Source organism: Telluria sp. ZT3P26, assembly GCF_059686035.1.
This window is the reverse complement of record NZ_JCASII010000001.1, coordinates 111,837-169,507: the sequence shown is the minus strand read 5'-3', so window position 1 is coordinate 169,507 and position 57,671 is coordinate 111,837. Positions and strand designations below refer to the sequence as shown.

The window sequence follows — 57,671 nt, the reverse complement described above, 5'->3', positions numbered from 1 at the left end:
GCCACTCGGCCGAAGCGGTGCGCAATGCGATCGCGATGGCCTATGTGCTGCCGGAGCGTTATCAGGAACTGGTCGGCCGTGGCCTCGAGCTGGGCGAGAGCCGCATCTATGCCGGCATGCACTCGCCACTGGACGTGATCAGCGGCCGCGTGCAGGCGCAAGCCGTCGCCGCCGCCAACCTGATCGCCGCCGGCGCCACCACGCGCGCCGCAGCCCGCGAGCAGGCCCAGGGTACGCTGATGAAGCTGACCGGCACGACCGCCAGCACCTTCCCGAGCTACGCCATCTCGGGCACGCCGGCGAACGACCGCTTCGCCGACTACGCGACCAGCAAAGCCAACTACCTGCGCCGCATGACCTACGGCCTGCCGCTGATCGGTTCGACCACCGCGCCGGCCGTCGTGCCGAAAGGCGCCGAAGTGCTGCTGGAAACGCGCCTGCCGTACCTGACCGACGCACAGCGCCGCGTGGTGCTGAAAACGACCGCGATCGGTTCGGGCTATCCGACGCTGGACGATGCTGAAGGCTGGGGCCGCCTGAACCTGTTTGCTGCGGCCGAAGGCTATGCGGTTTTCAGCGGCAACGTCGTGCTGAACATGGACGCGAGCAAGGGTGGCTTCAACGCAGCAGACCGCTGGCGCAACGACATCACCGGCAGCGGCAAGCTGGTCAAGCAAGGTTCGGGCACATTGAAACTGGGCGGCAAGAACGCCTGGACCGGCGGCACGCAGGTCGACGCCGGCGCGCTCGAAGCGCTGTCGACGACGGCCTTCGGCACCGGTGACGTGTATGTCGCTGGCGGCGGCACCGTCATCAGCAATGCACCAGCCACGCTGGTCGTGGGCGGCAAGTACACGCAGCTGACCGGCGCGGCGCTGGAACTGCGCCTGGGCGCGGCCCAGGGCGGCCGCCTCAGTGTGACGGGCGCTGCCACCATCGGCGGCGGCACGCTGCGCATCAAGTTCCAGGACGGCGTCAAGCCGGCCGTGGGCGACACGCTCACCGTCATCAGCGCGGCAAGCCTGAAGGGCAAGTTCGAGACCATCACGGTCGACGGCTTCACCGTGACGCCGACCTACACCGACACCGGCCTGCAACTGCGCCTGGGTTCGTAAGCGCAGGTTGTACAAACTGATGGGGCCGGGTTCGATGACGAACCCGGCCCCATTGTTTTGCCATGTTGCTGCTGCTTACTCGTCGAACTCTTCGGCCAGATTCTTCCAGCCGCGGCTCTTGGCAAACGCGGAAAATTCTTCCGGCGCCTCAAGCACGATCAGACGGCTCTCCTGCAGGCCCGGGTCGCTGTGGCCAAAGTCAGGCCCCACATACCCAAGCGTACGCAGGCGCTCGACGAGTTGACGGACCAGAACGGTGTCCTTGTAGGCATCCGGGTCGAGCTTGGCAGCGAACTCCACGTACACATCGATGATCCCGTAACCCTCGTCGAAAATGCGGATCTCTTTGACGTCGAGGGTACGGCCGTTGCTGTCCTTGGCCTGGAAAGCGCCAGACAGTTCAATATCGGTATCAGTAGTCATGGCACAAGCATAGCACCGAGCCACAGGTCGCGTAGCGCGCCAACATCGCAAAACAAAAGCGGGGGTCAGGTCTGACATTCGGACACGGCCTCTGCACTAGCATCAGTTTATTGATTTCCTGAGAGCGATAATTCCGGGTGGATCGTTTGATACTGTGCCCGAACCTCGACGTGGCCGCTCGGTCGAGCGACCAAGGTTGAGGTCGTGTCCAAATGTCAGACCTGACCCCGGCTTTTGCTGAGGTCGTGTCCGAATGTCAGACCTGACCCCGGCTTTTGATGGCGGTTACACTTCCCATTGCAGCTTGAAGGTCAGCGAGCGGCTGCGCTCGTCTACCAGTGGGAGCTTGTCGTCGACGATCCCCAGCGACACCGTGCGGCCGTGCCGCCACTGGTAGCGGTACAGCAGCGAGCGGTGTACCTGGCGGTCGTTCCATGCCTCGAGCTGCGTGACGCCATCGTCGCGCCGTGCGGCCCACGTGTTCTGGGCCAGCAGCCGCACGGAATCGCGCGGGCTGAAATGGACGATGGCCAGTGCGCGCCAGGCCGTGTCGGAGAATGCCGGCTGGCCCAGCGTGCCCTGCACCCAGGCACGGTTCACATGCTGATCAAGCTCCAGGGACCACCCGCGCGGCAAGGGGAAGCGCAGGCCCACGTCCAGGATCACGTTCCCGCCCGGCCCCACGCGGTCGGCATCGGCGTCCAGCTGGCGGCCCAGCGCTGCTTCCAGCGCGATCTTCGAGACCCACGGCGCCGGCGTCGTCTCGATACCGACATTGATGACGCGCGTATCGTGCAGGCGTCCCAAAGGCCGCGCGCGCTGGCGGTCGAAGCCCAGCTCGGCCCACACGCCCGTGCGCCGGGTCGCGGCCAGCCAGACACCCGGACGCAGCTTGCGCTCGACCGTTTCGCCCCCGGCCTGGCCTGTCACGCGATCGGCCAGTGTGCGCATCTCGTGCAGCACCAGATAGGTCTCGAATTCGTACAGCGCGATTCCGCCGAACGTCTGCGGTCCCAGGATGCGGTTGATCGAGCCGGTGGCGCGGGCGATCCCCGCTTGCGGCACGAAGCCGTTGTCGTTGACGAAGCCGGGCGCGATCGCTTCGACCTCGGCCTCGTACCACCAGCGTTCGGTCTTGTGCAGGGATTTCCCCCACAGGTAGCCGCCCGAGCGCGCCGCCACCCGCGCCGGTACATCGTCGTCGACAAAACCTGCGGTCGTGCGCGACATCATCGCCACGCCGGACAATTGCTGCTGCTCGCCGTCCGCCCCTTCGCCGCGCCACTGGGCATCGACGCCGACGACGTCGTTGCCGCCAAAACGGTGATAGTCGCGCTGCGACGCAAACGCGCCCAGCAGCATGCCCTCCCAGTGCCAGCGCGCGCGCACCAGGCTCGCGACCGTGCGCTTCGTCTGCCCGTATTCCAGCGTTTCGTACGGCTTGCCGCGCAGGATCAGGCCGCCCGGCTCGTCGCGCAGGCTCATCGCCGTGGCGTCGGCATGCGGTCCGCGCCAGGTCGCGCGCAGGCCGTATTCGGGATCGTTGACGGTGCGCGAATAAAAGGCCGGCAGTGGCAAGCCCAGCACGTCCGCACTCTCCAGGAAGAACCCGCGCTTCTCGGGCAGCGACAGCGCGATATTGCCGGCGCCCTGCGACACCGGCTCGTCGATCTCGACCTGCGAGTAATCGGGATTGATGGTGGCGTTGAACACCCAGTCGGCGCGTGGCCGGGCATTGATCTCCAGACCCAGTTCGGCCTGGCTGCCGCGCGTGCGCGTGCCCGGCATGGCGGCGCGTTCGCTGCGCACCGTCAGTTCAGGGCGCAGCTCGAGGAAGCGGCGGTCGCGCACCGCTGCCACGGTGGTCTCCATGCCGTCGATCTCCTGCAAAAAGCTGAGGTGGCTGAGCGCATCGATCCGCCATGGCGCCGTCACCAGCAGCATGCCGTCGGCATGCGGGATGCTTCGCTCGACCATCAGGCGCCAGTTGCGGCCATCGGCGTACGGAAAACGCAGGCTCGACAGCGGCCAGCGCACTTCCATGCTGTAGCCGTCGGGCAGGATGGTCACGGCTGTCTCGACCGGAAAATCCGGCCCCAGATCGGATTCATCATCCTCGGCGCGGTGGATGCCGTCGCTGACCACGCCGGTCGTGTTGATGCGCACGAACTGGGCATTGCGGCCATGGCCGGCCGGGTCGATCCAGATGCCGATGAAATCCTGGTCGACACCGACCTTGTCGCGCCGCGCCAGCAGGCCCCGGCGCAGGTGCGGCGCGTCATCCCAGGCGCGGATACCGAACACCAGCGCGCCGTCGTCGACCAGCACTTGCACGCTGGTCTTCAAGGCGCCAGGCGCAGGCGCGCCGTCGCGTGGCTGGTGCTTGTGGAAGTCCTGGTAGACGGGCGCGCGGCGCCATGCGGGGTCATCCAGGGCGCCGTCGATGACAGGCGTGTCGCCCGCCGTGATGCGCAGCGCGCGCAGGCCGCTGCCATGCGCATCGAACGCATGCAGGGCAGCACAGAGCAACAAGCCGAGGCAGGCAAACGAGGCGGGAGACATGCGCGTCACCATGAAAATGAGCCGCACAGTCTAGCATGCGACTTGCCAAAGAGAACACTTCTATCCGCGGCCGACGTCGCGTCCCCGATACCTCTGATGCTGTTCAATTGTGACAACTTGCCCATGCCGCGTCACCTTGCGTGGCATACCGAATGCATCTGATGACGATTCGTCTTGTCACTCGCACTCGGGACTTGCCAGCGGCCGGATTTGCGCTACCATCGGATGCATGTTGCATGGCCTGCACGGGCCGGCGCGATTCACGGCAGAGGCATGATGAGCTTGACGCAACCAGTATCCGATCCGTCCGCACCCAGTCGCAGCGATGCCCTGTCGCTTGACCTGCTGCTGAGTAACTTGCCGGGCGCGGCCTACCGCTGTCGCAACGACAGCGAGTGGAGCATGGTGTTCGTCAGCGACGGCATCGAAAAAGTGACCGGCTACTCGGCCGCGGCGTTTACCACCCAGCCGGGGCTGTCGTTTGCCAGCATCATCCTGCCGGAAGACCGCGACCAGATGCATGCGTCGGTCGCGATCGCCCTCGCCCAGAACCAGCCATTCCAGGTCACGTACCGGATCCGCACTGCCGATGGCCGCATCCGGTGGATCTGGGAACAAGGCGCCCTGAACCGGCAGGCGGGCATGCTCGAAGGGTTCCTGGCCGATTTCACGCGGATCAAGCATGCCGATCTCGTGATGCTCGAGCAGGCGTCGTTCCTGCAGCAGGCGCGTGACGCGATCATTGCGATGGACATGACCTCGCGCATCAGCTACTGGAACCATGGCGCCGAGCGCCTGTACGGCTGGAGCGCGCAGGAGGCGATGGGCAAGCGCTTTGGCGAGCTGCTGTGCGACGAACAGGCACACTACGAAACCGCCTTCGCGCACACGCTGGCCGATGGCGAATGGTCGGGCGAACTGGCCCATGTGCGGCGCGATGGCTCGACGGTCGACACCGACACCCGCTGGACCTTGCTGATGCCCGATGCCGTGCCGGGCGCATGCCAGAAGATCCTGGTGATCGGCACCGACATCAGCGAGCGCAAATCCAGCGAAGCGAAGATCTTCCGGCTGGCGTTCTTCGACCATCTCACCGACCTGCCCAACCGCGCCAACCTGCTCGACCAGTTGCGCCGCGCACTCGTTGGCAGCGCCCGCAGCGGCAAGTGCGGCGCGCTGATGTTCTGCGACCTCGATAACTTCAAGTACCTCAACGACAGCCAGGGCCACGCCGCCGGCGATCTGCTGCTGCAGGCCGTGGCGCGCCGCCTCGAAGGCTGTGTGCGCGAAACCGACATGGTCGCGCGCCTGGGCGGCGACGAGTTCGTGGTCCTGATCCGGCCCGTCGACGAATCACGCGCAGTGGCCGCGGCGCAAGCCGAGACCGTCGCCAGGAAGGTGGTTGCAGCGCTGGCAGCGCCGTTCCAGCTGGGCGACCTGCATTACGCGTTGTCGGTCAGCGTCGGCGTGGTCACGCTATGCGGCCTGCAAGACACGGTCGAATCGACCTTGCGCCAGGCCGACGCCGCGATGTACCAGGCCAAGGCGGCCGGCCGCAACACGTTCCGCTTCCACGACCCGGCAGCGCAGGCCGCATGGCTTGCGCGCGCCGAACTCGAAAACGGCTTGCGCCGCGCGCTGCAGCGCCAGGAATTCATGCTGCACTACCAGCCGCAGCTCGACCGCTTCGGGCGCGTGACCGGCGCCGAGGCGCTGCTGCGCTGGCGCCAGCCCGATGGCAAGGTCCTGCTGCCGGCCGAGTTCATCCGCATCGCCGAAGAAAGCGGGCTCATCATCGAGATCGGCGCCTGGGTCATGCGCACCGCCTGCCGCGAGCTGGCGCGCTGGCAGCGCCAGCCGGCAACAGCCGCCCTGACGCTGTCAGTCAACGTCAGCGCGCGCCAATTCACCGAACCGGATTTCGTCGCGCTGCTGGAAACCATTTTTGCCGAAACCGGCGTGCAGCCGTCGGGGCTCAGACTCGAGCTGACCGAAAGCCTGGTGGTCACCGATTTCACACTGGCAGCGCAGACGATGGGCGCGCTCAAACGGCAGGGTCTGTCATTTTCGCTGGACGACTTCGGCACCGGCTACTCGTCGCTGGCCTACCTGCGCAAGCTGCCGCTGGACCAGCTCAAGATCGACCGCTCGTTCATGCGCGACGTGCTCACCGACCAGAACGACGCCTCGATCGTGCGCTCGATCATCGCGCTGGGCGACAGCCTGGGCCTGGAAGTGATGGCCGAAGGCGTGGAAACGGCGGGCCAGCGCCAGTTCCTGGCCGATGCGGGCTGCCATCTCTACCAGGGCTTCCTGTACCAGCAGGCCATGAGTGGCGAGACATTCACGCAGTACGCGACAGGCATGCATTAAAAAAGAGCCCGCACGCGGCGGGCTTGTATCACGTAAATCACACTACGTAGGGTGGACGGCTATGCCGTCCACGCGGTGATGGTTAGCCGCGAGATGATCTGGCAAGAACGCAGCACCACCAACGATTACCGCGTGGATGGGGAACCCGTCCACCCTACGGCATTGCTGCGCATGGTGCTTAAAACTTGTAACCCACCGCCAGCACGATCGCCACCGGATCCAGTTTCATGAACTGGGTCTGGCCGGTCGAGAAGTGCACGTCGGTGCGCAGGCGCGTCTTGATGACCGTCGCGTCGGCGAACCAGCGCTCGTCGAAGTTCATCGCGATACCCACTTGCGCGCTGTAGGTCAGCTTGTTGTCGATCTTGAACGTGGTAGGCACGTCGCTGCCCGGATTGGTGATCGAGGTCAGCTTGCCATTACCGCGTTCCTTCATGAAGTACGCGTAGGTCGGGCCCACACCGATGAACGGACGGAAGGCCGCGGTCGGCGCGAAGAAGCGGTACTGGAAGAACGCGGTCGGCGGCAGTGCCTCGACCGTGCCCACCGAACCCACGCCGGTGATCGCGCCCGCACCGTAGATCTGGTGCTTGTATGGCGTGCCGAGGGCGCCCTCGACCGACAGGTTGTCGGTGAAGCTGTACGACAGGATGAGCACTGGCTGCATGTCGTTACCGACGTCGGCCTTGGTGCCTGGCAGTGCCGGCGCGCTGATGTCACCGCTTTCCACTTTCGGCATCAGGCGGTTGAAACCGACTTTGGCGGTGATCTGGCCGGCCGATTGCGCCGATGCGCCGGTGGCAAACGCCAGTGCGGCAGCGACACCCGCGACCTTGGCGATACTGCTAAAACGAACTTTCATGACTTCTCCTGATAGATGTGTGAGGGCCCGCCGCCAGGGCAGGCCCGCCGCTCGTTGCTGAGAACCTGCTTACAGCCAGCCCTTGATAGCCATGTCCTTGAAGACGTAGCGGGCGATAAGGTCGTTCTCGAACGGGGTCGGATGGATCCCGTCGGCGAACATGTAGCGGCTCACATCACCTGCCACCGTGTTGTTGGCGGTGCAGATCAGCGAGGTCCCACCCAGCGCGTTGTTGGCGCATGCCGGGGTGCTGGTGTTGGTCAAGCCATACGGGCCAGGATTTTTCACCTGGTCGTTGCTGACCGAGTACAGATCGGAGTACAGCACGCGCGCATCGTCGGCACCCAGGCCGGCCTTGAGCTGCGTGTTGAAGGCATTGACCATCGCGGCGACCAGCGACTGGATCGCAGCCGGACGCGATTTCGCGGTTGGCGTGCTCGCCACGTCAGGCAGGTTGGCGACGATGACGTACTTCGCGCCCTTGGCCAGCAGTTCGTTCTTGACCAGGCCAGCCATCTGCGCACCGGCGGTACCCAGCGCCGTCACCATCGCGGTGGCGTTGGTGGTGGCGTAGGCAGTCGCGGCGGTGTTGCCGGCAGCAGTGCCGTCCGCTTGCGCGGCGGTCACGAGCGGACCATACACGGCAGGTGCGGCAACAGCCGAGTTGCCCGGCTGGGTGGCGGCAGCGCGCACGGCAGCGGCGACCAGCGTTGCATCGGTCTTGCCTGGACGGGCATTCTCGGTGGCGATCGCGGCCAGGATTGCCTGGGTGGCGGTTTGCGGGTTGGTCGCGGTTGCGCCCAGGCGGGTAGCCAGGGCGACAGCGAAGGCCTGCGCACCGGCGGCGGTGCCGGCATTGGTCACGGCAGCCAGTTGCATCAGCACGTCATTGCCGCCCGACAGGACCGTCACCAGCTCGGTGCCGGTGAACTTGTTGCCGGTCTTGGCCAGGTGGTTGGCGATCTGGGTGACCATCGGGGTGGTCATTTCGCCGATCGGCGAGCCGGTCGCGGCATTGCCCGGGCCGATCGGATTGATCACGCGCGAGCCGCCCTGGGCGTAGTTGAAGCAATTCGGATGGTTGACGATAGGAACCGAGAAGCCGAGGGATGCGTCACCTTGCAGACCGGTCTGCGCAGCGCATGGCGCCGGCAGTTTGAGCTGGGCAGCCATGAAGTCAAGCCAGATCTTGCCGTTCAGATCTTCGCTCTTGGCGGTGCTGTCACCGTTGATGGTGAACTTGCCGCCACCGGCCGCCGCCACGGCGCCGACACGGTAGGTGCCGACGTCCGACAGGCTGTCGCCGAAGGAGACCTGGTTGGTGAACGTGACCTTGGTCGCCTGGTCGCCGCCCGCCGGGCTCGTGCCGCCGCCGCACGCGGTCAGCAGCGCTGCCGTCAGCACGGCCAGCGCAAAATTGGTTTGACGCATTGTGTCTCCTGAGTTGAATTTTTTCTAAACGAACGCTCGTGCTATTCGTCGCTTCATTACTATGCCAGCGTTCATTACCCATGTATAGCAAAATCCATTGCTTCAACAGTCGTTGCGACAGGCACCTATCAGAGTGAATGGGTCTGGCTATTGGGGTCGGATTATAACCAGCATGTTCCCGACAGAAAGTGGGGAATTTGTAACGGGGGGCAGTAAGTTGCGGTGTACTTACGCCCCATCAATCGATTCGTTGATTTGAATTAAACGTCTGGTCGACTGTTGAGCAATCCGTGGACGATGCCCGTCGAACCATGCGCAGCGCGGCGCAGGCGATCATTGACGCCCAGCCACTCGCCCTGCTGCGGTGGTGATTCGACCAGGATGACGTCGGCGCCCTGCCCGTCCATCGCGCGCAGCGCGGCGTACAGCGCGTGGGCGAACCCCGCCGGCTGCGGCGGCAGGCGCTGCGCTGCGTGGGTTTCCGGCATGGTGCTGACGTGGATCAGCGCGACCTTGCGTCCGGCAGCGTGCAGTTGCTCGATGGTCTCGAGCAGCACGGCGCGCGCCTGCATCGCAACCGGTGTGTGCGGCGCGTAATGCGATTCAAGGGTGCCCGAGGCACGCGGCGCGGCCGCATCGGCTGCGGCCGGCATACGGTCGATCACCGCCGCAATGGCCTCGGCGCTGATGTGGCCAGGGCGCAGCAGCACCGGGCCGAGCGTGTCCAGGCGCGACAGGTCGACGATGGTCGATTCGATGCCGACCTGCGACGGGCCGCCATCGAGCACCATCGCCACCGTGTCGTCCAGTTCGAATTCGTCGACGACGTGATCGGCCAGCGTCGGGCTCACGTGCCCGAACTTGTTGGCTGACGGCGCGGCGATGCCGCCTTTGCCGCCCTTGAACGCGCGCAGCAGCGCCAGCGCCACCGGGTGCGCCGGGCAGCGCAGGCCGACCGTGTCCTGGCCGCCGCTGACGGCATCGGGGATGTTCGGCGCGCGTTTCAGGATCATCGTCAGAGGGCCGGGCCAGAAGGCGGCGGCCAGCGCGCCGGCTTCGGGCGGGATGTCGCACGCCCAGTAATCGAGCGGCGCTTCCGGCGCCAGGTGCACGATCACGGGATGGTCTTGCGGGCGGCCCTTGGCAGCGTAGATGGCGGCCACCGCGGCCGGATTCTCGGCGTCGGCGCCCAGGCCGTACACGGTCTCGGTCGGGAACGCAACCAGCTCGCCCGCTTCGAGCAGGCGGGCGGCGGTGTCGATGACCGACTGGTCGATCTGCAGGTCGGTCATGGTTACGCTTCGATGCCGAGGATGGCGCAGGCGGAGTGCAGACTGGCCTGCGCTTCGTCCAGCGTGGGCGCAACAAACGTCACGTGGCCCATCTTGCGGGCGCGGCGCGGATCGTTCTTGCCGTACAGGTGCAGGTTGGCGCCCGGCAGCGCCAGCACGCGGTCCCAGGCCGGTTCGCGCACGGTGTCGGTGTCACCGTCGAACCAGACATCGCCCAGGATATTGAGCATGACGCTCGGCGAATGCTGGCGCACGTCGCCCAGCGGCAGGCGCGCCATCGCGCGCACCTGCTGCGCGAACTGGCTCGTGATGCAGGCGTCGATCGTGTAGTGACCGCTGTTGTGCGGGCGCGGCGCCATCTCGTTGACGACCAGCGTGCCATCGTCGAGCACGAAGAACTCGATGCACAGCACGCCAACGTAACCCAGCTGGTCAACGATGGCGCGCGCCGCATCCTGGGCCTGGCGCGCGCATGCCGGCGACACGTTCGGGCCCGGCACGGTGGTGGTAAACAGGATGCCGTCGCGATGCACGTTTTCGGCGATCGGGTACACGACCGAGGCGCCGTCATGGCCGCGCGCGGTCAGCACCGACACTTCATAGGCCAGCGGCAGCATCTTTTCGAGCATGCAGGTCACGCCGTCCATATCGTCAAACGCTGCGCGCACGTCGTCGCGCGTGCGCACGCGCACCTGGCCCTTGCCGTCGTACCCCATGCGCACGGTTTTCAGAATACCCGGCAGCAGATCGTCACCGATGGCGTCGATGTCGGCGTGCGAGGCGATCGTCTTGTGCGGCGCCGGCATCACCTTCGAGGTTGGCGCGCACTCCACAAAGAACCGCTTTTCGGCGATGCGGTCCTGCGCGATCGACACGCACGATGCGCCCGGTGCGACAAAGCTGCCTTCGGCCAGCAGTTGCAGGCTGTCGGCCGGGACGTTCTCGAACTCGGTCGTCACGGCGGCGCACAGCGCGCGCAGTTCGGCCAGTGCCGCCGCATCGTCGTAGTTGCCTTCGATGGTGCGATCGGCAACCTGCCCGGCCGGACAGTCGGCGCTCGGTTCGAGCACGGCGACCTGGTAACCCATGCTTTGCGCGGCATGCGCGAACATGCGGCCAAGCTGGCCGCCGCCCATCACGCCAAGCCAGGTGGACGGATCGGCCGATGGAAGAATTGGAGAAGTCTGCTGCGCTTGGGTCATCGGATCAAACAGGTAAGGTCATGGCCTGGGCGGCGGCGGTCTGGTCGCGGCGGAACTGCTCCAGCTTGTCGGCCAGCGCGTCGTCATTGGCAGCCAGGATCGCCACGGCGGTCAGGGCTGCATTGGCGGCGCCGGCTTCACCGATGGCAAACGTCGCCACCGGCACGCCTTTGGGCATCTGCACGATCGACAGCAGCGAGTCTTCGCCGCGCAGGTACTTCGACGGCACGGGCACGCCCAGCACCGGCACGATGGTCTTGGCGGCCACCATGCCAGGCAGGTGGGCCGCGCCGCCAGCACCGGCGATGATCGCGCGCAGGCCGCGCGCGCGGGCTGTCTCGGCGTAGGTGAACATTTCGTCCGGCATGCGGTGGGCCGAAATCACCGACGCTTCGAACGGCACGCCGAACTGCTTCAGGATCGCGACCGCGTTCTGCATCACGTCCCAGTCGGACGACGAGCCCATGATGACGCCGACGAGCGGCTTGGATTGCTCGGTCATCACTTATGCCTTCAGCTTTTCGCCGGTCAGGCGTTCGATGGCCTCGAAATACTTGGCCTGGGTTTTGTCGATAACGTCCTGCGGCAGGCTTGGCGCAGGTGCGGTCTTTGGCCAGTCGGTCAGCGTTTCGAGATAGTCGCGCACGAACTGCTTGTCGAACGATGGCGGCGACATGCCCGGCGCGTACGAATCGGCTGGCCAGAAGCGCGACGAATCGGCGGTCAGCACTTCGTCCATCAGGTGCAGCACGTTGTTGTCGTCCAGGCCGAATTCGAACTTGGTGTCGGCGATGATGATGCCGCGCGTTGCCGCGTATTCGGCAGCGGTCGTGTAGAGCTTGATGCTGATGTCGCGCATTTTGGCGGCCAGTTCGGCGCCGATTTTTTCTTCCATCTGGGCGAACGAGATGTTTTCGTCGTGCTCGCCCAGGTCGGCCTTGGCGGCCGGCGTGAAGATAGGCTCCGGCAGCTTTTCAGCCTGCTGAAGACCGGCCGGCAGCGAGATGCCGCAGATGGCGCCGCTTTGCTGATAATCCTTCCAGCCCGAACCGATGATGTAGCCGCGCACGACGGCTTCGACCATGATCGGTTTCAGGCGCTTGGCCACGACCGCGCGGCCGGTTACCTGCTCGACCTCGTCCGGCGCAACCACGCTTTCCGGCGCGACGCCGGTCAGGTGGTTCGGCACGATGTGGCCGAGCTTCTCGAACCAGAAATCGCTCATCTGGTTCAGTACCTTGCCCTTGCCGGGAATCGGCTCGTTCATGACCACGTCGAAGGCCGACAGGCGGTCGGTGGTGACGATCAGGATCTTGTCGTCGCCAACGGCGTAGTTATCGCGCACCTTGCCGTGACCGAGCAGTGGCAGGGACTGAATGGAGGATTGGTAGAGGCTGTTCATAGATGGGGTATCAGGAAAGCGGAACCGGCGGAACGGGCCGCCGGTTGTGAAAGTCAGGCGGTGAGGCCTGGTCAATGCGATATTTTACGTCAATTTGCGACGCGGGCGATCGAACCCGGGGATGGCGGCATTGCCGCCATCCGTGCCGTTTATTGAACGATCTGCGACAGCTCGCCCGCCTTGTAGCGCTCGGCCATCTTGTCCAGCGGGATCGGCTTGATCTTGTCGGCCTGGCCTTCGCAGCCGAACGACAGGAAGCGCGCCTTGCACACGTCCATTGCCGCTTCGCGCGCCGGCTTCAGGTAGTCACGTGGATCGAACTTCGACGGATTCTGGAACATGTACTTGCGAATCGCGGCCGTCATCGCCAGGCGAATGTCGGTGTCAATGTTGATCTTGCGGACACCGTGCTTGATGCCTTCTTGAATCTCTTCGACCGGCACGCCGTAGGTCTCTTTCATGTCGCCGCCGAATTCGCGGATGATCGCCAGCAGCTCCTGCGGCACCGACGACGAACCGTGCATCACCAGGTGGGTGTTCGGGATGCGCGCGTGAATCTCTTTGATGCGGTCGATCGCCAGGATGTCGCCGGTTGGCTTGCGCGTGAATTTGTACGCGCCGTGCGAGGTGCCGATGGCGATTGCCAGCGCGTCGCACTGGGTGCGCTTGACGAAGTCGGCGGCCTGGTCGACGTCGGTCAAGAGCTGCTCGCGGGTCATGGCGCCGTCGGCGCCGTGGCCGTCTTCCTTGTCGCCCATCATCGTTTCGAGCGAACCGAGCACGCCCAGTTCGGCTTCGACGGTCACACCGATCGAGTGTGCGAACTTGACGACTTCTTGCGAGACGGCGACGTTGTATTCATAACTGGCGACGCTCTTACCATCGGCCTCGAGCGAACCGTCCATCATCACCGACGAGAAACCCGAACGGATCGCAGCCATGCAGACGGCCGGCGACTGGCCGTGATCCTGGTGCATGACGACGGGGATGTGCGGGTACGCTTCGACCGCAGCGTCGATCAGGTGACGCAGGAAGGCTTCGCCCGCGTACTTGCGCGCGCCGGCCGATGCCTGCATGATCACCGGGCTGTTGACAGCGTCGGCGGCAGCCATGATGGCCTGCACCTGTTCGAGGTTGTTGACGTTAAATGCCGGCAGGCCGTAGCCGTTTTCGGCGGCGTGGTCCAGCAACTGACGCAGTGATACGAGTGCCATGGTAGTACTCCAAAACAATAAAGAAACTTGTCGGGAGGCAGCGCTTGCCGAGCGCGGCATGCCAGAAAACCGGCATGCCGTGAACGCATCAGGCGCGGCGCCGCGTCCCGTTAATCATATTCGCCCACACGCACGATCTTGAGCGCATTGGTGCCGCCGGCTTCGCCCATTGGCGAGCCCCACGTCACGACGATCAGGTCACCCTTGCGCACGTAGCCTTCGCTCATCAACAGCTCTTCTGCCTTGCGCAGCACGGCGTGGCTGCCGCCCTCTTGCTCGAGGTGGAAGGCGCGCACGTTGCGGTACAGCGAGGCCTTGCGCTCGGTCGTCTTGAGCGGCGTCAGCGCCAGGATCGGCGTGTCGATGCTGTGACGGCTCATCCACAACGCGGTCGAGCCCGATTCGGTCAGCGCCACGATCGCCTTCACGCGCAAGTGGTGCGCGGTGAACAGCGTACCGTACGCGATGGTCTGGTCGATGCGGGTGAACTGTTTGTTGAGGAAATCGACGTCGACCTTGTTGTATTCGGACATCTCGGCTTCGAGGCAGACCGCCGCCATCATTTCGACGGTTTCGATCGGGTACTTGCCCGATGCGGTCTCGGCCGAGGTCATGACAGCGTCGGTGCCGTCCAGCACGGCGTTGGCGACGTCCGACACTTCGGCGCGGGTCGGCACGGCGTTGACGATCATCGACTCCATCATCTGGGTCGCCGTGATGGCCAGCTTGTTCGAATCGCGCGCCATGCGGATCATGCGCTTTTGCAGCGCCGGCACGGCGGCATTGCCCACTTCGACGGCCAGGTCGCCACGGGCGACCATGATGCCGTCCGATGCATCCAGGATCTCTTGCAGCAGCGGAATCGCTTCGGCGCGCTCGATCTTGGCGATCATCATCGGCTTGTGGCCGTACGGCTCGCCGGCGATATTGGCCAGCTGGCGCGCCATTTCCATGTCGGTCGCGCTTTTCGGGAACGAAATGGCCAGGTAGTCGGCCTGGAAGCTCATCGCGGTCTTGATGTCTTCCATGTCCTTGGATGTCAGGGCCGGCGCGGTCAGGCCGCCGCCCTGGCGGTTGATGCCCTTGTTGTTCGACAGCTCGCCGCCCACCTTGACGGTGGTGCAGATTTCGTGGCCGGCGACGCGGTCGACGATCAGCACGATCAGGCCGTCATTCAGCAGCAGCCTGTCGCCCGGCCTGACGTCGCGCGGCAGCGCCTTGTAGTCGAGGCCCACGCGCTCCTGGTTGCCCAGTTCGCCGTTCTCGCCCCACTTGGCATCCAGGATGAAGCGGTCGCCATTGTTCAGGAAGATCTTGCCTTCTTCAAACTTGCCGACGCGGATCTTCGGACCCTGCATGTCGGCCATGATGGCCACTTCACGGCCGCACTCGGCGGCAGCGCGGCGTACCAAGGTGGCCCGGTCGATGTGATCCTGGGCCTTCCCGTGCGAAAAATTCAGGCGTACGACGTCGACGCCGGCGCGGATCATTTTGACGAGAATATCGAAGTCGGTCGATGCTGGGCCGATGGTTGCGACGATCTTGGTGCCACGGTACATGAAGTGTCCTTGTAAAAAACAAAGCGCAGCCACTGGCTGCGCTAGGGTCTCATTTATGCTGCAGACTGCGCGCTGCGTTGCAGCAGGATATCCACCGCCGGCAGCGTTTTTCCTTCCAGGAATTCCAGGAAGGCGCCACCACCGGTCGAAATGTAGCCGATCTGGTCGGCAATCTTGTATTTTGCGATCGCAGCCAGGGTGTCGCCGCCACCGGCGATCGAGAAGCCCCTGGAACCGGCGATGGCCAGCGCCAGGGTCTTGGTGCCCTCGGCAAACTGGTCGAATTCGAACACGCCGACCGGACCATTCCAGACGATCGTGCCAGCCGTGGCGACCTGCTCTGCCAGCATGGCGGCGGTCTGCGGGCCGATGTCGAGGATCATGTCGTCGTCTTGTACGTCAGCCACCAGCTTGACAGTGGCGGCAGCCGTCGGCGCGAATTCCTTGGCGCACACGACGTCGACGGGAATCGGCACCTGCGCGCCGCGCGCGGCCATCTTGTCGATGATGGCTTTGGCTTCGTTCACCAGGTCGTTTTCGACGAGCGACTTGCCGATGTTCAGGCCGACGGCCTTCATGAACGTGTTGGCGATGCCGCCGCCGACGATCAGGTTGTCGACCTTGTCGGCCAGGCTTTGCAGGATGGTCAGCTTGCTCGAGACTTTCGAGCCGGCGACGATCGCCAGCAGCGGACGCTGCGGCTGACCGAGGGCCTTGCCCAGTGCGTCGAGTTCAGCGGCCAGCAACGGGCCTGCCGCGACGACCGGTGCAAACTTGGCGATGCCGTGCGTGGTGGCTTCGGCGCGGTGCGCAGTGCCGAACGCGTCATTGACGTAGACATCGCACAGCTTGGCCATTTTCTGGGCCAGTTCGTCGTTGTTTTTCTTTTCGCCCGCATTCACGCGGCAGTTTTCAAGCAGCACGACCGAACCCGGCGCGACATCGACGCCATCGACCCAGTCCTGCTTGAGTTCGACCGGCTGGCCGAGCAGCTCGGACAGGCGCGCGGCGACCGGCGCCAGGCTGTCTTCCGGCTTGAACGCGCCTTCGGTCGGCCGACCCAGGTGCGACGTCACCATCACTGCCGCGCCCGCCTTGATGGCGGCCTGGATCGCCGGCACCGACGCGCGAATGCGCGTGTCTTCGGTGATATTGCCAGCGTCATCTTGGGGCACATTCAGGTCGGCGCGAATGAAGACGCGCTTGCCCTGCAGGGCGTTCTGATCGATCAGGTCTTGCAAACGGGTGAAACGGCGGGAAGCGTCCATTGGTCAGCGTGGCAATAGTGAAAAAACGTCATTGTACATCAGGGGGTCCCGCCAAAAACGTGCAGGACGCGCAGTGCCGTAAAGACAAGCATGCCGAATAAAATCGTCAGCAGCATGTTACGGCGCCACACATAGAACGCAAACGCGGCCAGCCCCGCCAGCAATTTCGGATTGGCCAGCGTGAACTGCAGCCCGCCCTGCGGATCGATCAGAAAATCGGGCCCGATGATGGCCGCCAGCGCACAGGCCGGCGCATAGCGCAGCATTTCCTGCACCCGTGGCGGAATCGATACGCGGTGGCCGATCAGCCAGAACGAACTGCGTGTGGCGGCCGTGGCCACGCACAGCACGCCGATCACAACCCAGATTTCCCAATCAGCCACGGCGCGCCTTTATCTTGTCCATTGTTTCTTCGATGACCATTGCTGTCACCATCCCGACCAGCACCGCCAGCAGCAAGCCCAGCTTGTAAGGCAGCTCGTAGGCCAGCACCGAGACCGTGCCCGCCACCAGCACGCCGCACAAGGCGGCGCGGTTGATCATCAATGGCACCATGATGCAGAGGATGGCCAGCGTGCCGGCAAAGCCCAGACCCCACTCGGCCGGCACGGTGCTGCCCAGGAACACTCCGATCACCGAACCAATCTGCCAGGCGCCCCAGTTCGGGAACATCAAGCCCTTCAGGTACGACAGCTTGCCCACCGCCGGCGTCGGACTCGGATATTTCTGCAGGAACAAGGCCACGGAAATATCGCCCGAGATATAGCCGAGATACAGGCGCTGGCGCCATGGCAAGTGGGCAAAATGCGGCGCCAGCAGCGCCGAAAAGATCACGAAGCGCAGATTGACGACCAGCGCCGTGGCAAAGATGACCCAGATCGGCGCCTGCGCCGCGATCAGCGGCAACGACGCCAGTTGCGCCGAGCCGGCGAACACGAGCAATGTCATGCCGAGCGCCTGCGGTACCGACAGGCCACTCTTGACCATGGCGATGCCTACCACCAGGCCCCAGGCAGCGATGCCGAACAGCGTTGGCAGGCCGGTCTTGAACCCGTCGCGGAACGCGTCACGATCGGGCGCGTCACCGAGGGTGACCGGAAGCTGGCCTGCCGGCTCGCCCGCGTTCACGGGCATGTGGTTGTGGCGTTCGCGCAACTTCCAGGCGTTGGAATGACGGCTGGGACGACAGCGGTGGTCTGGGAACAGTGGGGCATGAAACGCATGGAATGGGTCGTGGCCCCTTGAGAACGGGCACTTGGGCTCAATATGTTGAGCGCATTATTTTACGGTCATTTCGACAATAGGGGGAATCCGTTAGAATCCTGTCTTTGCCCACCTGCCAGACGGAGACACCAGATGACCCAAAAGACGATGCCGATCGTGGAACTCACGGCCAAAGACCTGCCGGCGCACTGCCCGAACCCGGCCATGCCGCTGTGGTCGTCGCACCCGCGCGTCTTCCTCGATTTCGACCACCACGGCGATGCGAAGTGCCCTTACTGCGGCACCGGCTACCGCCTGGCGCCAGGCACGGTACTCAAGAACCACTGATCCTTCGGGGCGTTCGCGCCTGCCGGCGCCCCTATCCTCCCTTCTTCATGTCCTACCGCGCACCACGCTGGCTGCCTGGCGGCCATCTCCAGACCATGTATCCGGCGACCTGCATCGCCAAGCCGCCCGTTGCCTACCGCCGCGAGCGCTGGACGAGTGCGGACGGCGACTTCGTCGACCTCGATTTTGTCGATGGCCAGCCGGGCCGGCCGCTGGTGGTGCTGTTTCACGGCCTGGAAGGTTCATCGGACAGCCATTACGCGCGCGCCTTGATGGCAGCGCTGGCCGCGCGCGGCTGGTCGGGCGTGGTACCGCATTTTCGCGGCTGCTCGGGCGAGCCGAATCTGGCACCCCGCTTCTATCACTCGGGCGATGCCGCAGAAGTCGAGTGGATCGTGCGTTCGCTGCGCGCGCGTCATGATGGTGTGTTCTACGCGGCCGGCGTGTCGCTGGGCGGCAACGCGCTGCTGCGCTGGCTGGGCGAATCAGGCCATGGCGCATCGATTGTCGATGCGGCGTGCGCGGTGTCGGCCCCACTCGATCTGGCGCGCGGCGGCGCGGCGCTGTCTTCGGGCTTCAATATGATCTATACCCGGATGTTCCTGCAGACGCTCAAGCCCAAGTGCCTGGCCAAGCTCGACCAGTTTCCGGGCCTGTTCGACCGCGCCGCGCTGCTCGCCGCGCGCGACCTGTACGCGTTCGACAATGTGGTGACCGCGCCGCTGCACGGTTACCGCGATACCGATGACTACTGGCACCGCGCCAGCGCGCGCCACGTGCTGGACGCGATCACCGTGCCGACACTGGTGCTCAATGCACGCAACGATCCGTTCCTGCCGGGGATGTACCTGCCAACGACGGCATCGGCCGCGGTGACGCTCGAGTATCCGGCCACCGGCGGGCACGTCGGCTTTCCGACCGGACCGTTTCCGGGGCGGATCGACTGGCTGGCGCAGCGCATCCTGCAGCATTTCGATGGCGTGGCGGGCACGCGCGCGCTGAACGGCGCCGAACTGTGCGATGCTGGCTGACACTATGGACGATATCGTAAAACAGGCAATGGCCAAGTGGCCAAACGTACCGCACTGCTACGGCTGGCTCGCACTCGATGCGCGCGGCCACTGGCGCATGCGCGACGAAGCGACCCAGCAAGCCGGCTTGCCCGGCGACCGGCTCGAGAACGAGAAACTGGTGGGGTTCATCAACCGCAATTACCTGCACGACGAACGGGGCAACTGGTACTTCCAGAATGGCCCGCAGCGCGTGTACGTGAATCTGGAGGCAGCGCCGTTCATTGCGCGCACCGATCCGCAGCAGGGTTTGCTGTTGCAGACGGGGCAGGCGCTGACGGCTGTCGGGCACGTGTTTTTGAGCGATGCAGGCGCAGTGCTGTTCGTGGCCGGCGACATCGTGGCACAGCTCGATGACCGCGATGTAGCGCAGGTGCTGGGCCAGTTCATGCTGGATGGCAGTAGCGCATCGGACGACGCCGTCATGGCGTGGCTGGACGGCGGCGCTGGCACGCTGGCGTTGCCGTGGCAGGGCAAGGTCTTGACCGTGGAACGGGTGGCGGGCGCCGAATTGGAGAAGCGGTTCGGGTTCAACAGGATGCCAGCTCGCGCCACGTAGGGTGGAAGGCTCCGCCTTCCACGCGGTGATGGTTGTCGGCGCTGCTTCCCGGCCGGATGATCTGACTGCCAACCATCACCGCGTGGGCGGGGAACCCGTCCACCCTACCGTGGTGATCGTTGCCGCCGCTTCCGGGTCGGCTGATCTGGCGGGCCGTCAATCGTCCTTCTCTTCCTTGTCTTTCTTTTGCTGCGTCTCGAGTTCGCGGGCACGCGCATCGATGACGGCCTGGTCGTAGAAGGATGCGTCGCGCGCCTTGCGCGCCAGCTCGAGCTGCGCCATTGCGGCCGGCGTGGCACCCGCCAGCACATACGATTCGGCCAGCGCCATGTGCTGCAGCGCGATCTTGCCCTGCTTCGCGTAGGCCTTGGCCAATAAATCCTGCAGCTTGTATTCCTCGCGGTATTGCTGCGACTGTTCACGCAGGAAGCGTGTGGCCTCGTCGAGTTTGCCGGTGGCGATCATGGCGTCGGCGTACTGGTGCGCGAGCGAGCGCGACAGCGGGAAGCGGCTGTGCATCGTCTCGGCTTCCTTCACGGCCTCGGCCAGCACCGATGCCGGCTGGCCGGGCGCCATCTTGATCTCGAGCGCCAGGCCGGCATACATGGTCGCGCCATCGCCGACATTCGACGCCACCGACAGCACGCCTTCGCGCGGCTTCATCGTCTCGCGCGATTTGTCGAGCCAGCTCTGCGCGTCGGCCAGGTTGCCCTGCTTGAGCGCCAGGTAGGCCAGGCCATACTGCGCGCCGGCCTGCTGATGGCGGTGCGTTTCCCTGAGCTGCGTGTTGAAGGCGCTGCGCGTGTTGCGCTGGCCCTGCTCGCTCGGCTCCTGCAACACGCGGATACGCGCGCGCACCAGGTGAAAGTCGAGGCTGTCGACGCGCTGCTTCTTGGGGATCTCGCGGATGCGCGCCTGCATGTCGCTGATGCGCTCCTGGGTCAGCGGGTGACTGCTCAGGTTACTGAGGCCGGCCGGCAGCTCGCCATACAGCTTCGAGGCATTCTGCAGGCGCCGGAAAAACGCGACGATGCCGGTCGTGTCGTAGCCGCCCGCCTCCATGATCTGGAAGCCCACGCGGTCGGCCTCGCGCTCGGCCTCGCGGCTGAAGTTCAGCTGGCGCTGGACCACCAGGCCCTGCCCGCCCATCAGCACGCCGATCGCCGCATCCGACCCGGCCTTCGCGGCCAGCGCCGCCAGGATCATCGAAGCGAGCGGCAGCAGGATATCCTGGCGCTGCTGGCCCAGCATGCGCGCAATGTGGCGCTGCGTGACGTGGCCGATCTCGTGCGCCATGACGCCGGCCAGTTCGGATTCGGTCTGGGCCGCAATCACCAGCCCCGAGTGCGCACCGATGAAGCCACCCGGCAGCGCGAACGCATTCAGGGCCGCATCGCGCACGGCGAAAAAGTGAAAGTCGGCATTGGTTTCGCCGCGCGCGCCCGGCGCTGCAGCCACGAGGCCATTGCCGAAGTTGTTCAGGTATTCGGAGATCGGTTCGTCGTCGAGAAAATCACGGTCGCGCCGGATATCGCGCATGATCTCTTCGCCAAGCTTGCGCTCGACGACCGGCGACAGGTCGCCCCGTGCGGTGTCGCCCAGTGTCGGCAGATGGATGTGGTCGGCGCGCTTGAGCGGATCGGATTGGGCGGCCACGGCAAACGCCGCCGTCGTGCACAGGGCAACGGCAGTCAGGACGGGGCGCCAGCGGCGCACGGATGCTGGTCGGACGACAGATTTCACGGTGCTATCATAACCGTATCCGCATGCACCCCGCTGCTCCCAGAACACTTTGTTACCCAACGATACCAAGCCATTCATGACGCCTTCCAACCCGACCGCAGACCATCTGACCCACTTCGACGCCACCGGCCAAGCCCATATGGTCGATGTCGGCGCCAAAGAGGACACGCACCGTATCGCCGTCGCGGCCGGCACCATCCGCATGCAGCCGGCCACGCTGGCGCTGATCACATCCGGCAGTGCAAAAAAAGGGGACGTGATCGGCATCGCGCGCATCGCCGCGATCATGGCGTCCAAGCGCACGAGCGACCTGGTGCCACTGTGTCACCCGTTGCCGATCACGCGCGTGGCGGTCGATTTCGAGATCGATGAGGCGGCCAACAGCGTGCATTGCCGGGCGCAGGTGGAAACCATCGGCAAGACCGGCGTCGAGATGGAAGCGCTCACTGCTGTGCAGGTGGGCCTGCTGACCGTGTACGACATGTGCAAGGCAGTCGACCGCGGCATGGTCATGACCAATGTGCGGGTGCTGGAAAAGCAGGGTGGCAAGAGCGGCGACTGGACGGCGCAACCCGAGCGCTAAAGCTCAGGAGCGTCTCCTTCCAGCGTGCTCAGTGCACTGAAGCGGTCAAGCTCACGGAGCGGTCAAGGTCAGCTTGCGGCCAACCTGCAATTCGCGTGGGTCGTTGATGTTGTTCCACTTCGCCAGATCGCCATGCTGGATATTATGTTTCGCTGCGATGCTCCACAGGGTGTCGCCCCGGTCGACCACGTAGGTGCCCTCGCCGCCGGACGCGGTCATCCCTGCAGTCGATGAGCCCGACGCGGCTGATGACGCCGCTGGCATGGTTTCGGTGGCAGGGGTTGCAGGCACCAGGACCGCTGCCGGGGTCGCTGACTCGGCAGGCGCTGCCGTGGCCGGCGCAGTGGTCTCCGGCGCGGTGGTCGCCGGTGCGGTGGTTACGGGCTCCGGCACATCCTTGTTACATGCGGCCAGCAGGGGAATACAGGCAATTGCAATCAGTAGCGTTTTCATATCGACCTCGATGGTTGTTGGAAAGGATATGCCTCGATATGACGGCAATGCACCGCCGGCTCGTGATGCCGGAGAAGTGCTGGATACTCTCGAACTCCCATCATAGTCTCTGTGATCAATAAATCAAGAACTATTGTGCAAATGTAGTTTGATCGCTGTTGGTCTTGCCTGGAATCCTGTGCCATCACCCTTCCCCACTAACGCATCCGGATGACCTCAGCCTTTCGGCAACGGCAATCCTTCCGTGATGGCCAGATGCTCCATCGCATCTTCCATCACGACGCGCGCCCGCCCTGCTGCCATCTTCAGCCGCGCATGCAATACCTCGTCCTCGGGATTACGGTGGGCGCACTGGTCGCTGTAGCGCTCGAAGCTCGAAATCATCATCAGGATCTCGGACAGGTGGCGCGGGCATTCGCAGTTGAGGCGATTGGCGGCCGCCGTCATGATGTTGCCCAGCGCCTCGTCATCGAAACGGGGTGGCGCCACCGGTGGCAGCGGCTGCTCCTGCAGGGGCGGACGGTGGCCGGTCAGCGCCGACTGGCACAGCAGCGCCAGCTCGGACAGGTCAGCCGGAATGCGTGCCACCAGGCAGCCTTGCGCACGCAGGGCGCGAATCGTCGCACTGGAACAAAAGCGGTACAACACGACGACGGCCGCGACACCGCTGGCCTCGCGCGCCGCCGCAATCGGCGCGATGCCGCTATCGTCGAGTTCGGACTGTTCGATCACCAGCACGTCCGCCCCGACCTCGCGCGGCAATGTCGGCGCTTGTGCCAGTGTGGCGCAATGACCACGCACGTCCAGCCCGAGCGCCGTTTGCCCGGTGGCAGCAATACGCCGCGACAGCATCGCGCCGACCAGCAGCACGCGCGCCGGCGACGTGGCGATGGCCCGCGCCTGGCCATCCAGCCCCAGCATCGATTGCAGCTGCTCACGATTCAGGCCGGCGAGCACGCCGATCGAATGGCCCTGGTCGACCAGTTGCTTGAGCAGACCCAGGCGCGCGACCTGTTCGGCCGAATACAGGCGCTGGCCGCGCTCAGAACGCTGCGCATCCGATAAACTGTAACGGCGCTCCCAGACCCGCAGGGTTTCTACAGGCAATCCGGCCAGGCGCGCAGCAGCACCGGTCCGGTACATGATCGGTTCATGATGGGTTCTTAATGAGTTTTCCATGATTTTCGTCCCTTGATTGAACCTTTATTATGCTACAGAAACGGTGCACACGTTAGACAAGTTGTAAAAAGAGGATTACATTGGAATCAACGCGGTTCACAACGAACTGCAATAACCACATGGAGTCATACGATGAAAAAATTTCTGATCGCACTGCCACTCGCCTTCGCCTTCGGCGCCGCCAACGCAGCAGATATCGTTGATACCGCGAAATCGGCCGGCACGTTCAACACGCTGGTCACGGCCGTCCAGGCTGCCGGCCTGACCGACACCCTCAAGGGCCCGGGTCCATTCACCGTGTTCGCACCAACCGACGCCGCATTCGCCAAGATTCCAAAAGCCAAGCTGGACGCGCTGCTGAAAGACAAGGCCGCGCTGACCAAGGTCCTGACGTACCACGTGGTGCCAGGCACCGTGAAGGCAGCAGACGTCAAGCCGGGCGACGTCAAGACCGTTGAAGGCAGCGCCTTCAAGGTGAAAGTCGCCGGCGGCAAAGTCATGGTCGACAAGGCCACCGTGACCAAGACCGACATCGTCGCCGACAACGGCGTGATCCACGTCATCGACACGGTCATCATGCCAAAATAATCACAAACTTCCTGTACCTTAGGGAACGTTGAAGCGCCCCCGCTGCCCGGCATTGCCGGCAGCGGGGGCGTTGTCGTATGGGGCTGGCCCGGCGCGCGTGGTACATTCCCGGCTTGCCTGCGGCACCCGGCCGCGGGACTGATCGACGAGGATGGCATGAAATTTCGTTTGATGACGGTGGCAGCGGCGACCCTGGCCGCCACCACCGCAATGGCCGCGCCGCGCGGCTTCACCGTGGAAGACCTGGTCAATATGGAGCGGGTCGGCAGCCCGGCCGTATCGCCCGACGCCACGCGCGTGATCTACACCGTGCGCAGCACCGACATGGAAAAGAACCGCGGCAATACCCAACTCTGGATGATCGACCTGCGCGCCGCCAAGCCGACGCCGCAGCGCCTGACCGACCATGCGTCGAGCAGCGCCGATCCGGAATGGTCGCCATCCGGCGACGCCGTCTACTTCCTGTCCGCGCGCTCGGGCTCGTCCCAGGTATGGCGCCAGCCAGTGGCCGGCGGCGCGCCCGTCAAGGTCACCGACCTGCCGCTGGACGTCGACAACTTCCGCGTCGCGCCCACGGGCGATCGCCTCGCGTTCAGCCTGGCAGTGTTCCGCGATTGCGCCGACCTGGCCTGCACCAAGGCCAGGCTCGATGCGAAAGAAAAAGAAAAGGCCACCGGCAAGGTCTACGACCGCCTGTTCGCGCGCCACTGGGATACCTGGAGCGACCACCGCAATGCGGTGCTGTTCTCGGCGCCGATCGGCGCAGCAGGCACGATCACCGGCGAGCCGGTCAGCCTGTCGGGCTCCCTCGACGGCGACGTGCCCTCGAAACCGTTCGGTGATCGTGAAGAATACCGCTTCAGCCCGGACGGCAAGACGGTCGTGTTCTCGGCCCGCATCGCCGGCAAGACCGAAGCCTGGTCGACCAACTTCGATCTGTACAGCGTGCCCGCTGCAGGCGGCACTGCCCCACGTAACCTGACGGCCGACAATCCGGCCTGGGACACCAAGGGCACGTTCTCGCCCGATGGCCGCACCCTGGCCTACCTGGCGATGGCGCGCCCCGGCTTCGAGGCCGATCGCTACCAGATCATGCTGATGGATGTCGCGACCGGCCAGAAGCGCCCGCTGGCCGCGAACTGGGACCGCTCGGCCGGCAGCCTGGTCTGGCGCGCCGATGGCAAGGCGCTGATCGTCGATGCGGAAGACATCGGCCAGCACCGCCTGTTCTCCATCGACGTTGCCGGAGGCAAGGTCACGCCATTGACCGACACCGGCGCCGTGGGCGCCTTCGACCTGCGCCGCGACACGCTGGTCTATACCCATGCGAACCTGTCAGCCGGTGCGCAATTGTTCTCGATGAAGCTGGGCGCGAAGCCGAAGCAGCTGACCACGTTGAATACCGAGCTATTGAAGGATGTGCGCTGGGGCGAGGCCGAGCAGTTCTCGTTTGCTGGCGCCAATGGCGACACCGTGTACGGTTACGTGATGAAGCCGTGGAACGCGCAGCCGGGCCAGAAATACCCGGTGGCGTTCATCGTCCACGGCGGGCCACAAGGCAGCTTCGGCAACAGCTGGAGCTATCGCTGGAATCCTCAGACCTATGCGGGCGCCGGCTACGCGGCCGTGTTCATCGACTTCCACGGTTCGACCGGCTACGGCCAGAAATTCACCGACTCGATCAGCAACGACTGGGGCGGCAAGCCGCTGGTCGACCTGCAGAAGGGCTACGACGCCGCAGTGAAGAAGTTCCCATGGCTGGATCGCTCACGCGACTGCGCACTGGGGGCGTCGTACGGCGGCTACATGATGAACTGGATCGCTGGTAACTGGTCGGATGAGTTCAAGTGCATCGTCAATCACGATGGCGTGTTCGACACGCGCGGCATGGCGTACTCGACCGAAGAGCAGTGGTTCACGGACTGGGAAAATGGCGGGCCGTACTACAAGGTGCCGGAGAACCATGAGCGCTTCAATCCGGTTCATCACGTTGCGAAGTGGAAGACGCCGATGCTGGTGATCCAGGGGGATCTGGACTTCCGGATTCCGACGGCGCAGGCGCTGGGGACGTTCACGGCGCTGCAGCGTCAGGGTGTCGAAAGCAAGCTGCTGGTGTTCCCGGATGAGAATCACTGGGTGCTGAAGCCTGCCAATTCCGTGCAGTGGCATCACACGGTGAATGGGTGGCTGGATCGGTTCTTGAAGACACAGCCAGCTAAATAATGCTGGAATAGAAAAAGCCCGCTGGGAAGCGGGCTTTTGACTCAATTAGACAGTTGATTATGGAGCAACGGCAGCGACGCTGTTTTTCTGCATGGCAGCAGTCACGGCTGCATTGGTGCCTGTTTCAGCGGCAATCGCCCAGGTCACTGCGCTGTCACCCAAAGTAGGCGTGAACGTGACGGTCTTATCTACAGTATCAGCACCGATGTTTTTCAAAGTCATGGTCAGGACGCCCGAGCCGGTCACCGTCATTGCCGAGACTTCATTCGTCGCGGTGAATGCCGCTGGGAAGGCAGCTGGAGTCGTAGCAGTGTTGCAATCGTCAAAGCTGCCCGCTTCTTGGCCACACATTGCCACGGCGGTTTTGTATGGATCAGCTGCGGTCAGTGCATTGGCCGCTTTGGCTTTTGCGGTGTAATCGCTGTACGCTGGAATTGCAACAGCAGCCAGAATACCGATAATTGCAACAACGATCATCAGTTCGATCAGGGTGAAGCCGCCTTCGGCCTTTTTGGTTTGCATTTGCTTGAAGTTCATTTTAAATCTCCAGGTTGGGTATTTCAAAAAAGTGGACCTACGTATCTTGTGCTGCTCACTGCTACGCTTTCTTATATGCAAGCGCTGTGCCAGCCCAAAAATGGCGTAAAACGGTCGATTTTATGAACAACAAACCAACAAACGGCTGTTCCAGCACAAAAAACGGCACCCTGAATGACAAAATTTGTCAGTGTCGCACGGCAATTTTTGTCACTATCGGTCTGGATCAACAAAAACTGCCGCACTAAATGGAAAACGGGGAGCTCACGCTCCCCGTTTTTATCTTTCGATCAACAGATCGGCAGAATTACAGCATGGCCTTCAGCAGACGCGCCATTTCCGACGGGTTCTTGGTGACGGTGATGCCGCAGGCTTCCATGATTTCCAGCTTGGCTTGCGCAGTATCTGCACCGCCCGAGATCAGCGCGCCGGCGTGGCCCATGCGCTTGCCTGGTGGCGCGGTGACGCCAGCGATGAAGCCGACGACTGGCTTCTTCATGTTGTCCTTGATCCAGTAAGCCGCGTTGGCTTCGTCCGGACCGCCGATTTCGCCGATCATGATGACCGCGTCGGTATCAGGATCGTCGTTGAACATCTGCATGACGTCGATGTGCTTCAGACCGTTGATCGGGTCGCCACCGATGCCGACTGCCGACGACTGGCCCAGGCCCAATGCGGTCAGCTGTGCCACTGCTTCATACGTCAGGGTACCCGAACGCGAGACGACGCCGATGCGGCCCTTGCGGTGGATGTGACCTGGCATGATGCCGATCTTGATTTCGTCAGGGGTGATCAGACCTGGGCAGTTAGGGCCCAGCAGCAGGGTCTTCGAACCTGCTTTGGCCATACGGTCCTTGATTTCCATCATGTCACGGACTGGAATGCCTTCGGTGATGCAAATTGCCAGGTCCAGCTCGGCTTCGACGGCTTCCCAGATGGCAGCGGCTGCGCCTGCTGGTGGGACATAGATGACAGACACGTTGGCGCCGGTTTCTTTTTTCGCTTCAGCAACGGTTGCGAAAATCGGGATGCCTTCGAAATCTTCGCCGGCTTTCTTCGGGTTCACGCCAGCGACGAATGCTTCCTTGCCGTTTGCGTACTCACGGCACATGCGGGTGTGGAACTGACCGGTCTTGCCGGTGATGCCCTGGGTGACTACTTTGGTATCTTTGTTGATCAGAATCGACATTTTTTTATTTCCTTAGCAATTAGGCTTGACCGGCAGCGGCGGCGACGACCGACTTCGCTGCGTCTTCCATCGTGTCTGCGGCGATGATTGGCAGGCCCGATTCGGCCAGCATCTTCTTGCCCAGGTCTTCGTTGGTGCCCTTCATGCGCACGACCAGCGGCACTTGCAGCGACACGGCTTTCGATGCAGCGATCACGCCTTCGGCGATGACGTCGCAACGCATGATGCCGCCGAAGATGTTGACCAGGATGGCTTTCAGGTCAGGGTTCTTCAGCATGATCTTGAACGCTTCGGTCACTTTCTCAGCCGTAGCGCCACCGCCGACGTCGAGGAAGTTGGCTGGCTCGCCGCCGAACAGCTTGATGGTGTCCATGGTGGCCATGGCCAGACCGGCGCCGTTCACCAGGCAGCCGATGTTGCCGTCGAGCGAGATGTAGGCCAGGTCGAATTTCGATGCTTCGACTTCTGCTGGATCTTCTTCGTCCAGATCGCGGTAAGCGACGATTTCAGGACGGCGATACAGTGCGTTCGCGTCGAAGTTGAATTTGGCGTCCAGTGCGATGATCTTGCCGCTGCCGGTCACGATCAGCGGGTTGATTTCGGCCAGCGATGCATCGGTTTCCCAGTAGGCTTTATACAGGCCCTGCAGGTTCGCGCGCGCGTCGGCGATCGAGCCGGCTGGCACACCGATCTTGGCGGCGACGTCGTCAGCCTGCTCATCGGTCAGGCCGACTTTCGGGTCGATCACGACGTTGTGGATTTTTTCCGGGTTGCTGTGCGCGACTTCTTCGATGTCCATGCCGCCTTCCGACGAGGCCATCAGCACGACTTTCTGGCTGACGCGGTCGGTGACGAGCGAGACATACAGTTCCTGCTTGATGTCGGCGCCTTCTTCGACCATCAGGCGACGGACTTTCTGGCCTTCCGGGCTGGTCTGATGCGTGATCAGCTGCATGCCCATGATCTGGTCAGCGTATTCCTTGACCTGCTCGAGCGATTTGGCGACCTTGACGCCGCCGCCCTTGCCACGGCCACCAGCGTGGATCTGTGCCTTGACGACCCAGACCGGACCACCCAGTTCTTCAGCAGCTTTGACAGCCTCTTCGACCGACATGCACGGAATGCCGCGCGGAACGGTCACCCCGAATTTTCGGAGGATTTCTTTGCCCTGATACTCATGGATCTTCATGCTGGCTTCCCTTCTATCTATTACTGAATTAGAAACGGTTGAACTACAAAAAAAACAAACGACGACTTAACCCGACACGGCCTTGATGGACCAGCGCGGGTAATATTTGGCCACGGCGGGGCCGTCGCTGCGCAAGGCATGGCAACGGTCGAGCTCAAATGGACGGTCGGATGACGTGACGCCTTGCCCACCTGGGGCATCGACGGTGTCGTCAGCAAAGGCCTGCAGCGCTGCGGTTGGCAGCACTTGGGCCAGTTCGGTCAGATGGGTGCAACCGAGCACGCCGGATAGGCGGTCTTTCAGATGCAACCGGAAATGGTTCACGAGCGAGAGCCCGATCAACTTCTTGTAGGCAGGGCCGATGGTATCGCAGAAGCCCGGATACGGGACGGCATCGGATGCGGCTTCGGCATCGACGATGGTCAGGTCACGGTCGATCGTGACGCGCAGCTTCAGGTCGTGCACTGGCGTGCCGCCGGGTCGTTCGCCGGAAGCAAGTTCAACAGTACGCGTTTTCACATCGCGGATGCTGGCATCAAGATCCCACATGCCATCGTCGCGCGCGTAGGCGTCGACTGTGATGGCGCGCGTATGCCGGAGCGAGCGCGATACGGGAAGAGACAAAGGCATAAATACCAGTGCCGTCGAGACGGCGGTTAGTGATGCAGCCGGTGTGCTAGTGCACGTCACCGCAGCTTCTGCGGCAACAACCGCTCATGCGGCGCTGCTTAAACCCGCAAAGTTTATCACAGCGTCCCGGCCGGTGCATCGCTAAAAGGCGACATCACGGCCAGTACAAGGGAAGATACACGGACTTTGCAGGCGCTTGCCAGCGTGTTTGACACATATGGTATGCGCATGAAGGACAGCTAATCATCGCTGCCATTCATGAAGTGAATGAGAGATATTGGTTTTCGTTGTCGACGATCGCTGACGTGAAAAGGCGCCAGCGTGCAGCGCCATCGCCCGTTGAGGAATATGCCTTGGCATATCGGGGATGACGCTCCACGCTGGCGCCTGGGGCAGCATGAGGTTGTGACTCGCTGCGATGGCGACCGCGCTGATCATTGGGGAGACCGATCAGTCGGGAAACTGATCAGTCGGGAAACTCGTCGTCATCCGGCGCGCCCTGCATCGCTGCACGTGCGGCGCGCTGCGAAAAGCCGCGCTGCAGCAGGAACCGCATCTGCTTGGCGCGCGCTGCGGCATCCTCGGCAACGGTACCAAACTTGCGCTGCCAGACTTCGACCGCACGCGCGGTCTCGCTGTCGGACAGGCCGGCCTTGATATCCACCAGCGCCTCGCCCGTTAATCCATGACTTTTCAATTCGGCCATCACGCGACTGTCGCCATAACGGCTCGCTTTACGGTTGACCAGGGATTCGGCAAAGCGCTCCTGCGACAACCAGTTGTTTTTTTCAAGGAAATCAAGCAGGGCATCGACGTCATCGCCCTCTTCGGCATACTTGGACAGCTTGCGGCGCAATTCGAAGCGGCTGTGCTCGCGCTGCGACAGATAGCGCAGCGCGCGGCCCTTGAGACTGAGTACAGGTGCTTGCATGACGACGTCAGAACATCAGCGTGGCGCCAGGCGCCGGCGGCAAGCTGCTGCCACCGCGCCCCGCGCCAGGCTGATTATTCACCAACCGCCTGCAGCTTCGGCTTGTCGTCGCCACCGATCGTTGGTGGCAGCTCGCGCACACCCAAGGCGGTACGGACCTTGTTTTCGATCTCGCGCGCCAGGGCTGGACGGTCACGCAGGAACTGACGCGCGTTGTCTTTACCCTGACCGATACGCTCGCCGTTATAGCTGTACCACGAGCCCGACTTCTCGACGATTTTGTTATCTGCGCCGAGATCCAGAATTTCGCCTTCACGGGACGTGCCTTCGCCATAAAGAATGTCGAAGTGCGCTTCTTTGAATGGCGGGGCGATCTTGTTCTTGACGACCTTGACCTTGGTTTCGTTACCGATCACTTCGTCACCCGACTTGATCGAGCCGGTACGACGGATGTCCAGGCGCACCGACGCGTAGAACTTCAGCGCGTTACCACCGGTGGTGGTCTCAGGGCTGCCGAACATGACGCCGATCTTCATGCGGATCTGGTTGATGAAGATGACCAGCGTGTTGGTGCGGTTGATCGAGCCGGTCAGCTTGCGCAGCGCTTGCGACATCAGGCGCGCCTGCAGGCCAGGCAGCGAGTCACCCATGTCGCCTTCGATTTCGGCGCGTGGCGTCAGGGCCGCGACCGAGTCGATGACGACCAGGTCGACACTTCCCGAGCGCACCAGCGCGTCGGTGATTTCAAGCGCCTGCTCGCCGGTATCCGGCTGCGAGATCAGCAGTTCGCTCAGGTTGATGCCCAACTTTTGCGCATAGGTGACGTCGAGTGCGTGCTCGGCGTCGATGAACGCGCAGGTGCCACCCAGTTTTTGCATCTGGGCGATGGTTTGCAGCGTCAGGGTGGTTTTACCCGACGATTCAGGACCGTAGATCTCGACGATACGGCCGCGCGGCAGGCCACCGACGCCCAGCGCGATGTCCAGGCCCAGCGAGCCGGTGGAAACCGTTTGCACTTCTTCGACCGGCGTGTTCGCATCCATGCGCATCACCGAGCCCTTGCCGAACTGCTTTTCAATCTGCGCCAGGGCGGCAGCCAGCGCCTTGCCCTTATCAGCGGCGTTCAATGCGGTTTTTTTGTCGTCCATGGTGTACTTTCTGTCGTGGAGTAGGCAAGGTGTGGGCGGTCACGCGCACTTCAAGAGCCAGTACTGTATAAAAATCCAGTGGTTTTTGCAAGCGAAAAGACGTGGTTATTTTACCAACAATCGCTCGGGACTCGCATTGTGACGGTAAATCCAACACAATAGGAGCCGACCGTCATCCCCGCGCAGGCGGGAATCCAGGTCTTGCGCAAGCAGCTTGCGTGGACCGCAACCACAATGCCAGAAACTTGGGTTCCCGCCTCCGCGGGAACGACGTGCTTATAATCAAAGACCGAGGTGTCCCATGCGAATTCTGCTCGCCGAAGATGATAGCGTACTTGCCGACGGCCTGACGCGCTCCCTGCGCCAATCCGGCTATGCCATCGATTGCGTCAAGAACGGCCAGGATGCCGATACCGCCCTGTCCACGCAGGAGTTCGATCTGCTCATTCTCGACCTGGGTCTGCCGAAGATGTCCGGGCTGGAAGTGCTGCGCCGCCTGCGCGCCCGCGCGTCGCTGCTGCCGGTCTTGATCCTCACGGCGGCCGACTCGGTCGAGCAGCGCGTCGAGGGCCTTGACCTCGGCGCCGACGACTACATGGCCAAGCCGTTCGCGCTGGTCGAACTCGAAGCGCGCGTGCGCGCACTGACCCGGCGCGGCGCCGGCGGCGGCGCGGCCGTCGTGCGCCATGGCCCGCTGGTGTATGACCAGGTCGGCCGCAGCGCCTACATCAACGACCAGATGCTCGACCTGTCGGCGCGCGAACTGGGCCTGCTCGAAGTGCTGCTTGCGCGCACCGGGCGCCTCGTTTCCAAGGAACAGCTGGTCGACCACCTGTGCGAATGGGGCGAAGAAGTCTCCAACAACGCGATCGAGGTCTACGTGCACCGCCTGCGCAAGAAAATCGAGGTCGGCGGCGTGCGCATCGCCACCGTGCGCGGTCTGGGCTATTGCCTCGAGAAATTCTCCGAGGCCAGCGCCGCCGCTGCGGCCGCGGCCGCAGCAAACGATGCCCGCATTGCCAACACCGCCGCCGACAAGTGAACGCAGGCTTCACGCCAGAACACGGGCCCGCGCAGCCGCCGTCGCAGCCGGGCCCACACGCTCCTGCGTCGTTCGAGCCGCTCTACGTTCCGCCCAATCCCGAACCCGACGAAAACATCCGTCACTCGCTGTTCGGCGAAATCCTCGACTGGATGCTCGCGCCGCTGCTGCTGCTGTGGCCAATGAGCATCGCGATCACCTATCTGGTCGCGAAATCGATCGCCAACCAGCCGTTCGACGACGCGCTCGAAGACCGGGTCACGGTGCTGGGCCAGCAGATCCGCACCGTGGGCGGCAAGACAGTCGGCCAGCTGCGCACGGCCGGGCGCGACATCCTGCGCGCCGACGACGTCGACAGCGTGTATTACCTGCTGGCCGGTCCGGATGGCGAGCACCTGGACGGTGACCGCGACCTGCCGCGCCCGCGCGCCAACCGCGCCGGCGAGCCGGCCCGCAGCGGCACGGTCGAATTTCGCAACGACACCATCCACGGCACGCCGATCCGCGTGGCCTATGCGTATGTGAATCTCGATCCGCTGCACGAGCGCACAGCCTCGCCCAGGCCGCCGCTGGCGCTGGTGCAGGTGGCCGAAACGCTCGACAAGCGCGCCCACCTGGCCAATGAAATCATCAAGGGCGTGATCCTGCCCCAGTTCATCATCCTGCCGGTGATCCTGGCGCTGGTCTGGTTCGCGCTCTCGCGCGGCCTGAGTCCGCTGGCCGAGCTGCAACAGCGCATCCGTGCGCGGCCGCAGGACGATCTGTCGCCGATTGATCCACGCCAGGTGCCGGAAGAAATCTCTCCGCTGGTCGGCTCGTTCAACGACATGCTCGAGCGCCTGGGCAAGACGGTGGAGATGCAGAAACGCTTCATTGCCGACGCCGCGCACCAGATGAAAACACCGCTGGCCGGCATGCGCATGCAGTCCGAACTGGCGCTGCGCGAAGTCGACCCGGCCGAGATCCACCGCTCGCTCGAGCAGCTGGCCAAGAGCTCCGAATCGGCCACGCGCCTGATCAACCAGTTGCTGGCCCTGGCGCGCGCCGAAAACCAGCCACAAGCCGGCCTGGCGTTCGACGAGATCGATCTGGCTGCGGTGGCGCGCGAGACCGTGCAGGACTGGGTGCAGGCGTCGTTCGCCCACCAGATCGACCTGGGATTCGAGCCGCCCGCCAATGACGACGAGCGGGTGATGATCGCCGGCCAGCCCCTGATGCTGCGCGAGATGCTGTCGAACCTGATCGACAATGCGCTGCGTTATACGCCCGCTGGCGGCAGCGTGACGGTGCGCGTGCGCAGCAGCGGCGAGCACGCGCTGCTCGAAGTCGAAGACACCGGCCCCGGCATCGCGCCGACCGAACGCCTGCACGTGTTCGAGCGCTTCTACCGCATCCTGGGCAGCAATACCCAGGGCAGCGGCCTGGGGCTGGCGATCGTGCGCGAGATCGCGCAGCAGCACGGCGCTGACATCGACATCTTCAACAATCCGCGCAGCGTGTCGCCGCGCTTTCCGGGCAGCCTGTTCCGCCTGACCTTCCCTCCGCCTGTGGGCCAACCCGACCATGCCGACTGATCCGATTCCTGAACCCAGCCTCGAAAACGTTGCGCGCGCGCGCCTCGAACACGCCCGCGCCGTCCACTGGGACCGCACGCGCCGCATGTCGCTGTCGCTGCTGTGCGTCTGGCTGGTCACGGGCTTCGGTACCGTGTTCTTCGCGCGCGAGCTGGCGCGCTTCGAGGTGTTCGGCTGGCCGCTGTCGTTCTACATGGCCGCGCAGGGCGCCGCGCTCGTGTCGCTGACGATCATCGCCGTCTACGCCTGGCGCATGCGCCGGCTCGATCGCGACTACCACGCCGCGCTGGCGCCGCGCGCATGAGCACGAACCCCGCGCCTGTTGTGAAGCACGGCTATTTCAAAAAGCTCTCGCGCTACTACCTGTGGTACACCGGCGCCTTCGGGTTGTTCCTGGCCGCCCTCGCCCTGCTCGAGCAGGAAGGCATGCCGCGCCTGTGGATCGGCTACCTGTTCATGGTCGCCACGATCGCGCTGTACGCGGTCATCGGCGTGATCTGCCGCACCTCGAACGTTACCGAATACTACGTCGCCGGGCGGCGCGTGCCGGCCATGTTCAACGGCATGGCGACAGCGGCCGACTGGATCTCGGCCGCCAGCTTCATCAGCCTGGCCGGCGGCCTGTATCTGCAGGGCTTCGATGGCCTGGCCTTCATCATGGGCTGGACCGGCGGCTTCGTGCTGGTGGCGCTGCTGATCGCGCCCTACCTGCGCAAGTTCGCGCAATACACGGTGCCGGATTTTCTGGCGGCGCGCTATGGTGGCGGCGCCGGCGGACGCGGCGGCCCGGTACGCGCACTGGCCGTCAGCGCCACCATCCTCGTCTCGTTCACGTACGTCGTGGCGCAGATCTACGCCGTCGGCCTGATCGCCTCGCGCTTTACCGGCGTCGATTTTTCGGTCGGGATTTTCCTGGGCCTGGCCAGCATCCTGGTCTGCTCGTTCCTGGGCGGGATGCGCGCGATCACCTGGACCCAGGTGGCGCAGTACATCATCCTGCTGGTCGCGTTTCTCATTCCCACCATGTGGCTGTCGGTAAAACACGCCGACAATCCGATCCCGCAAGTGGCGTACGGGTCGCTGCTGCCCAAGCTTACTGCGCGCGAAGCCGAACTGGCGAATGACCCGCGCGAAGCGCAGGTGCGCGCCGAGTTCCTGCGCCGCGCCGACGGCTACGCGGCGCGCGTGGCGGCCCTGCCTGAATCATGGGAAGCGGGCAAGCTGGATGCCCAGCGCCAGCTGGCCGCAGCGCGGGCGCGCAACGCTTCGCTGACCGAGGTACGCCAGGCCGAGCGCGCGCTGACCACGTATCCCAACTCGGTCGACGACGCCCGCACGCTGTGGCTCGAACGGCGCGACGCCAACCTGGCACGGGCGCGCCCGCCCGAGCCGCATGCGCAGCCCTTCCCCGGCGCGACGCAGGAAGCCTCGGACGCGCGCCGCAACAATTTTCTGGCCGTGGTGTTCTGCCTGATGTTCGGCACCGCCGCCCTGCCCCATATCCTGATGCGTGCCTACACGACGCCATCGGTGCACGAGACGCGGGTGTCGGTGTTCTGGACGCTGTTCTTCATCCTGCTGATCTACCTGACGATTCCGGCGCTGGCCGTGCTGGCCAAGTACGACATCTACACATCGCTCGTGGGCAGCGATTTCTCGTCGCTGCCGACCTGGATTTCGTACTGGGCCAATGTCGACAAGGCCAATCCCCTGATCAGCGTGGCCGACATCAACGGCGACGGCATCGTGCAACTGGCCGAATTCGCGATCGATGCCGACGTGCTGGTGCTGGCCACGCCCGAAATCGGCGGCCTGCCCTACGTGATCTCGGGCCTGGTCGCGGCCGGCGGCCTGGCGGCGGCGCTGTCCACGGCCGACGGCCTGCTGCTGGCCATTTCCAACGCGCTGTCGCACGACGTGTACTACAAGATGGTGGAACCGGGTGCATCGACCCAGAAGCGGGTGACCATCTCGAAGCTGCTGCTGCTGGCGGTTGCCTTCATCGCAGCGTATGTGGCGTCGCAAAAGCCGGCCGACATCCTGTCGCTGGTGGCGGCGGCGTTCTCGCTGGCCGGCTCCACGCTGTTCCCGGTGCTGGTGCTGGGCGTGTTCTGGAAGCGTGCGAACCACATCGGCGCGCTCACCGGTATGGTGACGGGATTTGCCGTGTGCCTGTATTACATGCTGCGCGCCAGCCCGGCCCTGGGCGGCAATGCGCTGGAAACCTGGTTCGGCATCCTGCCAATGGCGGCGGGCGTGTTCGGGGTGCCGGCAGGCCTGTTCACGGTGGTGGTGGTGAGCCTGCTGACGCCTCGCCCAAGCCGTGCCAGCGCGGGCATGGTCGACTATATCCGGGCGCCCGAATGACACAGACAGGTGGGAATTGAAGAGATTTTCCCGGTGAAGCAGATGCTATTCTGGGCCGCGCCAACACAGGCCGAACCATACCAACACCAAGCATTTCACGGAAAACTTCATGTCTGCATTTACCCGCGTGCTGGGGAGGGCAACCTTCGCTGCACTCGTCCTCGTCGCTTCGCCACTGACCATCGCACAAACCACGCCAGCGCCGCCGCCGGTATCGGCCTTCTTCGGCAACGCCCCGTTCGGCGACGCCAGGCTGTCCCCGAGCGGACGCCATCTCGCCGTGCGCGCCAGTGCGCCGGGCAAGCGCGACTTCCTGACGGTCATCGACCTGGAGACCAACAGCGCCAAAATCGTCGCCCATTACAACGACGCCGATGTCCGCAATTTCTACTGGATCAACGACCGGCGCCTGGTGTTCGACACCCATGAAAAAGGCGTCGGCCCGGGCGACCAGCGTCTCATGCCCGGCATGTACGCGGTCGACTTCGACGGCGGCCGTTTCGTCGAACTGGCCAGCCGCAACCGCGTCAACAAGAGCACCGGCACCCGCATCGTGCGCCGGCTGCTGCCACCATCGAGCGAGATGGCGGGTAACACCCCGTGGGCCGATTCGGATGACACCTACGCGCTGGCGGCGGTTGGCGACACCCGCAATGAACTGAGCCATATCGACCTGCTCCAGGTGAACACCGTGTCGGGCCAGTACAAGACAGTGCCGCGCCCCGGCGCCACGCGCGGCTGGCTGCTCGATCACAAGGGCGAGCCGCGCCTGGCGATCACCTACAAGGACCTGACCACGACGCTGCAATATCTCGACCCGGCCACCAACAAATGGCGCGAACTGACCAGTTTCCCGACCTTCAAGGAAACCGCCGCGACCATCGAACCGGTGGCGTTCGGGCCGACCGGCACGCTGTTCGTGAAGGCACGCGGCAAGGCTGGAACGACTGCGGTGCACACGTTCGATGTGAACACCGGCAAGCTCGATCCGCAACCGCTGCTGTCGGCGCCCGGCTACGATATCGACGGTGAGCTGGTCATCAACCGCGACAAGGTGCTGGGCATGCAGTTTCGCACTGACGCGGTATCGAATGAATGGTTCGATGCCGGCATGAAGGCGATCCAGCAGGACGTCGACAAGCTGCTGCCGACGACGGTCAACCTGATGTCGGGGCCGGCCCGTGGTGACTCGCCCCTGCTCGTGGTCACCGCCTATTCGGACGTGGTCGCACCGGTCTTCTTCCTGTACAACAGCAAAACCAAATCGCTGAACAAGGTAGGCGAAGCGCGGCCCGGCATCGATCCGACGCAGATGGGGCGCCAGCAGTTCCTGCGCTACAAGGCGCGCGATGGGCTGGACATTCCTGCCCTCCTGACCATGCCACCGGGCGCCAGGCGCACCGGCCTGCCGCTGGTCGTGATGGTCCATGGCGGTCCCTGGGCGCGCGGCAAATCCTGGGGCTGGTCCGCCGACTCGCAATTTCTGGCCACGCGCGGCTACGCCGTGCTGGAACCCGAATTCCGCGGCAGCCTGGGATTCGGGTCCAACCATGAACGTGCCGGCTACAAGCAATGGGGCCTGGCCATGCAGAACGACATCGCCGACGGTGTACGCTGGGCCGTCGACAAGGGCCTGGTCGACCCCAAGCGCGTCTGCATCGCTGGCGCCAGTTACGGCGGCTATTCGACGCTGATGGGACTCGTCAACGATCCGGAGATGTTCCGCTGCGGGATCAGCTTTGTCGGCGTGACCGACATCGGCCTGCTGTTTGACAATGGCGCGCATTTCAGCAGCGACACGTCACGCGACGTGAAGAAGCACAGCCTGCCGGAAAGGGTCGGCGACCCGGTCACGGATGCCGACCAGTTCAGGGCAACGTCACCGCTGCAGCAGGCGGCGCGCATCACCCAGCCACTGCTGCTGGCCTACGGCGGCGTCGACCGGCGCGTGCCGATCAACCACGGCACCGCGCTGCGCGACGCCGTCATGCGCACCAACAAGCAGGTGGAATGGGTGGAGTACCCGGAAGAAGGCCACGGCTGGGCGCTGGAAAAGAACCGCATCGATTTCTGGGGCCGGGTCGAGAAGTTCCTCGACAAGAATATCGGTAGCGGGGCGGTGCGCTGACATCGCGGTGCTTGCCTAGAGCACCACGACCAGGTCGATTTTCAACCCCGGGATCCCGTCCGGCGCATACACCGCCAGCACGCCTGCCTCGAGTGCCTTGTCGTACAAGGGATGTTTAGTGGCCAGCGAAAAATAGTAGGTGTTGGGCCGCACCGGGATCGCCGGGGGCACTTGCGGCATGTGTGCAATCGGAACGCCTGGCAGCGCTGACCCGACAATACTTTCCATATTGTCGGGCGCAGCGACCTTGAGGCGGATCGGCACCGTCGCCACCAGGTCAAGGCCCGCCATATCGGCAGTAATCGCCAGATAGAGCTGGCTTTGTTTCGTGACCTTGGCCGGATCGAGTATCGCCTGCGAGAACGTGCGCCGGCTCTTGTCGGCCACGAAAGGGATGATGACATAGTTGGTGCCGATCGCCGTATCGACCAGATCCCGCAGCAACGCGTCGAGTTCGGCGAATCCCTCGCCCATCGCCTCATGGCGATAGGCCGGCAGGTCGGCTGTTTTGTAGCGATCGGAAAACGTCATCAGTCCACCCGCGGCGGCCAGCATTTGCCGGAACATCACTTCGGGATGAAACCCGGGCGACCTGGCACAGTGCATCAGCAGCGCATTGGCCGTGCTGAGGATGTTGAGCATCCACCACGACGAGATATCGCCCGCGCCGGCTTCATACATGCTGTTGTTCGTCATGCGGTGCGTACGCTGCAGCGATTCGATCTTCGTCGTGACTACACTGATCAAGCCATCGAGCATGCGCACCAGGCCTGGCGCTGCGCCCACCGTGACGCTCGGCGGGATGAACTCCGGCACCAGCTCGAAGCCCCCTTCCGCTACCCGCCGCAGCCGCACCACGGGAATGCTGGCACGCGCCCCATGCGGCTCGGCCTGCAGCAACAGCCGCACCTGTTTTTTAAGGTAAGGCACCTCGATTGCCAGCGCGTCACTGAACAGGTCAGTGGTATCCAGGTCGCAACGCACGTAGCGGCTGTTGTCGTCGGCATTGCCCCCATGCGGCTTGACCAGGGCAAGCGCTGCGTAGAACGTGAATGATTCTTCCTCTGGCGGCAGGCGCGTGAGATCGACCGGCTCGGGCAGCAGGTCGGCTCCGGGCGCTTCGACAATGTCTCCGTCGGGATAGATGAGCGACATCGTGGTCGCGCTCAGGCGGTTGTGTCCCAATCCGTCCACATTCCACGTCACCTTGCACACCCCCCAACAGTACGGATGGAGGGCTGAAGCGATGCGCTGGAGGCGGGTTTCGTGATAGAGATCCTGACGCTGAAAGTGCTGCGGCCCCAGCGTCAAGCCTTCCGACCACAGGACCTTCGATGTTGCGCTCATGGTTCCTCCCGTTGAAGTTTGACTGGACACATTCTCGGAAGGATGACGTTGCGCCTGAAGCGCGATATTGATGTCGCGCAGCCAGGCAGCGTATCGATCAACCGGTGCATTCCCTTGTGACGGCGCAACATTGCTGGGATTCACGACCCGACAATGGCTGCCGTGGGTGTTGTCCCGCTTTGACGAGAGGAGCGCGATGCGCGGCTTTACTTCGGGTCTGTTCGACCGCCTGGACGACACTGGTGAGCCCCCATCGGGTAACCGGCGCGACGCCCGTGTGCGCGCTGTCGAGCATGCGTTGCGCAGCGTCACGCGTGATCTGCAGGCGTTGCTCAATACCCGCTGCGGCGTGCACCAGGCATCGTTCAGCCCGCTCCCGGCGGTATCGGGCTCCATCCTGAACTATGGCCTGATCGACTTCGCCGGCATGTGCATGAACAGCGATACGGACCAGCAGGAAATCTGCAAGGCCGTCCAGCTGGCCATCCAGCGCCATGAACCCCGGCTGCACAAGGTCCTCGTGTCACTCCGGGGCGCCAAGGGCGCCAGCGGCACCATCAACCGTGTGGAATTCGTGATCACTGCGCAGCTGAAACATGCATCGATGTCTGAGGCGATGTCGTTCAACGCGGTATTTCGCCCCTCGCTCCAGCAGTATTCGATCGAAGGTGCCAACTAGAGGGCGCAAGCGCTGATCCCATGGACGAATTGTTGACAAAGTACGAGCGCGAACTCGTCATTCTCAGGTCGCTGTGCAGGGAATATGCCCAGCGCTATCCCAAGGTTGCCGCCAGGCTGCAAATGGGTGGCGATACCTGCGACGATCCGCATGTCGAACGCCTGATCCAGAGCACGGCCCTGCTCAGCGCGCGCGTATCGAAGCGGCTGGACGATTCGTATCCCGAATTCACGGAGGCCCTGCTCAACCTGCTCTATCCCCACTACCTGCGCCCGTTTCCATCGTGCGCAATCGTACGCGTTTCCAGCACACTCGATCGCCCGGATGCGATCCCCACCATGCCGCGCGGGACGTTGCTGGAATCGAAGCCAGTCCACGGCGTGGCATGCCGCTTCAAGACCATCCACGACGTCAAACCGTCGCCTGTCGCACTGCGTACCGCAAGTTTCGAGACCGTCATTCAGGCGCCGGTCGCAATACGCCTGCCGGACGACGTCACATCGTCGCTGACGCTGACATTCGGCGCAGCCGGATGGGGCCCGCTGCCAGCACCGGACACGGCGACCGTGCTGCGCGTGTATGCCGATGGCGATGCCTCGTTCTGCGCCACGCTGCGCGATGCACTCTTCGTGCACACGGCGGCGGCGTACGTGCAGATTGACGATGACGGCCCGTGGGAACGGTTACCTTGCATACCGATAGCACCGGCTGGATTTGCCCCTGACGATGCCCTGATTCCGTTCGACGCCCGCTCGCATGGGGCTTACCGCATTCTTGCCGAATATTTTGCCTTCCCCGAGAAGTTCAATTTTTTCGACATCGATATTCCCTTGCTGCTGGCACGTGTACCTGCCGGCTGCACCAGTGTCACGTTACGCCTGGGCCTTGCCGGCATCCGGCCCGACGCCGACAAGGCGCGCATGCTCGCCGGCCTGTCGACACAGCATCTGGTGCAAGGCTGCACGCCCGTCGTCAATCTGTTCCAGCAGCCTGGCGTGCCCATCACGTACGACCAGCGAGCGGCTGACTACACCCTTCTGGCGCACGCCAATTTTCCGCAGGCGTACGAAGTGTATTCGGTCGATGCGGTACACCTGGTGCGCCAGAACGGCAACGACACGTCGATCACGGCATTCCAGCCGTTCTATGCGCTTCGGCACGGCGCACAATACGCCAGCGAGCAAGGACGCTACTGGTTCCTGCGTCACGACGAGACGCTTGCCTTGTGCAGCCCGGGCCATGAAAAATCGATCACGCTCGTCGGCGCCGATTGCGACCCGTTCGAGATCGAAAGAAATATCCTGTCGGTTGAACTGAGCTGCACCAATCGCGATCTGCCCTGCTCACTCGCCACCGGTGCCCCTGAAGGCGACCTGTTCATCCCCGGCGCAACAGGCAACGCAGCGATCCGCATGGTGCGCAGGCCAACCCGCCCTGCCCGCTTGACGAATGACGCAGGCATGCACTGGCGCCTGATCTCGCACCTGGCACTGAACCATCACTCCCTGATGGACGACGGCGTGCACGGCCTGCGCGAAATGCTGTCACTGTACGACCTGGCCTCGTCGTCCGTGTCGCGGCGGCAGATCCGCGGCATCATCGCGCTCGACCAGCAGGACACCACGGCCTGGATCAGGCACAGGAACGGCACATCGCTGGTGCACGGCCTTGAAGTGCGCGTCGCGCTCGACGAAGAAGCGTATGCCGGCGCCGGCCTGCACCTGTTCGTCCAGGTGTTGCACCAGTTCTTTGCGCTGTACGTTCACCTGAACAGCTTCGTCGAACTCGTCGCCCTCTCGCATCAAAGCGGAAAGGAGTTGATCCGATGCGCCCCACGAAGCGGAAGCATGAGCCTGCTGTAATGGCCCTGCTCCTGGCTGAACCATACCGGTTCAGCTTCACCCAGTTGGTCAGCATCCTGCTACGCGCGCTCCGGCGCCAGGGCATCGGCCGCGAACGCGCGTTGCGCACCGTGCTCTCGTTTCGCAACAGCCTGTCGCTGTCGTTTCCTGCCAGTGAAGTCGAAGCCCTCGACGTCGAGCCGGCAACACACGATCCACTTGGCGCGCTGCGCTCGGGCACCATACGCCGCGTCCGGATCACGCCCGCATTTATCGGCCTGCTCGGCGCCAGTGGCACCCTGCCAGTGCACGATACCGAACGGATCGCAGCGCGCAAATCGCTTGGGGATGATGCCAGCCAGCGCGAACTGCTCGATGTCATGTCGACCCGGTTGGTCGGCCTGTTTTATGAGGCATCGGTCAAGTATCGGGTCGAACACGACCTGGCCATCGGCGACGGGGACCGGTTGCTGCCGATGATGACTGCCTTGGCAGGCATATGCTCGCCACGGGCCGCAGGCGCGGGGCAACCCCTCAGGCACGTCAGACAGGACACTGCAGCCTGCTTCGCCGGGCTGCTGCGCACCCGCCCGGTCGCGGCCGGCACTGTCGAACAGGTGTTGAGCAGCTATTTCGACGTGCCGGTCAGACTCGAACAATTCGTCGGCTGCTGGGATCGGGTTCCCGAAAACCGGCGCAGCACACTGGGCGTCACCAAGCCCGTACTCGGCATCAGTACGGCACTGGGCACGCGCCTGTGGCGGCATGACATCTGCGCGCGACTGCATGTCGGGCCACTGGACGAAGCGCAAGCACGCCGTTTTCTTCCCGGCGGCACGGCGCTGGCGGCACTGCAGGAAATGACAACGATGTTTGCCGTGCCAACCTTGCACTACGAACTACGGTTGCTGCTTGCACCGCCTGTCATCAAGCCGCTTACCTTGAGCACGAGGACGCCGTCGCGTCAGCTTGGGTGGAATACGTTTCTCACCGCGACACCAGGCGTCACGGATCGACCCGACGTCAGGTTGATGCTGGAGACTCCGATGACTCGAAAAAGAGACAGACAGGAACACGGTGACGTGGCTTAAAAAACGGCGTTGATGCCAGTCAATTGAGGCTACGTGACGGCGGGCTAACGTGGTCGCTGACCATGTCGATTATTTCAACTGCGGCCGTGCAGCGGCCATCGGGAGCAACGCAATGGGCGAGAGCCAGACCATCGCAGTCGGCGCCGCACTATCGGCATTTCGCGGTAACTCGCAGCACAACCGGCTGATGCGACTGGACTTTCCTTTCGAGGACGGTCCGCCCGCCATTTTGCTGCCAAATAAACTGGTCGCCCACGAAGAAGTCTCACGCGGATTCCGGTTCGAGGTCGACGTCCTGTCGGACGACCCGCGCATCCCGCTCAAGATGCTGATGGGCCGGCTGGTGACGATTTCCCTAGTGCGCCAGGACGGCTCGCTGCGTTACTTCAACGGGTACATCACGCAGCTGTCCTTCTTGCGTGCCGATGGCGGCTTCGCCTTTTACCGGATGGTGCTCGAGCCCTGGCTTGCCTTCGCACGCCTGCGCAAGGACAACGTGTCGTTCCATGGCAAGAGCGTGCAGCAAATCACCGAAGCAACGCTCAAGCACTACCGCCAGGCCGACTGGCACATGCATGTCTTTGAAGAAGATCCACCACTGACCGTTGCCAATCAATATAACGAGACCGATTACAACCACCTGCACCGCCGTTGGGAAGCGCGGGGCATGCATTACTGGTACGAACACCGCTTCGATGGTCACAAGCTCATGCTCTCCGACAAGAGCTTCCATAACGAGCCGATCGACGCCACCAGCTATGACGACGTGGACGTCATCGCGTTCCACGACAAGAGCGGTTCGCTCGAAGATGACGGCATTCACCTGTGGAGTGCGAGCCGGCGCCTCGGCTCCGGCACGACCACGCTGGCCAGCGCCGACTACAAGAATCCCGGCGCACAGCGCGCCACCGGCTATTCCGCCAACCGGCAAGGTGACATATTCGCCTACGAAGTGTACGAAGACAGCGGCGCTTACGGCTTTCGCATGCGCAGCGATGGTGAACGGCTCGCAACGCAGCGCATGGTGGAGCAGGACAAGGATACGCAGACGTTCGATGCCACCAGCAATGCCCGCAGCGTCCAGCCCGGGCGCACCTTCAAACTCGGCGGGCATTTCAGCGCCGAGCCGCGCTCGCTTGACTATGACCCCGAACCACGCCGCAGCATTGGTGACCGCAGCTACCTGATCCTGTCTGTAGAGCACGAAGCGACCAACAACTATCAGGCCGGCGCGGGCGCCCCGTCGCACTACGAAAACCGGTTCACCTGCATCAACAGGGACATCCGCTGGCGGCCGGGTCGCGACTTCAACAGCGAACCGGGCGCCTACATGGGGCTGCACACGGCGACGGTCGTCGGTCCGGCTGGCGCTGACATCCACACCGATGGTTTCGGCCGGGTCAAGCTGCAATGTCACTGGGACCGGCTGGGCCAGCACGACGAGAACAGCTCGCCGTGGATTCGGGTGCTGAGCCCGGCTGCGGGGAAGGAGTTTGGCCACGTCCGCCTGCCGCGCGTTGGCGAAGAAGTCGCCGTTGTCTATCCGAACGGGAATATCGACCATCCACTGATACTGGGCGCGCTGTACAACAGCACGCACATGCCGCCATGGGCGCTGCCGGCGCAATCGGCCCTGGCAGGCTTACGCAGCCGCGAGCTCGGCGGTGGTGCACGCGGCAATCATCTGGTTCTGGATGACACGAAGGAGATGATTCAGGCGCAGCTGAAGAGCGATCACCAGTGCAGTCAGCTGTCGCTTGGGCATATCACGCGGATCGAGGACAACGCCGGGCGCAAAGATGAACGCGGGGAAGGCTGGGAACTGCGTACGGACGGGCATGGCGTCGCACGGGCAGCCAAAGGGCTGTTGATCACGACCGAGGGGAGGCAGGCGGCGCGTGGGGCGATCAAGGATATGGATGAGACAGCGCGCCGGCTCACGCTCGCTACCGAACAGCATCAACTGCTGGCGGAGATCGCGCAAAAGAACGGTACCCAAGAGCCTGTCGACAATCAGAACGACGTTGCCGCACTCCTGCAAGCGCAAACCGATACGGTGCAGGGGGCCGGATCAAAGGCTGGCAGCTTCCCGGAACTGGGGAAACCGCATCTGGTTCTGGCAAGCCCCGCTGGAATCGCCACGACGACAGCCGGCGACACGCACATCGCCAGTGACCGCCATACCGCCTTCACATCCGGAAAGAGTCTGTCGCTGGCCGCCGGTACGCACTTCTTTGCCAGCATCCGCCAAAGCTTCCGACTGTTTGTCCAGAAGGCCGGCATGAAAATGGTCGCTGCCGCTGGCGACATCGATCTGCAGGCGCTGACAGACAACATCAAGCTTCTGGCAAAACTGGACATCACGCAGACGGCCAACCGGATCACGATCACTGCCAAGGAAGAAGTCGTCATCAACGGCGGCGGCAGCTACGTCAAATTCACTGCTGGCGGCATCGAGCATGGCACCAATGGGACGTTCGTCGCGCACGCTGCGAATCACAGTCTGCTCAGCGCAAAGAACATGGCGATGGCGGTCAATATGCCGCCGGTGGCCGATGTCTTGCGCAATGGGAGCGGCACCCTGAACATCGGTAGCCATGCCGAGACCGCCGGGCGCATCAGTGCCGGGCTGCCCTTCAGGCTGTTCAAGGACGGCGCATTGGTCGAGCAGGGACAGTTCGATGCCAAGGGAAATATCGGGTTCGCACACGAACTCGATGCCATGGCGAACTACAAGGTTGAGCTTCCAACTGGCCCGTCCTTTGACATCGCGCCCGGTGATCACGCCGAGCAGCACGAAATCAATGCGGGCGTGGGATACCACGGCTACGAGAATCCCGGCGGACTTCTGCCCGAAGACGTCGTGTCTTCAGAACAGGATCGCATCGATGCCAGTCCCTTGACAGGAGAGAATTCTTGATGCGGTCTTTCATAGCAGCCCTATCCAAAGAGGATCCCGATGGGAATGGACGAGAATGCCGGACTGTACACGCAGAAGCTCACCTACAACAAGACAATGGGGCCGTACCAATGCCTGTCCAAACCCTGGTGGATACGGACTGGCAAACACGCAATATACCCGCCGCGACACGCATGCTGCCTCGAGGCGCTCGTCTGTGGCGAAGAGGTATTTCGCAGCATACAGACCGACCTTCTGGCTGCACAGCACAGCATAGATATCATCACCTGGGGATTTGATCCGGGCATGGTTATGGTTCGCACTGGCGCAGGCGAAATTGGCCTGCGCTACGGAGACCTGCTCAAGCGGATCGCGACGCGCAAGGACAACCCGGTCACGGTTCGTCTTCTTTTATGGAACGACGACGTCGCCTCGCACCTAATGGCCAAGAACAATCCCGGCTACTACGGGGGCCGTATCCCGACTATCAAAGGCTATGCCGGGTTTTTCGACGAACTGCATGAACGCTATAACTGCGAGTGGTTCAAGGACATTATCGGGGGAAAGGTGGCGAATATTGCGCTGCAGGGGCGTGAAGTGGCGTTGAAGTGTCGCGGCCCTGCGCTCGAAGGAGAAAACTATAAAAGCAGCGCCAAGGGCGTGCTCGGATCCGCCTATCCGACACACCACCAGAAGTCGCTGCTGATCGACTACGAAACGCCGGCGCGGGCTATTGGTTACGTAATGGGTCATAACTCGACGACCGACTTTTGGGACACGATCGAGCATCGCTTCCACGACCCGAATCGTGAAGTACTCTTCAATAAAAATCCGGCCGAAGCAATCAGCCAGTATGCGGCCACGATCGATGAGGCCCACGATCGCTACGAACAAATGGCTTATTCCGCCACCCCTTTTCAACCGGGACTCAGGCGGGCCGGGCGCATGGCTAAATTCGCGGAACAGCACGCCTTTGTCGCGAAACCCTACCAAGACGTATCGCTGCGCGTGTGCGGTCCCGTCCTCTACGACCTGAACCACAATTTCTGCACTGGCTGGGCCGAAACCGGGTCGGTGCAATCGACCTTCAGCACGGCCTTGGGCCTGACCCCGATCGGCCTCGCAGTCAAGGCGACACAGGCCATTGCCGGGGCGATCGTCACCGCAACGCCGCGCCTGCCCGATCCGGCGCAGAGCAGGAAGCACATCAAGGCAGCCGAATTCATCGTGCGCGGTGCTCGCCACAGTGCGCAGCTCCTGCGCACCTACCCGGCCACGAAAGAAAAAGCGATCAAGGAATGCTACGCAAATCTGAATCGGCTCACCGAGCACTACCTTTTTATCCAGAACCAGTACGTCCAATATGAAGACTGGGCCACCCATCTGACCGAGTGCGCCGACAAGCTACGTAACGCCGGCTATCTCAAGCCGATCTACGTGTTCATCGTGACCTCGACGCCAGAGTCGGATGGCATGGATCTGGCGACCTACGACATCGCCTTGCGGCTTGGGAGCAGTGAGAAGATGAAGGTGGAGCACAAGGAAACTGTGGCACAGGCAATGCGGGGCAAGACCACAATGCCGATAACCGCCGACGCATTGGCTGAGAGAGGTATCCGTGTCCTGATGGCGTCGATGTGGAGCGGTGCCGCCAAGCCGACGTCAATTGCCGACTATGAGGAAACCTATATCCACGCCAAGGTAGCGATCGTCGATGACGCCGCTTTCACAGTCGGGTCGGCCAACCTGAACGTGCGCAGCATGGCATTGGACAGTGAGCTGAACATACTCAGTCAGGCCATGGATGTTGCTTTCGATTTACGCCGGAAACTCTTCAAACAATGCGCTGACGATGAAGGGCCGGCGCAGTTCGGAGATATGAATAAGACGTTCGAAAAATGGCTTGATCTAATGGCGAAGAATACCAAGGCGATGTCGAATTGCTCGCCTTTATCTGGCCAGATTGCTAATTTTCAAGTCAACAGAGAACCCGGCTGGCCAGTGATCTGATATGCGTCTGACACGTCGCCGCTGGATTTACACCATCGTCGTGCTGATCGCCGTCGCGACCGGCGCTTATTTCTTGCAACGACATTTGGAGTACGTGAAGATGCATACCATTCCCGCCGGCTTGCGCGCGTTCGATATCAATGATCCGATCCCTACCTGCGGCCGCTGGAAAGACACGATGCCGAAGGCTCGAGATGCTAATGCCTATCGACTCTATATCAATGCCCGCAAATTATGGCGCAGTAAAATTGCTTGGCAACTGACACATGAAGAATTCCTTAGCATTTTTCACGCTGTGCAGACGGCGGCAAACCAGGGGGATTGGGGAGCGCGCGCCTTGTTGGCGCACTTCTACCGATCTGGCCTCGGTCCTCTCAAATCCAACCACACGCTGGATATCGACCTCGACAAATCGGTCGCAATTATCCGCAACGCTGTCGCGGCAGGCCAGGCTTGGGGTTACTACGATCTCGGTGTCGCTCACGAGCATGGCTACGGACGCGCGGTACACGATGGGAAAATCGCGTGGGCGTACTACCTGAAAGCTGCAGAGCTTGGCAGCCCAGAGGCCCAGATGGCATTGGCAGGAGCCTACCTGAAGGCACAGCTTCGCGATGCTGAGCATACGATGGTGATGTGCGCATATAAACAGGGTCACGGCCCCGCGGCATACGATCTTGGAATCTCAGCTGAGCTTCAAAAAAACTTCAAGCTGGCGCTGGAATATCACCAGGCGGGAACAAGATTCGGTAGCAAGAATTCCGCAGTATCACTGCGAATGATGTTTGACATCAGGGAATGGGGCCTACGCGACAAACAGGATCAGGCTGCCTTTAAAGAGTTGCAAATTCTTCCGGATCCAAAACGCGAGCATCGGTACGACCAGCTCGCCGACGCGCTCGACCTCAACCCAGATCTAAAACTTGCGCGATTGGATCAGGTGCTGCCATTGCCTCCTGCCGAACTGCCCGCATGGCAGAGCATCAATGACGCGATCGAGCCGGAGCCGGACGGCCCCCCGACCTACTGACATCAACGACTTCAAGGAGAACGACGTGTCCCTGAAAATCATCACCGTCGGCGACAAGACCGATCACGGCGGAACCGTCATCAGCGGCGCGTCCAACCAGAATATTCATGGCCGCGCGGTCGCAAGGCTTGGAGATAAAGTCGACTGTCCACAGTTCTACCCTGGAGGAAAACCACACGGCATCAACAAAATCGTTACCGCCTGTAATACCGTCACGATTAACGGCGTACCTGTTGCTGTCGAAGGGTGCACAACAGAATGCGGCTGCAAGCTGATCGGCAGCCAGCCCGCCAGCGTCGGTTAGCGATCCTGCATCGATGTTGAAATGCCTGCGACGGGATTACGCGCCTTGCGCGTTTGAGGCATTGACCATCCAACGCTGCCGCAGCCTAGCCAACACCTTAGCCACCCCATCATCAACCGAAGACGCAGCACTATCAACAACCACCTCAGCCGCCTCCGGCGCCTCATACGGCGATGAAATCCCTGTAAACACCGCCAGCTGCCCTACCCGTGCCCGCCGGTACAACCCTTTCGGATCGCGCGCCTCGCACACCGCCAGCGGGCAGCAGCAATACACTTCGATGAACTGCGGCGCCGGCACCAGCGCGCGCACGCGGGCGCGGTCGGCGCGCAGCGGCGAAATGGCCGAGACGATCACGATCTGGCCAGCCTGACAGAACAGGTGCGCCACTTCGCCGATGCGGCGAATGTTTTCTGAACGTTCAGGGAGAGAAAAACCGGGATCGGCGCACAGGCCATTGCGCACCTTGTCGCCATCGAGCGCGAATACCTGGCAGCCCAGGTCGAACAGCGTGCATTGCAGTGCGTCGGCCAGCGTGGTCTTGCCGGCGCCGGACAGGCCGGGGATCCAGACCACGGCGCCGCCGTGGCCGGCCCGCTGGCGCCGTTCCTCGTCGCAAATGGACAAGGACAGCGCCAGGGGTGTCATCGCGGTTTAGACGACGATGGTTTGCGCTTCGCCGTCAGCGCGGGCGCGGATTTCGCCGATGCGGTAGACGGTTTCGCCAGCCGCTTCGAGCTGGGCGAAGGCGGCGTCGGCGTTCTCTTTCGAGACGATGACGGTCATGCCGATGCCGCAGTTGAACACGCGGTGCATTTCGGCGTCAGCTACGCCGCCGTGCTGCTGCAGCCACTGGAACAGCGGCGGCATCGTCCACGACGAAGCATCCAGCACGGCCGTCAGGTGATCCTGCAGCACGCGCGGGATGTTCTCGACCAGGCCGCCGCCGGTGATGTGGACCAGGCCCTTGACTTCCATCGACGCCATCAGCGCAAGCAATGGCTTGACGTACAGGCGCGTTGGCGCCATCAGCACGTCCGCCAGCTTGCGGCCGTGGAAGTCGCCTTCGAGGTCGGGCTTGGCCACTTCAATGATCTTGCGCACCAGCGAGTAACCGTTGGAGTGGATGCCCGATGAGGCCAGGCCCAGCACCACGTCGCCCGAGACGATCTTGCTGCCGTCGATGATCTGCGACTTTTCGACGGCGCCGACGGCGAAGCCGGCCAGGTCGTATTCGCCATCCGGGTACATGCCCGGCATTTCGGCGGTTTCACCGCCCAGCAGCGCGCAGCCCGACTGTTCGCAGCCCAGGGCGATGCCCTTGACCACGGCGGTGGCGGTGGCCACGTCCAGCTTGCCGCAGGCGAAGTAGTCGAGGAAGAACAGCGGCTCAGCGCCCTGGACCAGGATGTCGTTGACGCTCATGGCCACCAGATCGATGCCGACGGTGTCGTGGCGATTCAGCTCGAACGCGAGACGCAGCTTGGTGCCCACGCCATCGGTGCCCGAGACCAGGACCGGCTCCTTGAACTTCTTGCTGATTTCGAACAGACCGCCGAAGCCGCCGATGCCGCCCAGTACGCCCTCACGCATGGTGCGCTTGGCAAGTGGCTTGATCGCTTCGACCAGCGCGTCGCCGGCATCGATATCAACACCCGCATCGCGGTAGGAGAGAGAAACATTAGATGGTTGGTTCATGGTATTTGGCAGCGGAGGCGGTAAAATAGGAGGCGACCGGCGAAACTGGTCAATCCACTATTTTAGCAAAACGGCTTCCCCTGTATTCCTTTTATAGGCCGATCGCCGCCGTTTAACGTACATAACAACGAAAACTTATCCTTACTGGCATGCCCATTCCTCCATCTTCCGGCATGAATCGGCCCTCGCGATGAAACAGCTGGTGCTCGATTTAGGCGCCGAACCGGCCCAGAGCCTCGACACTTTCCAGGTCGGGGCCAATGCCGAGCTGACGCACCTGATGCACCTGTTCGCCGAGCGCAGCTCGCGCGAGCATTTCGCCTATCTGTGGGGCGACACCGGCGCCGGCAAGACCCACCTGCTGCACGGCCTGGCCGCCAGCCCGGGCGCGCGCTACATCCCGTTCGATGCGCCGGCCAGCCAGTTCGTGCATGCCGCCGGCACCACGCTGTACCTGCTCGACGACTGCCATCGCCTCAGTGCCCGGCGCCAGATCGACGCGTTTGCGCTGTTCAACCAGATCCGCGAACACGGCGCCTACATGGTCTGCACCGGCCCGGTGCCGCCGGCGGTACTGCAGGTGCGCGAAGACCTGCGCACGCGCATGGGCTGGGGCCTGGTGTACCAGATCCACGGCCTGTCCGACGACCAGAAGATCGAAGCGCTGACGCACGCCGCCGAGGCGCGCGGTTTGACGCTGTCGGCCAGCGTGTTACCCTATTTGTTGTCTCATTTCAAACGCGACATGCGTTCCCTGTCGACGATGCTCGATGCGCTTGACCAGTATTCGCTTGAAACCCAGCGGCCGGTCACGCTGCCGCTGCTGCGCGACCTGCTGTTGCAAGAAAACCTGCCGCTCGAATCCAAAGAATGAAAAACCTCGCCCTGTTTGACCTCGACCACACGCTGCTGCCGATCGACTCCGATCACGAATGGGGCGAATTTCTGGCACGGGTCGGCGCGGTCGATGGCGACGCCTACCGCGCCCGCAATGACGCCTTCTTCGCCCAGTACAACGCCGGTATCCTCGATCCGGTCGAGTACCTCGAATTTGCGCTCGGCACGCTGGCGGCGTTCCCGCGCGCAGAACTCGACGCGCTGTATGCGCGCTATCTGCGTGAAGTGATCGAGCCGGCCATCAAGCCGCAAGCCCTCCAGCTCGTGCGCGATCACCAGGCAGCCGGCGACCTGGTGGCGATCATCACCGCCACCAACCACTTCATCACGGCGCCGATCGCGGCGGCCTTCGGCGTCGAGCACCACATCGCCGCGATGCCCGAATTCGACTCGGCCGGCATGCTCACCGGGCGCCTGGCCGGCACGCCGACGTCGGGGCCCGGCAAGGTCGTTCACATGCACGCCTGGCTCGAACGCCTGGGGCAGCCGTTCGACAGCTTCGGGCGCAGCTACTTCTACAGCGATTCGCACAACGACATCCCGCTGCTGTCGATCGTGTCTCACCCGGTCGCCACCAATCCCGGCAAGGCGCTCGCAAGCCATGCGCGCGAACAGGGCTGGCCAACCATCCAACTATTCAATGATTAAAACCTTCATCCGTAAAATCCTGGGTGTGAAAGACCAGCGCGACCCGACCGAACCGGTCATCCTCGGCCCCGACGAACACGGGATTGACCCGCGCAGCGTGTCGTCCAACGCGATCCGCGTGACGCAGGCGCTGCAGGAAGCCGGCTACCAGGCCTTCGTCGTCGGCGGCGCCGTGCGCGACATGCTGCTGGGCGTCAAACCCAAGGACTTCGACATCGCCACCGACGCCACGCCCGAACAGGTGAAAAAACTGTTCCGGCGCGCCTTCATCATCGGCCGGCGCTTCCAGATCGTGCACGTGATGTTCGGCCAGGACCTGCTCGAGGTGACCACCTTCCGCGGCAACGGCAGCGACAACGCGCCGAAGGACGAACATGGCCGCGTCCTGCGCGACAACAGCTTCGGCCCGCAGCACGAAGACGCCGCGCGCCGCGACTTCACCATCAACGCTCTGTACTACGACCCGGCCAGCCAGCAGGTACTCGATTACCACGGCGGCATGGAAGACATCCGCAACAAGCTGCTGCGCATCATCGGCGTGCCCGAAGAACGCTACCGCGAAGACCCGGTGCGCATGCTGCGCGTGGTGCGATTCGCGGCCAAGCTGGGCTTTTCGATCGAGCAGGCCACGCTGGCGCCGATCCCCGTCATGGCCCCGCTGATCGACAATGTGCCCGCCGCGCGGGTGTTCGACGAGATGCTCAAGCTGCTCATGTCCGGTCACGCGCTGGCGTGCCTGCAGCAACTGCGCTCGGCCGGCCTGCATCACGGCCTGCTGCCGCTGCTGGACGTCGTGCTCGAGCAGCCGATCGGCATGAAGTTCGTCACGCTGGCGCTCGAGTCCACCGACAACCGCGTCAAGGCCGGCAAGGGCGTCTCGCCGGGCTTCCTGTTTGCGTCGCTGCTGTGGCACCAGGTGCTCGAAAAGTGGACGGCGTATGTCGCCAGCGGCGAGTCGCCGATCCCCGCCCTGCACCTGGCGGCCGACGACGTGCTCGAAACGCAGACCGAGAACCTGGCGCTGCAGCGCCGCATCGCCACCGACATGCGCGACATCTGGGCCATGCAGCCGCGCTTCGAGCGCCGCGCCGGCCGCGCGCCGTACAAGCTGCTCGAACATCCGCGCTTCCGCGCCGGCTACGACTTCCTGCTGCTGCGCTGCGAATCGGGTGAACTCGACATGGAAATCGGCGACTGGTGGACCGATTTCTATGCCGCCGAAGGTGGTGACCGCGAGCGCCTGGTCGAAGTGGCCGTTTCGCGCGAGCGCGAAGGCGGCCCGGCCAAGAAGCGCCGTCCGCGGCGAGCGCCACGCAAGAGCGGCGAAGGCGATGTCGGCGGCGCCGTGCGCGGCCCGGACCCTGACGATGGCTTGACCGCCGAAGACCGGGCCCGCGACGCTGCCTACGCGGCGCACGAAGAAGCCAAGTACCGGGCGATGCGCGGCAAATGATCGCCTATATCGGCATCGGTGCGAACCTGGGCGACGCGCGTGGCAATGTGCTCGACGCGCTCGCGCGCCTGGCGCGCATGGACGGCGGCATGCTGGTGCACACGTCCAGCATGTACCGCACCGCCCCGATCGACTCGAGCGGGGACGATTACATCAACGCCGTGGCGTGCCTGGACACGTCGCTCGGCGCGCACGAGCTGCTGGCGGCCCTGCAAGCCATCGAACAGGCGCATGGCCGCGAGCGCCCGTACCACAACGCCCCGCGCACGCTCGACCTCGACCTGCTGCTGTACGGCGACGAGACGATCGCCACCGACACCCTGAGCGTGCCGCATCCGCGCATGCACGAACGCGCATTCGTGATCGCGCCGCTGCTCGAAATCGCACCGGACATCGTCATCCCGGGCCACGGCGCCGCGCGTGACTTCGCGCAACTGGTGGCCGGCCAGACGATCGCCAGACTCGCCTGACATCCGCGCGCCAGACGCAGCCTGCCGCTCGTGGCCTTGACGCCACGGCGCTCATTTTCACGAACTACCAGGAGCTTTTGTGACGCTGCTGCATACACTGACCCATCCTGGCGTCTCGCTCGAAGGCACCATCTTCGAACGGCAGGCCGTGCGCGCCATCATCCTGCGCGGCCGCGACATCTTGCTGCTGTATACCCGCCGTTACGATGACTACAGCTTCCCGGGGGGCGGGCTGGATGCGGGCGAAGACCCGATCGACGGCCTGCGCCGCGAACTGCTGGAAGAAACGGGCGCCGCCAACGTCACCGTTGAAAGTTACGTCGGCTATCTCGACGAGCATCGCCCACCGCTCAAAAGTGGCTACGACGTGCTGTTCATGCGCTCGCACTTCTATCGCTGCCGCGTTGACGGCGAATTGGGCGCGACCTCGCCCGAAGCGTATGAGGTGGCCAACGGCATGGTGCCGCGCTGGATCGATATCGATGCCGCCATCGAACACAACGAGCGGATACTCGGTACAAAGCCGGCGCACATGGGGCTGTCGATCGCGCGTGAAACGTGGATGCTCAGGTATGCGCTGGCCATGTTGGCGGCAGGCGCTGCTGTGGGCGGACAATAAAGTTCGACACAAGCCCTGCTATGAGGCGAACGATATCGACATGCTGGGCATGCAGATAAAGTTTGACACGGCCTGCTGGTTTACTTCGCCCTATTCGGCCGGCCGCTTTCGACCTTGGATTCAACCGATCGACGCAACACACTAAACTCTGGGTAAGCAGAAGGAGTGTTACGGATGAAGCAGAGAGCAAGGATTTATTATACGGAAGCCCAGAGGGCGTTGATGTGGGAGCACTGGAAAAAGGGGGAATCACTCCAGGGTAATCACCCCACAGAAAGAGCGCGTTTAGAAGTAGAATTTTCTACTTAAGAACAGAAAGCTCCACATGAAGACGTCCCGCTTTACCGACAGCCAGATCATCGCCATCCTGAAACAGGCCGAAGCCGGCAGCCCTGTACCGGAGCTGTGCCGCGAGCACGGCATCAGCAACGCCACGTTCTACAAATGGCGCGCGAAGTTCGGCGGCATGGACGCGTCCTTGATGGCACACATGAAGGAGCTGGAGGAAGAAAACCGGCGCCTCAAGAAGATGTATGCCGAGGAGCGCCTCAAGGCCGAGATCGTCGCGGAGGCGCTCACAAAAAAGTGGTAGCGCCATCTCAGCGGCGGGAGATGGCGCAGTGGGCCGTGGCGAACCAGTCAGCCACGATAGGCCTGGCATGCCAAGCATTCCACATCAGCCAGACCTGCTATCGCTATAAGGCCAAGCTGGACGCGGAAAACGTCTTCATTGCCGACTGGCTGGTGCGGCTGACGAACAACCAGCGCAACTGGGGCTTCGGCTTGTGCTTCCTGTACCTGCGCAACGTCAAGGGCTTCAAATGGAACCACAAGCGCGTCTACAGGATCTACCGCGAACTTGAGCTGAACCTGCGGATCAAGCCGCGTCATCGCCTGGTGCGCGAGAAACCACTGCGTTGGCGGTACCGACCGCGATCAACCAGAGCTGGTCGATGGACTTCATGCACGACCAGCTTGCCGATGGGCGCAGCATCCGTCTGTTCAACGTAGTCGATGACTTCAACCGCGAAGGACTGGGTATCGAGGTCGACTTTTCGCTGCCATCCGAATGCGTGATACGGTCGCTCGACCGTATCATCGAATGGCGCGCAAACCGGAGGCAATCCGATGCGACAATGGCCCTGAATACATCAGCGCGGTGACGTTGGCCTGGGCTGCCAGGCACTCGGCGGTATCACGCCAAAACAGAAATTGGCCCTGCCGCTTAACCTCTACTTTTAGCTCGCTCTAAAAATGGGGGATTACCATGCTGGCTGCAACGGGTTGGTTTTCTGTTG

At 63.2% G+C, this 57,671-nt stretch carries 50 protein-coding genes and 1 pseudogene (1 of these 51 only partly in view); 26 read left to right on the top strand and 25 right to left on the bottom strand.

The window, feature by feature from the left end; translation table 11 throughout:
- Positions 1-1,115: the 3' portion of a phosphatase PAP2 family protein gene (locus AC56LN_RS00790; protein WP_499569442.1), read on the top strand. Its footprint begins 847 nt before the window's first position; 1,115 of the gene's 1,962 nt are visible here — the last part of the coding sequence; the start codon falls outside the window, past its left edge; the stop codon is at positions 1,113-1,115.
- Between the two features lie 75 nt (positions 1,116-1,190).
- Here AC56LN_RS00790 and AC56LN_RS00785 read toward each other — a convergent pair whose 3' ends face one another.
- Positions 1,191-1,538, bottom strand: a complete 348-nt coding sequence (locus AC56LN_RS00785) for a hypothetical protein (RefSeq protein ID WP_332532809.1) — start codon at positions 1,536-1,538, stop codon at positions 1,191-1,193.
- Positions 1,539-1,823: 285 nt separating this feature from the next.
- Positions 1,824-4,100, bottom strand: coding sequence for a DOMON domain-containing protein (locus tag AC56LN_RS00780; RefSeq protein ID WP_499569440.1), 2,277 nt, complete (start codon positions 4,098-4,100; stop codon positions 1,824-1,826).
- Between the two features lie 276 nt (positions 4,101-4,376).
- Between AC56LN_RS00780 and AC56LN_RS00775 the strand changes: the two genes are divergently transcribed.
- Entirely contained in the window at positions 4,377-6,473 is a 2,097-nt protein-coding gene (locus tag AC56LN_RS00775) for a putative bifunctional diguanylate cyclase/phosphodiesterase (RefSeq protein WP_499570759.1), read from the top strand.
- A gap of 178 nt (positions 6,474-6,651) precedes the next feature.
- Here the strand turns inward: AC56LN_RS00775 and AC56LN_RS00770 are convergent, their stop codons facing one another.
- From AC56LN_RS00770 to AC56LN_RS00720, 11 genes are all read right to left on the bottom strand, one after another.
- Positions 6,652-7,335, bottom strand: a complete 684-nt coding sequence (locus AC56LN_RS00770) for an OmpW/AlkL family protein (protein ID WP_183556150.1) — start codon at positions 7,333-7,335, stop codon at positions 6,652-6,654.
- Positions 7,336-7,404: 69 nt separating this feature from the next.
- On the bottom strand, positions 7,405-8,766 hold the full coding sequence (locus tag AC56LN_RS00765) for an SGNH/GDSL hydrolase family protein (protein WP_499569439.1): 1,362 nt from the start codon (positions 8,764-8,766) through the stop codon (positions 7,405-7,407).
- A 260-nt stretch (positions 8,767-9,026) separates the two neighbouring features.
- Positions 9,027-10,058, bottom strand: a complete 1,032-nt coding sequence (locus AC56LN_RS00760) for an L-threonylcarbamoyladenylate synthase (protein ID WP_499569438.1) — start codon at positions 10,056-10,058, stop codon at positions 9,027-9,029.
- Positions 10,059-10,060: 2 nt separating this feature from the next.
- Positions 10,061-11,260, bottom strand: a complete 1,200-nt coding sequence (locus tag AC56LN_RS00755; RefSeq protein ID WP_499569437.1) for a 5-(carboxyamino)imidazole ribonucleotide synthase — start codon at positions 11,258-11,260, stop codon at positions 10,061-10,063.
- A gap of 4 nt (positions 11,261-11,264) precedes the next feature.
- Positions 11,265-11,762 (bottom strand): 5-(carboxyamino)imidazole ribonucleotide mutase, encoded by a 498-nt coding sequence (purE, locus tag AC56LN_RS00750; protein ID WP_183556146.1) that lies wholly within the window; start codon positions 11,760-11,762, stop codon positions 11,265-11,267.
- A gap of 3 nt (positions 11,763-11,765) precedes the next feature.
- The gene (locus tag AC56LN_RS00745; protein WP_499569436.1) at positions 11,766-12,662 is read right to left on the bottom strand and encodes a phosphoribosylaminoimidazolesuccinocarboxamide synthase; all 897 of its coding nucleotides are present in this window, start codon (positions 12,660-12,662) and stop codon (positions 11,766-11,768) included.
- Positions 12,663-12,811: 149 nt separating this feature from the next.
- A complete protein-coding gene (gene fba / locus AC56LN_RS00740) occupies positions 12,812-13,876 on the bottom strand; it encodes a class II fructose-bisphosphate aldolase (protein ID WP_183556144.1) in 1,065 nt (354 codons plus the stop codon).
- Between the two features lie 110 nt (positions 13,877-13,986).
- On the bottom strand, positions 13,987-15,435 hold the full coding sequence (gene pyk, locus AC56LN_RS00735; protein WP_499569435.1) for a pyruvate kinase: 1,449 nt from the start codon (positions 15,433-15,435) through the stop codon (positions 13,987-13,989).
- A 53-nt stretch (positions 15,436-15,488) separates the two neighbouring features.
- Positions 15,489-16,703, bottom strand: a complete 1,215-nt coding sequence (locus AC56LN_RS00730) for a phosphoglycerate kinase (RefSeq protein ID WP_499569434.1) — start codon at positions 16,701-16,703, stop codon at positions 15,489-15,491.
- A gap of 38 nt (positions 16,704-16,741) precedes the next feature.
- The gene (locus tag AC56LN_RS00725) at positions 16,742-17,086 is read right to left on the bottom strand and encodes an AzlD domain-containing protein (RefSeq protein ID WP_183556141.1); all 345 of its coding nucleotides are present in this window, start codon (positions 17,084-17,086) and stop codon (positions 16,742-16,744) included.
- Positions 17,079-17,837, bottom strand: coding sequence for an AzlC family ABC transporter permease (locus AC56LN_RS00720; protein ID WP_499569433.1), 759 nt, complete (start codon positions 17,835-17,837; stop codon positions 17,079-17,081). The genes AC56LN_RS00725 and AC56LN_RS00720 overlap by 8 nt, the downstream gene beginning before the upstream one ends.
- Before the next feature lie 222 nt (positions 17,838-18,059).
- Here AC56LN_RS00720 and AC56LN_RS00715 point away from each other — a divergent pair, with 222 nt between their 5' ends.
- The 3 genes from AC56LN_RS00715 to AC56LN_RS00705 are packed head-to-tail and all read left to right on the top strand — an operon-like array spanning position 18,060 to position 19,883.
- Positions 18,060-18,254 carry a zinc-finger domain-containing protein gene (locus AC56LN_RS00715; RefSeq protein ID WP_343026248.1) on the top strand — a complete coding sequence of 65 codons (195 nt, stop codon included), beginning with the start codon at positions 18,060-18,062 and terminating at the stop codon, positions 18,252-18,254.
- A 47-nt stretch (positions 18,255-18,301) separates the two neighbouring features.
- Complete coding sequence (locus tag AC56LN_RS00710) at positions 18,302-19,285, top strand: YheT family hydrolase (protein WP_499569431.1); 984 nt, start codon at positions 18,302-18,304, stop codon at positions 19,283-19,285.
- A gap of 4 nt (positions 19,286-19,289) precedes the next feature.
- Positions 19,290-19,883 (top strand): DUF2946 family protein, encoded by a 594-nt coding sequence (locus AC56LN_RS00705; RefSeq protein WP_499569430.1) that lies wholly within the window; start codon positions 19,290-19,292, stop codon positions 19,881-19,883.
- A 156-nt stretch (positions 19,884-20,039) separates the two neighbouring features.
- Here the strand turns inward: AC56LN_RS00705 and AC56LN_RS00700 are convergent, their stop codons facing one another.
- Positions 20,040-21,578, bottom strand: coding sequence for a M48 family metalloprotease (locus AC56LN_RS00700; RefSeq protein ID WP_499570758.1), 1,539 nt, complete (start codon positions 21,576-21,578; stop codon positions 20,040-20,042).
- A gap of 124 nt (positions 21,579-21,702) precedes the next feature.
- On the opposite strand from AC56LN_RS00700, the gene moaC reads away from it, so the two are divergent.
- Positions 21,703-22,209, top strand: a complete 507-nt coding sequence (gene moaC / locus AC56LN_RS00695) for a cyclic pyranopterin monophosphate synthase MoaC (protein WP_499569428.1) — start codon at positions 21,703-21,705, stop codon at positions 22,207-22,209.
- Between the two features lie 51 nt (positions 22,210-22,260).
- Here moaC and AC56LN_RS00690 read toward each other — a convergent pair whose 3' ends face one another.
- Both AC56LN_RS00690 and AC56LN_RS00685 read right to left on the bottom strand, forming a co-directional pair.
- Positions 22,261-22,662, bottom strand: a complete 402-nt coding sequence (locus AC56LN_RS00690) for a LysM peptidoglycan-binding domain-containing protein (protein ID WP_499569426.1) — start codon at positions 22,660-22,662, stop codon at positions 22,261-22,263.
- Between the two features lie 216 nt (positions 22,663-22,878).
- Positions 22,879-23,805 (bottom strand): MerR family transcriptional regulator, encoded by a 927-nt coding sequence (locus AC56LN_RS00685; protein ID WP_499569425.1) that lies wholly within the window; start codon positions 23,803-23,805, stop codon positions 22,879-22,881.
- A 168-nt stretch (positions 23,806-23,973) separates the two neighbouring features.
- On the opposite strand from AC56LN_RS00685, the gene AC56LN_RS00680 reads away from it, so the two are divergent.
- The gene (locus tag AC56LN_RS00680) at positions 23,974-24,429 is read left to right on the top strand and encodes a fasciclin domain-containing protein (protein WP_183556134.1); all 456 of its coding nucleotides are present in this window, start codon (positions 23,974-23,976) and stop codon (positions 24,427-24,429) included.
- Positions 24,430-24,585: 156 nt separating this feature from the next.
- A complete protein-coding gene (locus AC56LN_RS00675) occupies positions 24,586-26,652 on the top strand; it encodes a S9 family peptidase (protein WP_499569424.1) in 2,067 nt (688 codons plus the stop codon).
- A 57-nt stretch (positions 26,653-26,709) separates the two neighbouring features.
- On the opposite strand, the gene AC56LN_RS00670 is transcribed toward AC56LN_RS00675, so the two are convergent.
- The 6 genes from AC56LN_RS00670 to recA all read right to left on the bottom strand — a co-directional run bounded on the left by AC56LN_RS00670 (position 26,710) and on the right by recA (position 32,276).
- Entirely contained in the window at positions 26,710-27,189 is a 480-nt protein-coding gene (locus tag AC56LN_RS00670; protein WP_499569423.1) for a pilin, read from the bottom strand.
- A gap of 307 nt (positions 27,190-27,496) precedes the next feature.
- Positions 27,497-28,378 (bottom strand): succinate--CoA ligase subunit alpha, encoded by an 882-nt coding sequence (gene sucD, locus AC56LN_RS00665; RefSeq protein ID WP_332532790.1) that lies wholly within the window; start codon positions 28,376-28,378, stop codon positions 27,497-27,499.
- Positions 28,379-28,397: 19 nt separating this feature from the next.
- Positions 28,398-29,567, bottom strand: coding sequence for an ADP-forming succinate--CoA ligase subunit beta (gene sucC, locus AC56LN_RS00660; RefSeq protein WP_332532789.1), 1,170 nt, complete (start codon positions 29,565-29,567; stop codon positions 28,398-28,400).
- Between the two features lie 66 nt (positions 29,568-29,633).
- Positions 29,634-30,197 carry a DUF2889 domain-containing protein gene (locus AC56LN_RS00655; RefSeq protein WP_482896387.1) on the bottom strand — a complete coding sequence of 188 codons (564 nt, stop codon included), beginning with the start codon at positions 30,195-30,197 and terminating at the stop codon, positions 29,634-29,636.
- 466 nt (positions 30,198-30,663) lie between these two features.
- Positions 30,664-31,128 (bottom strand): recombination regulator RecX, encoded by a 465-nt coding sequence (gene recX / locus AC56LN_RS00650; protein ID WP_499569422.1) that lies wholly within the window; start codon positions 31,126-31,128, stop codon positions 30,664-30,666.
- Positions 31,129-31,202: 74 nt separating this feature from the next.
- Positions 31,203-32,276 (bottom strand): recombinase RecA, encoded by a 1,074-nt coding sequence (gene recA / locus AC56LN_RS00645; protein WP_183556129.1) that lies wholly within the window; start codon positions 32,274-32,276, stop codon positions 31,203-31,205.
- 301 nt (positions 32,277-32,577) lie between these two features.
- On the opposite strand from recA, the gene AC56LN_RS00640 reads away from it, so the two are divergent.
- From AC56LN_RS00640 to AC56LN_RS00620, 5 genes are all read left to right on the top strand, one after another.
- Complete coding sequence (locus AC56LN_RS00640) at positions 32,578-33,318, top strand: response regulator (protein WP_499569420.1); 741 nt, start codon at positions 32,578-32,580, stop codon at positions 33,316-33,318.
- A complete protein-coding gene (locus AC56LN_RS00635; protein WP_499569419.1) occupies positions 33,315-34,892 on the top strand; it encodes a sensor histidine kinase in 1,578 nt (525 codons plus the stop codon). The genes AC56LN_RS00640 and AC56LN_RS00635 overlap by 4 nt, the downstream gene beginning before the upstream one ends.
- Positions 34,882-35,196 carry a DUF4212 domain-containing protein gene (locus tag AC56LN_RS00630; RefSeq protein ID WP_499569417.1) on the top strand — a complete coding sequence of 105 codons (315 nt, stop codon included), beginning with the start codon at positions 34,882-34,884 and terminating at the stop codon, positions 35,194-35,196. The genes AC56LN_RS00635 and AC56LN_RS00630 overlap by 11 nt, the downstream gene beginning before the upstream one ends.
- On the top strand, positions 35,193-37,259 hold the full coding sequence (locus tag AC56LN_RS00625) for a sodium:solute symporter family protein (protein ID WP_499569415.1): 2,067 nt from the start codon (positions 35,193-35,195) through the stop codon (positions 37,257-37,259). Before AC56LN_RS00630 ends, AC56LN_RS00625 begins: the two co-directional genes overlap by 4 nt.
- A gap of 109 nt (positions 37,260-37,368) precedes the next feature.
- Positions 37,369-39,387, top strand: coding sequence for an alpha/beta hydrolase family protein (locus AC56LN_RS00620; protein ID WP_499569413.1), 2,019 nt, complete (start codon positions 37,369-37,371; stop codon positions 39,385-39,387).
- Positions 39,388-39,402: 15 nt separating this feature from the next.
- Here AC56LN_RS00620 and tssK read toward each other — a convergent pair whose 3' ends face one another.
- Positions 39,403-40,734: a type VI secretion system baseplate subunit TssK gene (gene tssK / locus AC56LN_RS00615; RefSeq protein ID WP_499569411.1), complete on the bottom strand. Its 1,332-nt coding sequence runs from the start codon at positions 40,732-40,734 to the stop codon at positions 39,403-39,405.
- A 196-nt stretch (positions 40,735-40,930) separates the two neighbouring features.
- Here tssK and tssE point away from each other — a divergent pair, with 196 nt between their 5' ends.
- From tssE to AC56LN_RS00580, 7 genes are all read left to right on the top strand, one after another.
- A complete protein-coding gene (tssE, locus tag AC56LN_RS00610; protein ID WP_499569410.1) occupies positions 40,931-41,413 on the top strand; it encodes a type VI secretion system baseplate subunit TssE in 483 nt (160 codons plus the stop codon).
- Positions 41,414-41,433: 20 nt separating this feature from the next.
- Positions 41,434-43,275: a type VI secretion system baseplate subunit TssF gene (gene tssF / locus AC56LN_RS00605; RefSeq protein WP_499569408.1), complete on the top strand. Its 1,842-nt coding sequence runs from the start codon at positions 41,434-41,436 to the stop codon at positions 43,273-43,275.
- A complete protein-coding gene (gene tssG, locus AC56LN_RS00600; protein WP_499569406.1) occupies positions 43,275-44,345 on the top strand; it encodes a type VI secretion system baseplate subunit TssG in 1,071 nt (356 codons plus the stop codon). Before tssF ends, tssG begins: the two co-directional genes overlap by 1 nt.
- 112 nt (positions 44,346-44,457) lie before the next feature.
- A complete protein-coding gene (locus tag AC56LN_RS00595; protein WP_499569404.1) occupies positions 44,458-47,265 on the top strand; it encodes a type VI secretion system Vgr family protein in 2,808 nt (935 codons plus the stop codon).
- 45 nt (positions 47,266-47,310) lie between these two features.
- Positions 47,311-49,254 carry a phospholipase D-like domain-containing protein gene (locus AC56LN_RS00590; protein WP_499569402.1) on the top strand — a complete coding sequence of 648 codons (1,944 nt, stop codon included), beginning with the start codon at positions 47,311-47,313 and terminating at the stop codon, positions 49,252-49,254.
- A gap of 1 nt (position 49,255) precedes the next feature.
- Positions 49,256-50,284: an SEL1-like repeat protein gene (locus tag AC56LN_RS00585; RefSeq protein WP_499569401.1), complete on the top strand. Its 1,029-nt coding sequence runs from the start codon at positions 49,256-49,258 to the stop codon at positions 50,282-50,284.
- A 25-nt stretch (positions 50,285-50,309) separates the two neighbouring features.
- Positions 50,310-50,588 (top strand): PAAR domain-containing protein, encoded by a 279-nt coding sequence (locus tag AC56LN_RS00580; RefSeq protein ID WP_499569400.1) that lies wholly within the window; start codon positions 50,310-50,312, stop codon positions 50,586-50,588.
- 36 nt (positions 50,589-50,624) lie between these two features.
- Here the strand turns inward: AC56LN_RS00580 and cysC are convergent, their stop codons facing one another.
- Together cysC and purM are read right to left on the bottom strand one after the other, a co-directional pair.
- Positions 50,625-51,215: an adenylyl-sulfate kinase gene (cysC, locus tag AC56LN_RS00575; protein ID WP_499569398.1), complete on the bottom strand. Its 591-nt coding sequence runs from the start codon at positions 51,213-51,215 to the stop codon at positions 50,625-50,627.
- A gap of 27 nt (positions 51,216-51,242) precedes the next feature.
- Positions 51,243-52,286, bottom strand: a complete 1,044-nt coding sequence (gene purM, locus AC56LN_RS00570; RefSeq protein ID WP_499569396.1) for a phosphoribosylformylglycinamidine cyclo-ligase — start codon at positions 52,284-52,286, stop codon at positions 51,243-51,245.
- Between the two features lie 190 nt (positions 52,287-52,476).
- Here purM and hda point away from each other — a divergent pair, with 190 nt between their 5' ends.
- The 6 genes and pseudogenes from hda to AC56LN_RS00540 all read left to right on the top strand — a co-directional run.
- The gene (gene hda / locus AC56LN_RS00565; RefSeq protein ID WP_332532771.1) at positions 52,477-53,160 is read left to right on the top strand and encodes a DnaA regulatory inactivator Hda; all 684 of its coding nucleotides are present in this window, start codon (positions 52,477-52,479) and stop codon (positions 53,158-53,160) included.
- Positions 53,157-53,831, top strand: a complete 675-nt coding sequence (locus tag AC56LN_RS00560) for an HAD family hydrolase (protein ID WP_499569394.1) — start codon at positions 53,157-53,159, stop codon at positions 53,829-53,831. Before hda ends, AC56LN_RS00560 begins: the two co-directional genes overlap by 4 nt.
- Positions 53,824-55,284, top strand: a complete 1,461-nt coding sequence (pcnB, locus tag AC56LN_RS00555; protein ID WP_499569392.1) for a polynucleotide adenylyltransferase PcnB — start codon at positions 53,824-53,826, stop codon at positions 55,282-55,284. Before AC56LN_RS00560 ends, pcnB begins: the two co-directional genes overlap by 8 nt.
- Complete coding sequence (gene folK / locus AC56LN_RS00550; protein WP_499569390.1) at positions 55,281-55,754, top strand: 2-amino-4-hydroxy-6-hydroxymethyldihydropteridine diphosphokinase; 474 nt, start codon at positions 55,281-55,283, stop codon at positions 55,752-55,754. Before pcnB ends, folK begins: the two co-directional genes overlap by 4 nt.
- Positions 55,755-55,833: 79 nt before the next feature.
- On the top strand, positions 55,834-56,373 hold the full coding sequence (locus tag AC56LN_RS00545; protein WP_499569389.1) for an NUDIX hydrolase: 540 nt from the start codon (positions 55,834-55,836) through the stop codon (positions 56,371-56,373).
- Positions 56,374-56,698: 325 nt separating this feature from the next.
- Positions 56,699-57,556, top strand: a pseudogene (locus tag AC56LN_RS00540) (IS3 family transposase); the annotation flags it as partial.
- Between the last annotated feature and the right edge of the window lie 115 nt (positions 57,557-57,671).

What these genes read in the sequence shown, in the direction of transcription:
- tssE (WP_499569410.1), top strand. Translation starts at nt 40,931, where the DNA reads ATGCGCGGCTTTACTTCGGGTCTGTTCGACCGCCTGGACGACACTGGT.
- AC56LN_RS00640 (WP_499569420.1), top strand. Translation starts at nt 32,578, where the DNA reads ATGCGAATTCTGCTCGCCGAAGATGATAGCGTACTTGCCGACGGCCTG.
- AC56LN_RS00680 (WP_183556134.1), top strand. Translation starts at nt 23,974, where the DNA reads ATGAAAAAATTTCTGATCGCACTGCCACTCGCCTTCGCCTTCGGCGCC.
- AC56LN_RS00585 (WP_499569401.1), top strand. Translation starts at nt 49,256, where the DNA reads ATGCGTCTGACACGTCGCCGCTGGATTTACACCATCGTCGTGCTGATC.
- AC56LN_RS00670 (WP_499569423.1), bottom strand. Translation starts at nt 27,189, where the DNA reads ATGAACTTCAAGCAAATGCAAACCAAAAAGGCCGAAGGCGGCTTCACC.
- AC56LN_RS00685 (WP_499569425.1), bottom strand. Translation starts at nt 23,805, where the DNA reads ATGTACCGGACCGGTGCTGCTGCGCGCCTGGCCGGATTGCCTGTAGAA.
- fba (WP_183556144.1), bottom strand. Translation starts at nt 13,876, where the DNA reads ATGGCACTCGTATCACTGCGTCAGTTGCTGGACCACGCCGCCGAAAAC.
- recX (WP_499569422.1), bottom strand. Translation starts at nt 31,128, where the DNA reads ATGCAAGCACCTGTACTCAGTCTCAAGGGCCGCGCGCTGCGCTATCTG.
- purE (WP_183556146.1), bottom strand. Translation starts at nt 11,762, where the DNA reads ATGACCGAGCAATCCAAGCCGCTCGTCGGCGTCATCATGGGCTCGTCG.
- pcnB (WP_499569392.1), top strand. Translation starts at nt 53,824, where the DNA reads ATGATTAAAACCTTCATCCGTAAAATCCTGGGTGTGAAAGACCAGCGC.
- AC56LN_RS00770 (WP_183556150.1), bottom strand. Translation starts at nt 7,335, where the DNA reads ATGAAAGTTCGTTTTAGCAGTATCGCCAAGGTCGCGGGTGTCGCTGCC.
- AC56LN_RS00730 (WP_499569434.1), bottom strand. Translation starts at nt 16,703, where the DNA reads ATGGACGCTTCCCGCCGTTTCACCCGTTTGCAAGACCTGATCGATCAG.
- tssG (WP_499569406.1), top strand. Translation starts at nt 43,275, where the DNA reads ATGGCCCTGCTCCTGGCTGAACCATACCGGTTCAGCTTCACCCAGTTG.
- AC56LN_RS00760 (WP_499569438.1), bottom strand. Translation starts at nt 10,058, where the DNA reads ATGACCGACCTGCAGATCGACCAGTCGGTCATCGACACCGCCGCCCGC.
- AC56LN_RS00560 (WP_499569394.1), top strand. Translation starts at nt 53,157, where the DNA reads ATGAAAAACCTCGCCCTGTTTGACCTCGACCACACGCTGCTGCCGATC.
- moaC (WP_499569428.1), top strand. Translation starts at nt 21,703, where the DNA reads ATGACGCCTTCCAACCCGACCGCAGACCATCTGACCCACTTCGACGCC.
- AC56LN_RS00630 (WP_499569417.1), top strand. Translation starts at nt 34,882, where the DNA reads ATGCCGACTGATCCGATTCCTGAACCCAGCCTCGAAAACGTTGCGCGC.
- AC56LN_RS00720 (WP_499569433.1), bottom strand. Translation starts at nt 17,837, where the DNA reads ATGCCCGTGAACGCGGGCGAGCCGGCAGGCCAGCTTCCGGTCACCCTC.
- AC56LN_RS00715 (WP_343026248.1), top strand. Translation starts at nt 18,060, where the DNA reads ATGACCCAAAAGACGATGCCGATCGTGGAACTCACGGCCAAAGACCTG.
- sucC (WP_332532789.1), bottom strand. Translation starts at nt 29,567, where the DNA reads ATGAAGATCCATGAGTATCAGGGCAAAGAAATCCTCCGAAAATTCGGG.
- AC56LN_RS00595 (WP_499569404.1), top strand. Translation starts at nt 44,458, where the DNA reads ATGGGCGAGAGCCAGACCATCGCAGTCGGCGCCGCACTATCGGCATTT.
- AC56LN_RS00675 (WP_499569424.1), top strand. Translation starts at nt 24,586, where the DNA reads ATGAAATTTCGTTTGATGACGGTGGCAGCGGCGACCCTGGCCGCCACC.
- tssK (WP_499569411.1), bottom strand. Translation starts at nt 40,734, where the DNA reads ATGAGCGCAACATCGAAGGTCCTGTGGTCGGAAGGCTTGACGCTGGGG.
- AC56LN_RS00755 (WP_499569437.1), bottom strand. Translation starts at nt 11,260, where the DNA reads ATGACCCAAGCGCAGCAGACTTCTCCAATTCTTCCATCGGCCGATCCG.
- AC56LN_RS00710 (WP_499569431.1), top strand. Translation starts at nt 18,302, where the DNA reads ATGTCCTACCGCGCACCACGCTGGCTGCCTGGCGGCCATCTCCAGACC.
- AC56LN_RS00590 (WP_499569402.1), top strand. Translation starts at nt 47,311, where the DNA reads ATGGACGAGAATGCCGGACTGTACACGCAGAAGCTCACCTACAACAAG.
- folK (WP_499569390.1), top strand. Translation starts at nt 55,281, where the DNA reads ATGATCGCCTATATCGGCATCGGTGCGAACCTGGGCGACGCGCGTGGC.
- AC56LN_RS00745 (WP_499569436.1), bottom strand. Translation starts at nt 12,662, where the DNA reads ATGAACAGCCTCTACCAATCCTCCATTCAGTCCCTGCCACTGCTCGGT.
- AC56LN_RS00765 (WP_499569439.1), bottom strand. Translation starts at nt 8,766, where the DNA reads ATGCGTCAAACCAATTTTGCGCTGGCCGTGCTGACGGCAGCGCTGCTG.
- purM (WP_499569396.1), bottom strand. Translation starts at nt 52,286, where the DNA reads ATGAACCAACCATCTAATGTTTCTCTCTCCTACCGCGATGCGGGTGTT.
- sucD (WP_332532790.1), bottom strand. Translation starts at nt 28,378, where the DNA reads ATGTCGATTCTGATCAACAAAGATACCAAAGTAGTCACCCAGGGCATC.
- AC56LN_RS00705 (WP_499569430.1), top strand. Translation starts at nt 19,290, where the DNA reads ATGGACGATATCGTAAAACAGGCAATGGCCAAGTGGCCAAACGTACCG.
- AC56LN_RS00625 (WP_499569415.1), top strand. Translation starts at nt 35,193, where the DNA reads ATGAGCACGAACCCCGCGCCTGTTGTGAAGCACGGCTATTTCAAAAAG.
- AC56LN_RS00655 (WP_482896387.1), bottom strand. Translation starts at nt 30,197, where the DNA reads ATGCCTTTGTCTCTTCCCGTATCGCGCTCGCTCCGGCATACGCGCGCC.
- AC56LN_RS00775 (WP_499570759.1), top strand. Translation starts at nt 4,377, where the DNA reads ATGAGCTTGACGCAACCAGTATCCGATCCGTCCGCACCCAGTCGCAGC.
- tssF (WP_499569408.1), top strand. Translation starts at nt 41,434, where the DNA reads ATGGACGAATTGTTGACAAAGTACGAGCGCGAACTCGTCATTCTCAGG.
- AC56LN_RS00690 (WP_499569426.1), bottom strand. Translation starts at nt 22,662, where the DNA reads ATGAAAACGCTACTGATTGCAATTGCCTGTATTCCCCTGCTGGCCGCA.
- hda (WP_332532771.1), top strand. Translation starts at nt 52,477, where the DNA reads ATGAAACAGCTGGTGCTCGATTTAGGCGCCGAACCGGCCCAGAGCCTC.
- AC56LN_RS00620 (WP_499569413.1), top strand. Translation starts at nt 37,369, where the DNA reads ATGTCTGCATTTACCCGCGTGCTGGGGAGGGCAACCTTCGCTGCACTC.
- AC56LN_RS00780 (WP_499569440.1), bottom strand. Translation starts at nt 4,100, where the DNA reads ATGTCTCCCGCCTCGTTTGCCTGCCTCGGCTTGTTGCTCTGTGCTGCC.
- pyk (WP_499569435.1), bottom strand. Translation starts at nt 15,435, where the DNA reads ATGTACCGTGGCACCAAGATCGTCGCAACCATCGGCCCAGCATCGACC.
- recA (WP_183556129.1), bottom strand. Translation starts at nt 32,276, where the DNA reads ATGGACGACAAAAAAACCGCATTGAACGCCGCTGATAAGGGCAAGGCG.
- AC56LN_RS00785 (WP_332532809.1), bottom strand. Translation starts at nt 1,538, where the DNA reads ATGACTACTGATACCGATATTGAACTGTCTGGCGCTTTCCAGGCCAAG.